The 57671-nt window shown below is 67.7% G+C and carries 49 protein-coding genes, 1 tRNA gene and 2 pseudogenes (2 of these 52 cut by a window edge); 20 read left to right on the forward strand and 32 right to left on the reverse strand.

The window, feature by feature from the left end; translation table 11 throughout:
* Positions 1–1480 carry the 5' portion of an aldehyde dehydrogenase gene (locus tag KO481_RS24970; RefSeq protein WP_215920180.1) on the reverse strand. Its footprint begins 2 nt before the window's first position, so the window shows 1480 of its 1482 coding nt (coding positions 1–1480); its start codon is at positions 1478–1480; only part of the stop codon is in view: it crosses the left edge, with 1 base visible at position 1.
* Positions 1481–1829: 349 nt separating this feature from the next.
* On the opposite strand from KO481_RS24970, the gene KO481_RS24975 reads away from it, so the two are divergent.
* From KO481_RS24975 to KO481_RS24985, 3 genes are all read left to right on the forward strand, one after another.
* Entirely contained in the window at positions 1830–2888 is a 1059-nt protein-coding gene (locus KO481_RS24975) for an alpha/beta hydrolase (protein WP_215920417.1), read from the forward strand.
* A 286-nt stretch (positions 2889–3174) separates the two neighbouring features.
* Positions 3175–3489 carry an integration host factor, actinobacterial type gene (mihF, locus tag KO481_RS24980; RefSeq protein ID WP_215920182.1) on the forward strand — a complete coding sequence of 105 codons (315 nt, stop codon included), beginning with the start codon at positions 3175–3177 and terminating at the stop codon, positions 3487–3489.
* Between the two features lie 102 nt (positions 3490–3591).
* A tRNA-Leu gene (locus KO481_RS24985) sits at positions 3592–3677 on the forward strand.
* A 286-nt stretch (positions 3678–3963) separates the two neighbouring features.
* Here KO481_RS24985 and KO481_RS44865 read toward each other — a convergent pair.
* From KO481_RS44865 to KO481_RS25000, 3 genes are all read right to left on the reverse strand, one after another.
* Positions 3964–4467: a helix-turn-helix domain-containing protein gene (locus KO481_RS44865; RefSeq protein WP_372452119.1), complete on the reverse strand. Its 504-nt coding sequence runs from the start codon at positions 4465–4467 to the stop codon at positions 3964–3966.
* 221 nt (positions 4468–4688) lie between these two features.
* Positions 4689–5915: an MFS transporter gene (locus KO481_RS24995; protein WP_215920186.1), complete on the reverse strand. Its 1227-nt coding sequence runs from the start codon at positions 5913–5915 to the stop codon at positions 4689–4691.
* Positions 5916–5946: 31 nt separating this feature from the next.
* Positions 5947–7173, reverse strand: a complete 1227-nt coding sequence (locus KO481_RS25000) for a cytochrome P450 (RefSeq protein ID WP_215920188.1) — start codon at positions 7171–7173, stop codon at positions 5947–5949.
* 187 nt (positions 7174–7360) lie between these two features.
* Here KO481_RS25000 and KO481_RS25005 point away from each other — a divergent pair, with 187 nt between their 5' ends.
* Positions 7361–10486, forward strand: coding sequence for a non-ribosomal peptide synthetase (locus KO481_RS25005; RefSeq protein WP_215920190.1), 3126 nt, complete (start codon positions 7361–7363; stop codon positions 10484–10486).
* A 62-nt stretch (positions 10487–10548) separates the two neighbouring features.
* On the opposite strand, the gene KO481_RS25010 is transcribed toward KO481_RS25005, so the two are convergent.
* From KO481_RS25010 to KO481_RS45015, 8 genes and pseudogenes are all read right to left on the reverse strand, one after another.
* Positions 10549–11397 carry a TauD/TfdA dioxygenase family protein gene (locus tag KO481_RS25010; protein WP_215920192.1) on the reverse strand — a complete coding sequence of 283 codons (849 nt, stop codon included), beginning with the start codon at positions 11395–11397 and terminating at the stop codon, positions 10549–10551.
* Between the two features lie 29 nt (positions 11398–11426).
* Positions 11427–12434: a methyltransferase gene (locus KO481_RS25015; protein WP_215920194.1), complete on the reverse strand. Its 1008-nt coding sequence runs from the start codon at positions 12432–12434 to the stop codon at positions 11427–11429.
* A 20-nt stretch (positions 12435–12454) separates the two neighbouring features.
* On the reverse strand, positions 12455–13717 hold the full coding sequence (locus KO481_RS25020) for an FAD-dependent oxidoreductase (protein ID WP_215920196.1): 1263 nt from the start codon (positions 13715–13717) through the stop codon (positions 12455–12457).
* Entirely contained in the window at positions 13707–15395 is a 1689-nt protein-coding gene (locus KO481_RS25025; RefSeq protein WP_215920198.1) for a prenyltransferase/squalene oxidase repeat-containing protein, read from the reverse strand. Before KO481_RS25025 ends, KO481_RS25020 begins: the two co-directional genes overlap by 11 nt.
* Positions 15392–16384 carry a UbiA family prenyltransferase gene (locus tag KO481_RS25030; protein ID WP_215920200.1) on the reverse strand — a complete coding sequence of 331 codons (993 nt, stop codon included), beginning with the start codon at positions 16382–16384 and terminating at the stop codon, positions 15392–15394. Before KO481_RS25030 ends, KO481_RS25025 begins: the two co-directional genes overlap by 4 nt.
* Before the next feature lie 3 nt (positions 16385–16387).
* The gene (locus tag KO481_RS25035; RefSeq protein WP_215920201.1) at positions 16388–17401 is read right to left on the reverse strand and encodes a polyprenyl synthetase family protein; all 1014 of its coding nucleotides are present in this window, start codon (positions 17399–17401) and stop codon (positions 16388–16390) included.
* Positions 17402–17436: 35 nt separating this feature from the next.
* Positions 17437–18435, reverse strand: a complete 999-nt coding sequence (locus KO481_RS25040; protein WP_215920203.1) for an aminotransferase class I/II-fold pyridoxal phosphate-dependent enzyme — start codon at positions 18433–18435, stop codon at positions 17437–17439.
* Positions 18436–18819: 384 nt separating this feature from the next.
* Positions 18820–18993 (reverse strand): annotated as a pseudogene (locus KO481_RS45015) (ISKra4 family transposase); the annotation flags it as partial.
* A gap of 81 nt (positions 18994–19074) precedes the next feature.
* On the opposite strand from KO481_RS45015, the gene KO481_RS25045 reads away from it, so the two are divergent.
* The 3 genes from KO481_RS25045 (at position 19075) to KO481_RS25055 (ending at position 22739) form a co-directional block, all read left to right on the forward strand.
* Positions 19075–19311: a hypothetical protein gene (locus KO481_RS25045; protein WP_215920204.1), complete on the forward strand. Its 237-nt coding sequence runs from the start codon at positions 19075–19077 to the stop codon at positions 19309–19311.
* 885 nt (positions 19312–20196) lie between these two features.
* On the forward strand, positions 20197–21246 hold the full coding sequence (locus KO481_RS25050) for an amidohydrolase family protein (RefSeq protein ID WP_215920205.1): 1050 nt from the start codon (positions 20197–20199) through the stop codon (positions 21244–21246).
* Positions 21243–22739, forward strand: coding sequence for an aldehyde dehydrogenase family protein (locus tag KO481_RS25055; protein WP_245401445.1), 1497 nt, complete (start codon positions 21243–21245; stop codon positions 22737–22739). The genes KO481_RS25050 and KO481_RS25055 overlap by 4 nt, the downstream gene beginning before the upstream one ends.
* Here the strand turns inward: KO481_RS25055 and KO481_RS25060 are convergent, their stop codons facing one another.
* Positions 22740–23660 (reverse strand): LysR family transcriptional regulator, encoded by a 921-nt coding sequence (locus KO481_RS25060; RefSeq protein ID WP_215920207.1) that lies wholly within the window; start codon positions 23658–23660, stop codon positions 22740–22742. It lies immediately after the preceding gene.
* A 70-nt stretch (positions 23661–23730) separates the two neighbouring features.
* Between KO481_RS25060 and KO481_RS25065 the strand changes: the two genes are divergently transcribed.
* The gene (locus tag KO481_RS25065; protein WP_215920209.1) at positions 23731–24762 is read left to right on the forward strand and encodes an amidohydrolase family protein; all 1032 of its coding nucleotides are present in this window, start codon (positions 23731–23733) and stop codon (positions 24760–24762) included.
* Between the two features lie 311 nt (positions 24763–25073).
* Here the strand turns inward: KO481_RS25065 and KO481_RS25070 are convergent, their stop codons facing one another.
* From KO481_RS25070 to KO481_RS25085, 4 genes are all read right to left on the reverse strand, one after another.
* Positions 25074–25694: a sensor histidine kinase gene (locus KO481_RS25070; protein ID WP_281066191.1), complete on the reverse strand. Its 621-nt coding sequence runs from the start codon at positions 25692–25694 to the stop codon at positions 25074–25076.
* Positions 25695–25718: 24 nt separating this feature from the next.
* Positions 25719–26279 carry a hypothetical protein gene (locus KO481_RS25075; protein ID WP_215920213.1) on the reverse strand — a complete coding sequence of 187 codons (561 nt, stop codon included), beginning with the start codon at positions 26277–26279 and terminating at the stop codon, positions 25719–25721.
* Between the two features lie 159 nt (positions 26280–26438).
* Positions 26439–27617 carry an IS701 family transposase gene (locus KO481_RS25080; RefSeq protein ID WP_215920418.1) on the reverse strand — a complete coding sequence of 393 codons (1179 nt, stop codon included), beginning with the start codon at positions 27615–27617 and terminating at the stop codon, positions 26439–26441.
* A gap of 75 nt (positions 27618–27692) precedes the next feature.
* Positions 27693–28451: a class I SAM-dependent methyltransferase gene (locus tag KO481_RS25085; RefSeq protein ID WP_215920216.1), complete on the reverse strand. Its 759-nt coding sequence runs from the start codon at positions 28449–28451 to the stop codon at positions 27693–27695.
* A gap of 192 nt (positions 28452–28643) precedes the next feature.
* Between KO481_RS25085 and KO481_RS25090 the strand changes: the two genes are divergently transcribed.
* The gene (locus KO481_RS25090; RefSeq protein WP_215920218.1) at positions 28644–28994 is read left to right on the forward strand and encodes a nitroreductase family deazaflavin-dependent oxidoreductase; all 351 of its coding nucleotides are present in this window, start codon (positions 28644–28646) and stop codon (positions 28992–28994) included.
* On the opposite strand, the gene KO481_RS25095 is transcribed toward KO481_RS25090, so the two are convergent.
* Entirely contained in the window at positions 28963–29739 is a 777-nt protein-coding gene (locus KO481_RS25095) for an SDR family NAD(P)-dependent oxidoreductase (RefSeq protein WP_245401446.1), read from the reverse strand. The two genes, KO481_RS25090 and KO481_RS25095, sit on opposite strands and share 32 nt — an antisense overlap.
* Before the next feature lie 162 nt (positions 29740–29901).
* Here KO481_RS25095 and KO481_RS25100 point away from each other — a divergent pair, with 162 nt between their 5' ends.
* Positions 29902–30222 (forward strand): YciI family protein, encoded by a 321-nt coding sequence (locus tag KO481_RS25100; protein ID WP_215920220.1) that lies wholly within the window; start codon positions 29902–29904, stop codon positions 30220–30222.
* 106 nt (positions 30223–30328) lie between these two features.
* Here KO481_RS25100 and cysS read toward each other — a convergent pair whose 3' ends face one another.
* From cysS to KO481_RS25115, 3 genes are all read right to left on the reverse strand, one after another.
* The gene (gene cysS / locus KO481_RS25105; protein ID WP_215920222.1) at positions 30329–31717 is read right to left on the reverse strand and encodes a cysteine--tRNA ligase; all 1389 of its coding nucleotides are present in this window, start codon (positions 31715–31717) and stop codon (positions 30329–30331) included.
* A gap of 1083 nt (positions 31718–32800) precedes the next feature.
* On the reverse strand, positions 32801–33082 hold the full coding sequence (locus KO481_RS25110) for a hypothetical protein (RefSeq protein ID WP_215920224.1): 282 nt from the start codon (positions 33080–33082) through the stop codon (positions 32801–32803).
* Positions 33083–33387: 305 nt separating this feature from the next.
* Positions 33388–33957, reverse strand: coding sequence for a TetR/AcrR family transcriptional regulator (locus tag KO481_RS25115; RefSeq protein ID WP_215920230.1), 570 nt, complete (start codon positions 33955–33957; stop codon positions 33388–33390).
* A gap of 127 nt (positions 33958–34084) precedes the next feature.
* Here KO481_RS25115 and KO481_RS25120 point away from each other — a divergent pair, with 127 nt between their 5' ends.
* Positions 34085–35248, forward strand: a complete 1164-nt coding sequence (locus tag KO481_RS25120) for an epoxide hydrolase family protein (protein ID WP_215920420.1) — start codon at positions 34085–34087, stop codon at positions 35246–35248.
* A gap of 247 nt (positions 35249–35495) precedes the next feature.
* On the opposite strand, the gene KO481_RS25125 is transcribed toward KO481_RS25120, so the two are convergent.
* On the reverse strand, positions 35496–36578 hold the full coding sequence (locus tag KO481_RS25125) for a saccharopine dehydrogenase family protein (RefSeq protein ID WP_215920232.1): 1083 nt from the start codon (positions 36576–36578) through the stop codon (positions 35496–35498).
* Between the two features lie 88 nt (positions 36579–36666).
* On the opposite strand from KO481_RS25125, the gene KO481_RS25130 reads away from it, so the two are divergent.
* Positions 36667–37227 carry a TetR/AcrR family transcriptional regulator gene (locus KO481_RS25130; RefSeq protein WP_215920234.1) on the forward strand — a complete coding sequence of 187 codons (561 nt, stop codon included), beginning with the start codon at positions 36667–36669 and terminating at the stop codon, positions 37225–37227.
* A gap of 386 nt (positions 37228–37613) precedes the next feature.
* On the opposite strand, the gene KO481_RS25135 is transcribed toward KO481_RS25130, so the two are convergent.
* Together KO481_RS25135 and KO481_RS25140 are read right to left on the reverse strand one after the other, a co-directional pair.
* Entirely contained in the window at positions 37614–37949 is a 336-nt protein-coding gene (locus KO481_RS25135; protein WP_215920236.1) for a patatin-like phospholipase family protein, read from the reverse strand.
* Complete coding sequence (locus KO481_RS25140; protein WP_215920238.1) at positions 37946–38761, reverse strand: SDR family NAD(P)-dependent oxidoreductase; 816 nt, start codon at positions 38759–38761, stop codon at positions 37946–37948. The genes KO481_RS25135 and KO481_RS25140 overlap by 4 nt, the downstream gene beginning before the upstream one ends.
* Positions 38762–38854: 93 nt before the next feature.
* On the opposite strand from KO481_RS25140, the gene KO481_RS25145 reads away from it, so the two are divergent.
* Both KO481_RS25145 and KO481_RS25150 read left to right on the forward strand, forming a co-directional pair.
* Positions 38855–39466 carry a TetR/AcrR family transcriptional regulator gene (locus tag KO481_RS25145; RefSeq protein WP_308166773.1) on the forward strand — a complete coding sequence of 204 codons (612 nt, stop codon included), beginning with the start codon at positions 38855–38857 and terminating at the stop codon, positions 39464–39466.
* 234 nt (positions 39467–39700) lie between these two features.
* Positions 39701–41053, forward strand: coding sequence for a cytochrome P450 (locus tag KO481_RS25150; RefSeq protein ID WP_215920244.1), 1353 nt, complete (start codon positions 39701–39703; stop codon positions 41051–41053).
* Positions 41054–41126: 73 nt separating this feature from the next.
* On the opposite strand, the gene KO481_RS25155 is transcribed toward KO481_RS25150, so the two are convergent.
* A complete protein-coding gene (locus tag KO481_RS25155) occupies positions 41127–42791 on the reverse strand; it encodes a putative bifunctional diguanylate cyclase/phosphodiesterase (RefSeq protein ID WP_308166774.1) in 1665 nt (554 codons plus the stop codon).
* A gap of 223 nt (positions 42792–43014) precedes the next feature.
* Positions 43015–43476, reverse strand: a complete 462-nt coding sequence (locus KO481_RS25160) for a MarR family winged helix-turn-helix transcriptional regulator (protein ID WP_215920248.1) — start codon at positions 43474–43476, stop codon at positions 43015–43017.
* 68 nt (positions 43477–43544) lie between these two features.
* On the opposite strand from KO481_RS25160, the gene KO481_RS25165 reads away from it, so the two are divergent.
* Positions 43545–44015 (forward strand): MarR family winged helix-turn-helix transcriptional regulator, encoded by a 471-nt coding sequence (locus KO481_RS25165; protein WP_215920250.1) that lies wholly within the window; start codon positions 43545–43547, stop codon positions 44013–44015.
* A gap of 26 nt (positions 44016–44041) precedes the next feature.
* On the opposite strand, the gene KO481_RS25170 is transcribed toward KO481_RS25165, so the two are convergent.
* Positions 44042–44791: a thioesterase II family protein gene (locus KO481_RS25170; RefSeq protein WP_215920252.1), complete on the reverse strand. Its 750-nt coding sequence runs from the start codon at positions 44789–44791 to the stop codon at positions 44042–44044.
* 326 nt (positions 44792–45117) lie between these two features.
* A complete protein-coding gene (locus KO481_RS25175) occupies positions 45118–45690 on the reverse strand; it encodes a TetR/AcrR family transcriptional regulator (RefSeq protein ID WP_215920254.1) in 573 nt (190 codons plus the stop codon).
* A gap of 103 nt (positions 45691–45793) precedes the next feature.
* On the opposite strand from KO481_RS25175, the gene KO481_RS25180 reads away from it, so the two are divergent.
* The 3 genes from KO481_RS25180 to KO481_RS25190 all read left to right on the forward strand — a co-directional run bounded on the left by KO481_RS25180 (position 45794) and on the right by KO481_RS25190 (position 49024).
* A complete protein-coding gene (locus KO481_RS25180) occupies positions 45794–47017 on the forward strand; it encodes an FAD-dependent monooxygenase (RefSeq protein WP_215920256.1) in 1224 nt (407 codons plus the stop codon).
* Between the two features lie 99 nt (positions 47018–47116).
* Positions 47117–48139, forward strand: a complete 1023-nt coding sequence (locus tag KO481_RS25185; RefSeq protein ID WP_215920422.1) for a nucleoside hydrolase — start codon at positions 47117–47119, stop codon at positions 48137–48139.
* Positions 48140–48148: 9 nt separating this feature from the next.
* A complete protein-coding gene (locus tag KO481_RS25190; protein WP_215920258.1) occupies positions 48149–49024 on the forward strand; it encodes an amidohydrolase family protein in 876 nt (291 codons plus the stop codon).
* A 23-nt stretch (positions 49025–49047) separates the two neighbouring features.
* On the opposite strand, the gene meaB is transcribed toward KO481_RS25190, so the two are convergent.
* The 3 genes from meaB to mutA form a co-directional block, all read right to left on the reverse strand.
* A complete protein-coding gene (gene meaB, locus KO481_RS25195) occupies positions 49048–50079 on the reverse strand; it encodes a methylmalonyl Co-A mutase-associated GTPase MeaB (RefSeq protein ID WP_215920424.1) in 1032 nt (343 codons plus the stop codon).
* Positions 50080–50318: 239 nt separating this feature from the next.
* Positions 50319–52574, reverse strand: a complete 2256-nt coding sequence (scpA, locus tag KO481_RS25200; RefSeq protein WP_215920260.1) for a methylmalonyl-CoA mutase — start codon at positions 52572–52574, stop codon at positions 50319–50321.
* A 3-nt stretch (positions 52575–52577) separates the two neighbouring features.
* The gene (mutA, locus tag KO481_RS25205) at positions 52578–54437 is read right to left on the reverse strand and encodes a methylmalonyl-CoA mutase small subunit (RefSeq protein WP_215920262.1); all 1860 of its coding nucleotides are present in this window, start codon (positions 54435–54437) and stop codon (positions 52578–52580) included.
* 311 nt (positions 54438–54748) lie between these two features.
* Here mutA and KO481_RS25210 point away from each other — a divergent pair, with 311 nt between their 5' ends.
* Positions 54749–55444, forward strand: coding sequence for a TVP38/TMEM64 family protein (locus KO481_RS25210; protein WP_215920264.1), 696 nt, complete (start codon positions 54749–54751; stop codon positions 55442–55444).
* Between the two features lie 320 nt (positions 55445–55764).
* Here KO481_RS25210 and KO481_RS25215 read toward each other — a convergent pair whose 3' ends face one another.
* A complete protein-coding gene (locus KO481_RS25215; RefSeq protein WP_372452122.1) occupies positions 55765–56802 on the reverse strand; it encodes an alpha/beta hydrolase in 1038 nt (345 codons plus the stop codon).
* A 201-nt stretch (positions 56803–57003) separates the two neighbouring features.
* On the opposite strand from KO481_RS25215, the pseudogene KO481_RS25220 reads away from it, so the two are divergent.
* A pseudogene (locus KO481_RS25220) lies at positions 57004–57671 on the forward strand (SAM-dependent methyltransferase) (it continues 102 nt past the right edge of the window).

Here is a 57671-nt window from a genome sequence, read left to right on the forward strand (position 1 = left end):
AATCCTGCTGCGGCGTATAGCCGAACGGCAGCAGCAGGCTCTTGGACTGGCAGTATGCCTCGATGCCCTCGGGGCCGTTCTCGCGGCCGATGCCGGAGTTCTTGTACCCGCCGAACGGCGAGCCGGGGTCGAAGGCGTACATGTTCACCGCGTACGTGCCGGTGCGGATGCGCGCGGCGATCCGCATCGCCCGCTCGTTGTCGGTGGTCCAGACGCTGCCGGCCAGGCCGTAGCTCGAGTCGTTGGCGATGCGGATCGCGTCCTCCTCGGTGTCGTAGGGGATCACGACCAGCACCGGGCCGAAGATCTCCTCCTGCGCGATCGTCATCGAGTTGTCCACGTCCGCGAAAACCGTTGGCCGCACGAACCATCCGCCGTCCAGGCCCTCGGGGCGGCCGCCGCCGGTGACCAGGCGGGCGCCCTCCTCGATACCCGTTCGGATGTAGCCCTCCACGCGGTCGCGCTGACGCTCGGAGATCAGCGGGCCGATCGTTGCGGACGGATCGTCCGGGCGGCCCACGGTGCTGGCCGCCGCCGCGGCGGCGATCTTCTCCACGACCTCCGCGTAGTGCTCGCGGGGCGCCAGGATGCGGGTCTGGGCGACGCAGGCCTGCCCCGCGTTCATCACGCCGGAGAACAGCAGCATGGGCACGCAGGCGTCCAGATCGGCATCGTCGAGGATGATGGCCGCGGACTTGCCGCCCAGCTCCAGGGTGCAGGGCTTGAGCCGGTCGGCGGCGATCTTGCCGATCTCGCGGCCGACCGCCGAACTGCCGGTGAAGCTGAACTTGTCGATCTCCGGATCCGCGGTCAGGGCGCGGCCGGTCTCGGGTCCGCCGGGCACCACCGACAGCACCCCAGCCGGCAGCCCCGCCTCGGCGAATACCTCGGCGAATGCGTTGGCCGAAAGCGGAGTCTCCGCAGCGGGTTTCAGCACGACCGAGCATCCGGCCAGCAGGGCCGGGCCGAGCTTGTTGGCCGCCAGGAACAGCGGCACGTTCCAGGCCACGATCGCCGCGACCACGCCGACCGGCTCGCGGGTCACCAGGGTCTGCCCGTAGATGCCGTCGCGGATCTCGCGCCAGGTGAACTTGTCCGCGGCCCCGGCGTAGTACTGCAGGCTCGCCAGCGCCGGCCCGTACTGGATCATCTCGACGATGCTCGCGGGCTGGCCGGTCTCGAGGGTCAGCAACTGCTTGAACAGGTCGGCACGCTCGGTCAGCAGCTCCGCGGCCCTCCCCAGCACCGCGGCGCGCTCGGCGGGGGTCATGCGCGGCCACGGTCCCTCGTCCACGGCGTTGCGGGCCGCTGCGCAAGCGGCGCGGACATCGGCCTCGACCGCCAGTGGCACCTGCCCCACCCGCTCCCCCGTCGCCGGGGAACGCACCTCGATCACCTCCGCCGAGGCGGGCTCCACCCAGGAGCCTCCGATGAACAGCCTGTCGTATTCGGTCCGGTATCCGGTCGCGCTCTGTGTCACCGCGCCAACCCTTTCCACGTCGCTCCGAGGTCGGACCGCTCGCCTCCCGGGCGCCGAACCGGGCGCGCGGTCACTTCCGAACGGTCTCGAAATCCAACCTACAGACCCGGCCGGGCACCCATATAGACATTTGTCCACCCATCGGATTCGCGATTGCGCGTCCGCGCCCACGGCAGCCCGTGCGCTCTTGCATCCGAGGCACACTTGCCGCCCGTGCGCACCACCTGCCCGCGGGGACACCGGCGCGCGAGCGGTCTCAGGAAAGTGTGCGAAAGTGGGTGCGCCGCCGCGGCGGCATCGAATCCATCGCTGTTGTACGGAGATTGCCGAGTTGACAACCAGATACGCGATGCGCGCGGCCGCGCTCGCCGTCGTCGCCACCATCACCTCGACGCTGGCGGGTGTCACCGGCATCACGGAATCCGTTGCCGCGCCGGTTGATCCGATCATCTCCTCCGGACACGTGCTCGCCGCGGCGACCGCGGCGGACGGTTCGGCGATCACCGGGCTCACCGTGCAGGACAAGCGCCATCTGGTCCTGCACGTGCATTCGGCGGCGATGCGCAAGGACGTCGACGTGGATGTACAGCGACCCGCGGACACCTCCGTGCCGCGCCCGGTCCTGTACCTGCTCAACGGATCCGGCGGCGGCACCGACGGCGACAGCTGGTCCACGATGACCTACGTCATGGGGTTCCTGAACGACAAGAACGCCAATATCGTGCAGCCGATGGGCGGCGCCTGGAGCGCCTACACCGACTGGCTCCGGGACGATCCGGTACTGGGCCGCAACAAGTGGACCACGTTCTTCACCGAGGAGCTGCCGCCGCTGGTCGATGCGGCCCTGGGCGACAACGGTCGCAACGCGATCGCGGGATTGTCGATGGCCGGGGAGTCGGTACTGGCGCTGGCCATCCACAAACCCGGTCTGTATCGCGGCATCGCCTCCTACAGCGGCTGCGCCCAGACCAGCGATCCGCTCGGACAGCGCGTGGTCCAGACCGAGATCTCCACGTGGGGTCACGGCGATCCGGACAACATGTGGGGCCCGCCCGGCAGCCCGCTGTGGGCCGCCAACGACCCGTACCTGCACGCCGAGCAGCTGCGCGGGACCCGGCTGTTCATCTCCGCCGGCAGCGGGCTGCCCGGCAAGCACGACACCCTCGATAGTCCCTTCCTCTCCTACGGCGCCGGCCACACCCCCGGCACGCTGGCCAACGAGATCGTGCTGGGCGGGCTCATCGAGGCGGGCGTCAACGCCTGTACCCACAACCTGCAGTCGCGGCTGGACCAGCTCGGCATTCCCGCCACCTACGACTACACCCCCACCGGGACCCACTCCTGGGGGTACTGGAACGACGCGTTCATCAAGTCCTGGCCGGTGCTCGTCGCCGGGCTCGGCCTGTAAATTCGGCATTCCCGCCCGTCCGCCGCAGGATGCGGGACCTCTGCGGCAGGTCTCGGCTCGTGGCGCACTCTTGCGGACGCTACTAAGATCCGAATCACCGACGACGCGGTCCGGCGAAGATCCGCCGCCCCTAGACGTGGCAAATCGCCCGCATACGCCGTTCGCGACGGCGCTCGCGCACGCTTTACCCCGCCTGTCCTCGCGGTGTGTCGTTACACCGACCGCCGTTCGGTGATGTTCAATCGGTGCCGTTGCAGTTCCAGCGAACGAGTGAAAGGTAGTAGACATGGCTCTTCCCACCATGACGGCCGAGCAACGCTCCGAGGCGCTGGCGAAGGCGGCCGCCGTCCGCAAGGCGCGGTCGGAGCTGATCGAGCAGATCCGCAAGGGCTCGGTCTCGCTGTCCGAGGTGCTCAAGCGCGCCGACAAGGAAGACCTGGTCAAAAAGACGAAGGTGGCCGCCGTCATCAAGGCGCTGCCGGGTATCGGGCCGGTCAAGGCGGCCAAGCTGATGGACGAGGCGGAGATCCCCGCCGATCGCCGCATCGGCGGCCTCGGCTCGCGCCAGCGCGCCGCCCTGCTCGAGGCAATCAGCAACTGATTCCCGGAGGCGCTCAGCAACCCCAACCCGCCCCGCGACCTGGGAAAATCCCCGCGATTTGGTCCAGGCGGACGGACACGTTAATCTTGCTGAGCACCACCGGTCCGGGTGGCGGAATGGCAGACGCGCTAGCTTGAGGTGCTAGTGTCCTATTAACGGACGTGGGGGTTCAAGTCCCCCTCCGGACACAGAGTGAAACGAAAGCCGTTGCTACGCAACGGCTTTCGTCGTTTCTGCGTACTGGCCGACACCGCGTGCCGACCGCTTCGCGACAACATGGGGTGCCCCGGAGGTTTGATAGCTGGCGCGCGGTCCTGATCGCGCTCCGTGCCTGCCGATGACTCGGACGAGGTGCTGGGCGGATCGGACGACACCGATACGCAGTTCACCGGTGACCACCTGCTGGATGTCGTGCACAGTCTCGACGGCTGTCTGCGCGGAGCGCAGCGTGCGGCGAGCCGGTTCCACCAGGGCCTAACCCGCGGGCGTCAGCCGGATGGGTCGACTACCTCGCACATAGAGTTCCGCGCTCACCTCATGCTTGAGCGCCTGCACAGAGTTGGACAGCCCGGACTGCACGATGTGCTCACGCCGGGCGGTGGCAGTGAAGCTACCCAGCTCAGCCAGCGCGACGAAATGGCGAAGCTGTGGGTTTACACCGACCGTGGTGGAGCGATCCGAGACGATGCGCACCGGAGGCCAAGCGATCGACGTACACGGCAAAGCCCTGGACGTCGTGGCGAGGATGGGCCTGCTCGAACAGGTGCGCGCCGCCGAAACCGGAATCCGCGGAATGGATTTCGTCGACGCTTCTTGGGCCACGACCGCTGGGAAACGTTCTACTCCGGCGGGCCGGACCGGCGCGTATGCGACTTCGCCGGGAGTTCGGCGACCCGTGTGATGTTCACCAAGAGTCTCGCCGGACTCGATATCGAGCAGTACGACGCGGCCGGACTGCGAAAGATGCTGCGGGAGCACTTCATCGGCGACGGATGGCAGACGCCCCGGCTACTCGACGAGATCACCACCACCGGACTTCTACTTCGACCGACCTGCCCGAATACTGAATCCGGCCAGCGAGGTCGCCTCGGCGGCCGGGCGAGCAGGTTCCAGCCTTCTCGCACGGTCCCCGGGTCCAGACCGCCGGCGATCATGGCGTTGCATACCGAGACGAGAGTGCGGATCAGGTGGTCGGCACCTCACCCGTGGACTGGGCCAGGGGCGAGGCGCTGCTGAGCGGTACTCCGGCGCTCCGCCCATCGGACGGCTAGCGGTGCGGCAAGGCCGGTGAGGACGAATATCGCTCCGACGACGTACCACCCGGGTCGGCCCCAGGTGATACAGAGTGAGATGAGCAGGATCGGTCCGATGGCCTCGGACAGGCCGGCGCCGAGGCCGAACACGCCGAGGTACTGGCCGGTGGCGTGGTGGGGGGCCAGGGCGAAGGACACCTCGAAGCCGGCGGCGGCGTGCCACAGTTCGCCCACTGTGTGCACCAGAACCCCGGTCAGCAGCAGCGTCACCGCGGCCCAGGCCGGGATCCCGGTGGCGAGTGAGATCAGCGCGCAGGAGGCGAAGAACGCCACGCCGGCGCGCCGGTAGGCGCGTGCGCCGGCGGTGGCGGAGTCGATGTTGCGGCTGGTGGGCACTTGTAGCGCGATGACCAGGACGGTGTTGAGCAGGATGGCGCCGGAGATCAGCCAGCGCGGCGCTGTGGTGGCGGCGACCAACCAGAGTGGGACGGCCACGGTGAGCACCTTGAACTGGATGGCCATGATGCCGTCGAGTGCGGTGATCAGGAGGTAGGGCCAGTCCTTCAGTGCGATCCAGCGCGGGCCGCTTTCGGTTGGCTGGGGACTCACCGCGGGAAGTGCGGCGAGGACGACAGCGGAGGCCGCGAAGGAGGCGGCGTTGCCGAAAACCATGAGGTGGTAAGCGGATTCGGTGCCCACCTGGACCGTCCAGCCCGCGAGCAACGCGCCGATCGTGATACCGGTATTGGAGACGGCGCGGAGATAGCCGCGGAACTCCTGCGGCCGGTTCCCGCCGTAGTGCCGGATCAACGGCGAGCGTGCGGCGAAGCCGGCCGTTTTCGCCCCGGTCGCCGTCGCGACCGCGAGAACGAACGGCCAAAAGCTGTGCGCCAGCACGAAACCGGCCGTCGCCAGCGCTTGGACGACCAGAGCGGCGGCAGAGATGCCGCGTGCTCCGTATCGGTCAGCGAGGCGGCCGACGCCGATGCCGAGAGCGAGCGAGACGAATCCGGCGATGGTGAGACCGAGCCCCACCTGACCGGCGGGAAGGTGCACTGCCCGAGTGAAATAGAGCACCCCGGCGGTCAGATACAGGCCGCTGCCCACGGTATAGACGAAGGTGGAGGCGGCGAGGACGCGTTGCGGTCGGGTAGCGGGTATCAGGTGGGGCATATCGATGCCACTGGTCCGGCGCTGAGGTCGTTTACCAGCGCACCGGCAGCGATGTGGGCCCGCTCACCACCAGGCCGGTCTGCCACCGGACCTCGTCGGCGGGAATCGCCAGTGTCAGGTTCGGAAACCGGCGCAGCAGCGACCCGATCGCCACCTGTAGTTCGACCCGGGCCAGCTGAGCGCCCAAGCAGTGATGGACGCCGTACCCGAAGGTGACATGCTGGTTGGAGGGGCGTGCCAGATCCAGCTCGGCAGCGTTATGGAAGATCGTCTCGTCACGGTTGGCGGACAGCAGGTGCACGAACACCGCCTCGCCGGCGCGCACCGTGGCGCCTGCGATCTCGAGATCCTCGGTGGCCACCCGGGGGAAGACGACGCCGTTGCCGAGCTGTACATAACGCAGCATCTCTTCGACCGCGGCGGGCACCAGTTCCGGGTCGGCCAGCAGCTGCCGCCATCGGTCGGGCCTGGTGAGCAGCAGGTAGGTGAAGTTCGAGATCTGCTTGGCGGTGGTCTCGTGGCCGGCGATGAGCACGGTCATGCCCAGCTGGACGAGTTCGGCCTCGCTGAGCCGGTCGTCGTTGTCGCGGGCGGCGACCAGTGCGCCCAGCAGATCATCGCAATCCTCCGGGACCTCGCCCTGGGCCACGGCCCGGCGCCGTTCGGCGACCACCTCGGCCAGATAGCCCACGAGCTCGTCCTGGGCCGCGACGATCTCCTCCCGGGTGTACGCGGTCGTGGACAGCAAGGCGTCGGAGAAGTCCCGGAACCGATGCTGATCCGCTGCGGGGACGCCGAGCATCTCGCAGATGATGGTGACCGGCACCGGCAGGGCGAACTCCTCCACCAGATCCGCGGGCGCACCCATCTGCTCGATCGCGTCGAGGCGCGCGTCGACGATCTGCTGTGCACGCGGGCGCAACTGCTCGACCCGGGGTCCGGTGAACGCCTTGGATACCAGCTTGCGCAATCGGGAGTGCTCGGGCGGATCCATGCTCAGCAAACCCTCCGGTTCGGGGGGTTCGGGGATGAGGCGCGGTATGTCCTCCCGGCCGACGGTCACCGAACGACTGAACCGGGGATCGCTGAGAACGAACTTGGCGTCCTCGTAGCGCGTGACCATCCAGCCGTCGCCGCCGTACGGCAGCCGGATGCGGGTGAGGGGCTCCTCGCGGCGCAGTCGCTCGTAGAGCGGATGGATCTCGGGCCCGGCCAGATCGCCGAAAGGATAGTGGCGCACTTCGGATTCGACGCTCATGGCGTCTCCCCTCTTCCGTCTGCTCTGGGAAGTTCAACGGCCAACCCATACACCGCCGTTCAATGGCATGGTACACAGATAGATGTAGCATTAGTGTTACTTCGACGGGTATATCCATGCGGCTCAGTCGATTTAAGCTCGGTTCGCGTGCGGACAGCGCACGGTCGCCCGCCCGAAAGGCTGCGGTATGGATGACTCTGGTCGCGAAGGCCCCGTCGTGAACGACCGCCCCGCGCAAGCCGTTTCGCTACTGACCATGCTGCATGCCAGCGCCACGCGTCGTGCGGCCGCGGTCGCCGTCATCGATGCCGGCCGCCGGCTCACCTACCGGGACCTCCTGGACGAGGCGCACGGCTTTGCCGAATATTTGGTGAAATGTGGTGTCCGGGAGGGTGTTCCCGTGGCGAGCTGCCTGCCGCGCGGCGTCGCGGCGGTGGTGACTCAGCTCGCGGTGCTCACGATCGGCGCGGTATACGTTCCCGTCGACCCGGCACACCCCGACCCGCTGCTGCGGCAGCTCCTGAGCGGTGTGCGGTCGCGACATCTCGTGGTGGAGCGAGAACGCGACGCGGTCGGGGACGCCCAGCAGATCGTGCTCGGCGATCCGGCGATTCCCCGGTCGTCATCCGGGCGGACGTGGCCCGAACCGCCCATGGATGCCCTGGCCATCGTGATCCACACCTCGGGCAGCACCGGTCGGCCGAAGCCGGTGGCCCTGTCCCACCGCGCCATCGCCAACTCCACGCGGGCCCGCCTGCACCGCTACCACCGCGGGGTCGGCGAGTTCGCCATGGCCTCGCCGATGACCTTCGACATGTCGCTGGTGGGTATCTGGTGGACGTTCGCCACCGGCGGCACGCTCCGGATACTCGCGCCCGATACCGCCGGGATGTTCAGCGAACTCGCCGACGCGCTGTCCGCCGGCACCCTCACACACACGATGCTCACCCCCTCGGTCTACCGGCAGGTTCTGTCCACAGTGGACAAACCTGCACCTACGCTGCAACAGATCTTGGTCGGTGGTGAACCGTGCCCTGCCGACCTTGTCGAGGAACACTATCGGCGGATGCCCGAGGTGGAGTTGACCAACGAGTACGGTCCGACGGAGGCGGCCGTATGGTGCGCCGGCGCCACCCTGCGGCCCGGCGAGGACGTCGTCATCGGAACGCCGGTGCTGAACACGGAAATCCTTGTGCTGGACGGCGATCGGCAGGTGTTACCCGCGGGCGAGTTCGGGGAGCTGTGCATCGGCGGCCCCAGCCTCGCCGATGGTTATCTCGGCCTGCCGGAACTGACCAGCACGGTATTCATCCCGCACCCGGCCGACCCCTCCCGCCGGATCTATCGCACCGGAGATAGAGGGAGGTGGCGTCCGGATGGTCGGCTGGAGATTCGCGGCCGGCTCGACGAACAGGTGAAAGTGCGTGGTCATCGGGTCGAGCTGGGGGGCGTAGCCACCGTGTTGCGTGCCGCTGCGGGCGTCCGGGATGCGGTCGTCAGCAAGCGCGCCGACCGGTTGGTGGCCTACGTCACCGGCGAGGCCGCAGATCCCGAGACGCTGTATTCCGAGCTGCGGCGGCACGCGGACCAGCTGCTGCCCGAGTACGAACGACCCGCGGCGTATGTTCTGCTGCCTGGTCTGCCCCTCGCCGTCAGCGGCAAGATCGATTACGCGGCGCTGCCCGAACCGGCGGTCGCGAGACCGGAGTTGAGTTCGGCCTACGTACCGCCCGCGCTGCCCAGCGAGCATCGAATTGCGGCGATCTTCAGCGGACTGCTCGACGTGCACCCCATCGGGCTGCATGACAACTTCGTCGAACTGGGCGGTGACTCGCTACTGGCCGCCCGCGCCGCGCACCTCATCGGGGACGAGTTCAGCGTGCACGCACCGATCAGGACCGCGTTCGACCAGCCGACGGTCGCCCGCCTGGCGGCCTGGCTGGCCACGGCGCCGCCCGCGCGTGACCGAATTGCCGTCACCGGCTCGGCAGCCGCGGCCCCGGCGGGCCGATTGCCGCTCACCGAGATACAGGCCTCGACCTGGGCATACGACCAAGCACTGCGGTGGAACACCGTCGCCGGCCCGGATTTCACCTTGTCGGCCACCTACCGGATCAACGGAGCGCTCGATGTCGGGGCGCTGGGCGAGGCGGTCGATGAACTCGTCAACCGGCACGAAGCGTTGCGTACCTCGCTATGGCTGCGGCCCGGTGAGGAATACCAGCTGATCGGACAGCCCGCGACCGGGCTGCTGCGCGTAGCTGGCCCGCGGGCCGAGTTGGCGGATCTGTTGCGGGCCGAGCCGCTCGAACCGGCGTCCGGGCGGGTATTCGCGGCCGACCTGATCAGCTATTCCGATGTCGAGCATCAGTTGTCGGTGCGAGTGCAGCATCTGATCGCGGACGACTGGTCGTTCAGGCTCATCGAGCGCGAGCTCAGCGAGCTCTATGCGGACCTGCTGGCCGGTCGTGCCCCGGGGCTCGACCCGGCACCCAGCTACTACTCGGCGATCACGCAGGCCACAACGACGATCAGTGCCGCGGACCAGATGTACTGGGCCGAGAAATGCCGTGGAGTGCGACCCGTCGAACTCATTCCGCCCGAGCGCCTGCGGCGACCGGACGCGGTCCACCGGGTCATGGGCACCAGCGTTGTCGTTCCCGCGGCCGACTTTCTCCGGCTGGTACGGGCCAATCAGGTGACGCTGCACACCGCGGTGTACGCGATGACCCACGCGCTGGTGGCCGCCGACACCGGCGCACAGGACATCACGCTGAACACCGTCAACGCGGCGCGGCGCAACGCCGAACTGGAACAGACCGTGGGACTGTTCGTCGACACGGCGATCGTCCGGCAGCGATTCTCGCCGGGGCTGACCTTCCAGGACAGTCTGCGCCCGGCCGCCGACGAACTGGATGCGACCTATCGGCACAGCAATGCGACGATGTCCGCCCTGTGCGCCCAGGTGCCGGAGATGCTCGCCATGATGGTCGACGCACAGCCGATCATGTTCGAGACCGTCGCACCGGTTGCCGGGCTGCGGCTGGCGAACTGCTCCATCCAGCGCCGCGATCCGTTCGATGCCGGCTACGACGGACAGCCGTACCGGTTACCCGTGGGACTCACCCTGATCGTCAGGCCGGAGGGAACCGCGTTGCGGCTGTTCGCGTTCTACGACACCGCCCTGTTGCCCGCCGCTTATGTGAACAATCTCTTGCAACGGATGCAGGAGATCGTCCTTACCTGTGGTCGGCACGCCGACCTTCCGCTGGACCGTCTGGTGCCGGCCGACCTGTCGCTGCGTGCGCTGTGACACCGGCAGAGCGCCGGGCGTTCGGCCCGGCGCTCGGTCGATGAGGCACAGATTCGCCGCCGCTATGATCGGCTCGTTGATGCCTGGCTCTCAGTGTCGACGTGATGTGCCCAGCGTGGCTGCTCGCCCGTTGGCTGGTCGCCGAGCACGGTGACACGCTGCCCGATCCGGCGTTCGGTGTAGTCGTTGATCGCGTGGTGCTGCGTGGCCCGGTTGTCCCACATCGCGATCGCGCTCTCCTGCCAGCGGAAACGGCAGACGTTCGCGGGGCGCTCGGAGATCTCGAACAGCAGCCCGAGCAGCGCGTCGCTCTCGTCCTTGCGCAGTTGCGGGATGCGCGTGGTGAACATGCGGTTCACGTACAGCGACCGGCGCCCGGTGATCGGATGGGTACGCACCACCGGATGCTCGGCCTCGCTGCGGAAGGCGCCCCCGGGGACGGCGAAGACGTGCTGCGCGGTCAGGCCGGTCAGCAGGTCGCGTATGGGCGCGGACAACGTCTCGTAGGCCAGGTACTGGTTGCTCCACATAGTGTCACCGCCCCAGGGCGGGCAGCGCACGATCTGCAGGATCGACGCGATCGGCGGGCTCTGGCTGAAGGTGACGTCGGTGTGCCAGACGTCGGCCTTGGCGCCCTGGTCCGAATCCAGCACCACTATCTCGTCGTGGCCGTCCAGTTTGGGCAGGAACGGGTGCACCTCCAGTTCGCCGAACCGGCGCCCGAATGCCTTGTGCCCCTGCGGGCTCAGCCCGGCCGCGTCGGGGAAGAACAGCACGAGGTGTTCGAGCAGCAGCGCGTGCAGCTGCTCGAACACCTCGTCCGTGAGATTTTCCAGATCGACGCCGTGCACCTCGGCGCCGAGCGCGCCGGAGATCGGGCGCGCGTCGATAGAGTTTTCCGTGCTGACCATTGTCGTCCGTCCTGTGCGTATTGTCCGGATCACGGTCGCGCGCACTCGACGACGACCAGGCCCCCTGGCCAACTCCGCGAGCGACGCACCACGAGCCCCGCGTTGATCGCGAGGTTCTCGGTATCGGCGAGGGAACGCTCCTGACCGCCGAGCAGCACCAGCGACTGCAGGTCGAAGGACGTGGTGCGCTTGGCATGGTCCTCGCCCGCCAGCACCTCCACGATCAGTACGCGGCCGTCCGGGCCGACGGCCTCCGCGCAACGGCGCAGAATCGCCTCGGCATTCTCGTCGTTCCAGTCGGTAAGCACGCGGGACACCACGTAGACGTCCCGGCCGGCCGGGAGCGGATCGAAGAAGCTGCCGGGTACGAATTCGGCGCGGTCGGCGACCCCGGCAGCCTGCAGCGCCTCGCGCGCCTCGGTGACCACCGGAGGCAGGTCGAGCACCTCGCCGCGCAGGTGTGGTTGCGCCATAAGGACATCGGCCAGCAGCGCACCGATGCCGCCGCCGACATCGATCACGGTGTGCACATCGGTCCAGTCGTACTCAGCGGCCAGCACCGGCCCGGTCTGCCAGGCATAGGCGGCCATCACGCCGCCGAAGAAGCGACGCAGCTCGTCATTGTGCTGATAGTCCGACCAGAAGGGGACGCCGTGCACCGCGCCGTAGGCGGACCCGCCGGTGCGGATGGAGTGCAGCATCCCGGTGAACGCGAGATCCATTCTGGTGCCGGGGCTTTCCAGGTTCAGCCAGCCGCGGAACCAGGTACCGTCCTCGGAGAGCAGCTGCCGGGACAGGTCGGTGAGTCCGTACTGCTGTGGCCCGGTCTCGGTGAACAGGTCGATGCTCACCAGGTGGCGCAGCAGTCGGCCGAGCGACTCCCGGTGCGCGCCACTGGCTTTCGCGAGTCCGTCCAGGTCGGTGGTGCCCTCGGCGACGAGTTCGGGGATGCGCAGGGTGATCGCGGTCCGCACCGCGAACGGTGTCGCCAGATCGATCAGGCTCGCCAGCCGGGCGCTCGGATCGGTGGATTCCATGGGTACTGAGGTCCTTTCGGTCAGGCCCAGGCGGGTAGGCGCCGGGCGCGTGGGTCTGGGAGGAGGCCGATCTGATGCAACCGGTCCAGCGGTGTGATCCGGTGCGTGCCGAGGCCGGACATGTTGTGCATGACGGTGTAGCTCAGTCGCCGGTTGGCCCCGGTGTGGCGCAGCGCTCGCCGGCCGAGGGTGCGGCCGAGCCGGGACAGGTCGGTCAGCATGCGCGCCGCGTTATGGCTCGTCTGGCCGATGTGTGCCAGGTTCGGCAGCCGCGCGGCCTCGTATTCGGCGAGCGCGCGGTCCACATCGGACGGATCGAGCCGGGCCGAGATGGCGCCGATGCGCACGGCGAGCTCGTGGGCGTCGACGATCGCGCTGTTCATACCCTGCGCGGCCATCGGATGCACCATGTGCCCCGACTCGCCGACGAGCGCGAGACCCGGTGCCGTCAGTGTCCCGGCGAGGAACCGGGACACCGGCAGCAGCTGCCGGGTGTGCAGGCTCTTGGGCAGTGCGTCGCCGAACGCGGCGAGTGCCGGCAGGTCGTCGACGAGACCGTCGGCCCACCGCACCAGCGCATCGTCGTCCAGGCCACGCAGCTCGTCCGGTTGCGTCTGGACATACAGGCGGACCCGCCCGCCGGGCAGCGGATAGCACAGCCGCAGCCCCCGCCCGGTGGTATAGGCGGTGAAGTCGGATTCGACGTCGACGCCGTGGATGTCCAGCGCCACCAGCCGATGCGGGTAGTCCGCCTTGTTCGCGGGCACGTCCACGGCCTTGCGCAGCCGGGAGGAGATGCCGTCCGCGGCCACCACCAGCCGCGCGTCGACCTGCTCCTCGGTCTCTGCGCCGCGTAGTCGCACGCCGGTTACCCGGCCGTCCCCGGCGCGCGAGAGCCCACCGGCCAGGACGCCCCAGCGCAGCTGCACGGTGCCGGGCAGGTCCTCGGCAAGGGTTTTCAGGATCACCGGATGGTCCTGGGCCAGTAGCCAATTGGTTGCGCCCGGTAGCTGGTCGTAGTTCAGCGCCATCCGAACCTGCCCGACCCGGTCCCGCGCCACCAGCCGGGACAATCGCAGGGCTCCGCGCTGTTCCAGCAGAGGTGCTACGCCCCAGCGGCGCAGGATGTTCAGCGCTCCCGGCTGGAGCACCTCGCCCTTGGCTGCCGTGGTGTAGGTGGCTTGCTTGTCCACCACCAGCACCTCGAGACCCAATGCGCCCAACGCGTGTGCGGTGGCCAGTCCGGCCACGCCCGCGCCGCAGACCACGACGTCAGTGCGCATCGCGGGCACCTCCCGCCGACGCGTCGCGATAGCCGGAAAGTGCTTGCAGTGCAAGACCATTCGCCAGCCCGCCATTGGGATAGCGGCAGACGTGCCGCACGTACTCGTTGATTCTGGCCGCGGGCCAGGAACCATCGGCCAGCTGTGCGTCCAGCAGCCACCGTGTTCCGCTGCGCACGATCGGCGCGTCGGCCGGGACGCCCGCACTCGACAATGCCGACAACGCCCAGGCCGTCTCTTCGACGGTACCGGGTTCCTCGCCCGTGCCGGTGCTCCAGGAGCCGTCGGCCAGCGCGGTGCGCAGCAGCCAGTCCCTGGCTTTCACCGCGACCGGACTCGCACCCTGACCTGCCTTGACCAGGGTGCGCAGCACCGCCGAGGTGCCGGCGGTGTGCATCCGATACCAGACCGACTCGAACGTGCCGTCGGGTCCTTGCGCGGCGCCCAGCCAGCGCACCCCGCTGGACACCCGCACGTCGTCGGCCGATACGCCCGCGTCGAGTAGTGCGTCGAGTGCCTGCGCGGTCATGTGCGGACATGGACCGCTGTTGGCCACCTTGGTGTTTCGCACGCACAGACCCCACGATCCCCTGCTGTCCTGCTGCGCGGACAGCCAGCCGAGGCCGCGTTCGATGCTCGGCCGCTGGTCGGTCCCGGGCAGTGCAGTCAGCACCGACACGATCTCGCCGGTCTCCAGCGTCGCGGGCCAGCCGCGAGGGCCGGACCAGCCCCAGAAGCCCGGCGGACAGCCGAACGCGGTGAACGGGCGGTCCTGCTGGTCGCGCAGGAACAGCTGTTTGGTGGCGAGCAACCGCTCGTCGGCGGCGTAGCCGGCGGCTATCAGCCCGGCACCCGCGTACATCGACCAGGTCAGGTCGAGGGTCCCGGAGTTCCACGAACCATCGGGGTTCACCTTGTCCCGCAACCACGCCACCGCACCCGCGACCATGTCCGGCGCCAGCTTCGCCCGGGCCAGGCCTGCCGTGATCAGCCCGGTCACCCAGGCGTCGTCGCACCAGCCCCCGGTGCTGCCCTCGTGCTCGTAGATCTGCCGGATGATCGACAGTGCGTTCGGCTCGCCCGCCTTCGCCAGCGACCGTAACAGTGGGTTGGTCGGCCGGTACCGGGTCTGCGCGAGGCCCAGTGCGGCGACCATCGGCGAGCGCAGGTCGAACAGCCTGCGGAACAGGCCGGGAAAAAGCGCCAGTTCCAACGGGAACCGCCGCATCTCGCGCGGTGTCAGCCAGCCAACGTAGCCGTAGAACTGGCGACACCAGGCGACCACCTCGGGGTGCGGGATGGCCTCGAGACCACCATAGCGTTCCAGCCAGCGCCGACCGAGATCGACGTGGTGCGCCGCATCGGCGGGCGCGACCAGGTGCAGGGTCGCGGCGGCCACCGCGGTGGGCCCGGCCTCGGCGGTCCCACCGGGCACCATGCTCCAGCCGCCGTCGGGCAACTGGGTCCGGCGCAGCCAGTCCGACCCGAGTTCGATCTCCCTCGCCGCCCCCTCGGGATCGGCGAACCACAGCGCGGAGACCGCACCGACCGTGCTCAACGTGGAGGTCAGCGCACCGTCGCCGTAGTCGAACACGCCGTCGGGGCGCTGCACCGCGAACAGCGCCTCCGCGCCCGCGTCGATGGCGTCGGTAATCTGGTCCGTCGTGCGAGATGTCATATCTGGCCAACCATTCCGTGCGTTTCGAGTCCGGTCGGGGGAAGTTCGTGCCGGGAGCGCATCAGTGCCTGGGTCGACCCGCTGAACAGCAGCACCGGCAGCAGCACCAGCACGGCCGTGAGCACTCCGACCCCGGTGACGATGACCGAAGCGGCCAGCACCAGTCGTTCGATAACCAGGAGCTCATGCGCGCGCAACGCCCGCGCCCGGGTGGCGGCCGGTGTCATCGCGAACAGCGGCACGATCGCGGCGACCCCGATAGCGGCCGCGCATCCGAGCAGGACCAGGCAGGCGGCCCGATCGTGCAGCAGCAGTAGGGCGCCGATGAGGGCGACCGCGATGGCGGCGGAGTACAGCACCAGCGCGAGCCGCACCGAATACGGCACGCCGTGGCGGGCGGGCACCGACCGGTAGCCGCCGGCCCGGTCGCCGGCCACATCGCGGATCGCGCCCACCAGGTTGGACGCGGTGTCGTGCAACAGGAACAGTGGCGTCAGGGCCAGCACCGGCCAGGTCGGCAACGGATCCGCTGTCATCGCGCCGACCAGGAAAGCCAGCACGGTGATCAGCCCCCGCACCACGTTGCCGACCAGGCCCCGACCCTTGTACACCCGGCTGTAGGCGACGATCCCGGTCATGGCCAGCGCGAACAGCGCCAGTGCCCGCCAGTTCGCGGCGACGACCACGAGCGCGGAGCCCAGCGCGCAGCAGATCCCGCCCACCAGCGCCGCCGTTGCGGACAGCCGGCCGGACGGGATGGGCCGCTGCGGTTTGGCGATCGCGTCCAGCTCACGGTCGAAGTAGTCGCCGAGGTAGTGCCCGGCCAGCCAGCCCAATGCCGGAGCGGCCGCCGCGGCCGCGAACTCACCGGCGCGATCGGCGCCCGCGAGGCTCGCACCGGCCACCCCGACGAGCGCGGGATAGCAGAGCGTGTACGGGCGCCAGGTCTGCACGTGTGCGACGACCGCGCGTCGCAGGACGGTCCACATCGCCTACCGGTCCCGGTTGATCGACGCCTCGGCGATGTCGCTGAGCAGTTCCACTCCCGCTGCTCCCGGCAGTCCGGTCAGGTCCGCTCGCGCCGCGGCGATCTCGGCCATCGCCCGTGCCCTGCTGGTCGCGATCGCGCCCGTGCGGTCGAGCAGTTCGCCCATGAGCCGGTATGCCTCTTCGGTGGGCAGCCGACCGGACAGTGCCTCGGCAAACCGTCGCCGATCGGTGTGCGTGGCCGACCGATAGCCGGTCAATACCGGAAAGGTCGGCCGCAGGTTCCCGATGTCGCTGGTTTTCGGCTTTCCCGTGTGGTCGGTGTCGGTCAGGTAAGGGAGCAGGTCGTCGTAGATCTGGAAGGCGACCCCGAGATGTTCGGCATAGCGCGTGATCGCCGCGACCTGCTCGGGGCTGCCGCCGCCGAGGATCGCGCCGACGCGGCACGCGCCGCGGAACAGCGCGCCGGTCTTCAGCGCAACCATCTGTTCGTAGTCGGAGATCTCGCAGGCCAGATCGCCGACCAGTTCGGCCTCCCGCGCCTGGCCGCGGCACACGTCCGCCCCGGCGTCGGCGAGCACACGCGCGGCCTCCAGGATGGCCTCCGGCGGCCGGTTGCACTCGGCCAGCGTGCTGAACACGGTCAGTATCAGGTAGTCCCCGGTGACCAGGGCATCGGCCATGCCATAGCGGGCATGCACCGAGGGACGCCCCCGGCGCAGCTCGTCGTCATCGATGACATCGTCGTGAATCAGCGTGGCCACGTGCAGGTACTCCACGGCCATCGCGGCGGGCGATACGCTGGCCCACCCCCCGCCGACCGCCTCGGTCGCTCCGAACAACAGCAGCGGCCGCAGCATCTTGCCCGGCGCGAGCAACGCGTATCCGGCGATGTCCGGGATCCGGTCGTCACGGTTCGACCAGCGCCTGTCCAGCTCCCGGGTGACCTCGTCGACCAGTGCCGCGGAATTGATCTCGGCGATCGTGGCACGGGACTCGGGTGTGTTCGTCGCGGCCACGTCACCGGCTCCTACGGGGTCGGGGCACAACAATGTCATCGGTCCACTCCGGCGAACCGCAGGGCCAGGTCGATGAGGGCGTCGTTGGCCTCGCGCGTGCCGACGGTGACCCGGACACCCGCGCCGGCGATCTCCCGGACCACGACTCCCTCTGCCGCACAGAACCGGACAAACCGGTCGTTGTCCGCACCGAGCGGCAGCCAGTGGAAGTTCGCCTCGCTGTGCGGTACGGGCCAGCCGATCCGGCGCAGCGCCGCGTGTACCCGCTCGCGCTCATCCGCCACCTCGGCGCAGTGCCGGCGCATGGCCGCCTCGGCGCGCAGCGCGGCGAACGCGGCCGCTTGGGCCGTCGTACTGACCCGATAGAAATACCCGCCGGGCGCCAGCCTGGCGATCACCGCCGGGTCCGCGACCAGGTAGCCGACGCGAAGCCCGAGCAGCCCATACGATTTGGAGAATGTGCGGACCACGCACACCCGGGCGTCTTCCCGGCAGTGCTGCAGGCCGTTCGCGATCGCTGCGGGGTCCGCGAAATCGGCGTATGCCTCGTCGATGAGTACCAGAACCTCTGGTGGCAGGTGATCGAGGAACTTCCCGAGCGCGACCCCGTCGACCGTTGTCCCGGTTGGATTGTTGGGATTGCAGATCAGCACCACTCTGGTGCTCTCGGTGACCGCGGCGGCCATTGCGGAAAGGTCGTGGGTGAAGTCGTTCAGCGGTACCGCAATCGCGGTCGCGCCGGCATTGCGAGCCAGCAGCGGATACATCTCGAACGACGGCCAGGCGTGTACCACCTCACCGCCGGCCGCGAACGTCGTGAGGAACTGCTGTAACAGCGCGCCCGAACCGGGGCCGGCGAGCACATGTCCGGGCGGCACGTCCAGGGTGGTGGCGATGGTGTCGGTCAGCTTCGTCGACAGCGCGTCGAGGGTGAGGTTCACGGTGTCGGCGGAGGTGATCACGGCCTCCCGGACACCGGGCAGCAGTGCGGAGAAGTTCTCGTTGAGGGATAGCTCGAAACGAACGGATGCCACGATGTCGATCTCCGTTTCTGCCGGCGCTTTCCGGTATTTCGAATTCGATGGGTTGGCGGGTCCAGGAGGTATTCGCTTCGGGGAGTTGGTGAATGCCTCGCTGAGTTCGCCGGGCACGGATCTCGAAGATGATTGCTGCCAGCGAGCACTTTCACACCGGCTAGCGCGACGATGTCCATCATCATCGAAAGTCGTTGCTAGATGGTATGGTACGCCAAAATATGGCACATGTCTCGGCGAAGTTCGAGTCGGAGTACGGCGATCGGGGGCCGTGCCCTGGTGGGCCGACTCCTACCAGGTGCGTTTGCAAGCAGATTCGCTTGACACGGAGCCTGCTCTCGTCGAAAGTCGCAGTGCGTCAACGTCGATGGGTGCAGCTCGCTCTGCTCTGAGTGTGAGGATGGCCGCGGCGCCGTTTAATCCCCATCTGGCGCTACTGATTTCGAGGCGGTCGCCGATGGTATGGCGGGTTGCTCCCTCGATGACTCCGGTGGCGATCGGCCAGCCTTGGTTCAGGGCTTTCTCGTAGTGAAGGCAGTCCGCGTGCCCGCGCAGGTAGCCGACGACAGCCGCAGTTCCTTTCCGCTTATCGGTGGTCAGATCGGTGGTCGCGGCCCATGTTTCGATGGCGTCGGCGACTTGGCGAGCACGACCCAGGTCCTGGCGTGGGTGGGATCGCGGGCTTGGGCGTGGTCGGACGCGGTGGCCTGTTCGGGGGTGCGGGCCAGTGATCCGGTCAGCCACTTGCCGACCGCGTGCGGTCCGGGTCTCGAGGCGCGGTCGCCGCTGCGTGCCCGGGCCCAATACCGTGGCCAGCATGCGGGTATGGCCGCGTTCGAGACGGTGACGACCCGCCGGATACTCACCGGCGCGTAACCCTGTCCCACCCGACTCGTTCTATCGCTTTCAGTCATGCTGCTGGTGATGATCAGCCCCCGAAGCACCCGGATGAACACCCGCAGCCTCGCTGTGGGACGGAGGTTGGTGTCAGAGTCCCCTCCGGACACCAGAAGAGACGGAAGCCGTTGCACTGCAACGGCTTCCGTCGTATTCATAGGCGGTATGCGTGTCGAACCCCCCACAAGAAGCACGTCGAGTGGTCGAGCAGTCCTGCATTCATTCAGCGGTGCCGAGTACCGCGACTTTTCGATTCGAGAGTCACGTGAATCGCGGGTGCGCAGGGCCGTAGCGGATGTCCAGCCGACGGCGCGCGGGCCGGTGGTCGCAAGCACGTGAATTCGCGGCGGTGATCGTGGACAACTGGAGAAGGACGACATGGCCGGCGACGCGCGCACAATATCCGGCGATGCGCCCACGGTATTGCGGAAACTACTGGCCGAGCCCCGCCTATTGTGTGCACCCAGCGTCTTCGAGAGCCTCGGCGCCCATCTGGTCCGGCAAGCCGGGCTCTCCATGGTGTAGGGCGAACTTGCTACACGATCTGTGACCGGTTCTCCCGTGCCCCCGATTCCAGCAGGCCACTCCTCGACGCTGACCGAATCATGGCATGTCACGTTTCGGTCGTGTAGCGCCGATCTCCCGATTTGGCACAACTAGGCTCCGGCGACGATCGGTACTGCCGGATCGGTGAGGTTGTTAAACGCAGGCTGAATAACCCGGATCAGCTGGTGCGGTGAGGCATCGGCCGTTTTCGCTGCGGGCCGGTCGCGCGATCGTCCCGCAGCGGTACCCAAATCTGTCGATTCTCCTCATCGACAACATGAGCTTCCTTTGCGATGCTTGTCACCCGACGATGGATGCATGACCGAATCTCTGCATACGGTGGATATGCATGCGCACGTGTGGCTGTCGGAAGGTGATCGGCTCGTCGCACATCTGCCGGGCTTCGCCGCGCAGGCCGAACTGGACTTGCGGCGAGCCGGACCCGCGTCGGCGGCCGTCAGCGCCGACAACATCGCGGCGCGGCGGGATCTGCTCACCGATGCCGCGACGAGATTGCGGCATATGGACCGCACCGGGGTCGATGTCCAGGTGGTGTCGGTATCGCCGACCCAGTTCCACCCTTGGGCCGAGGCAGGGCCGGCATGGGATCTGGCGCAGGCGATCAACGTCGGGGTGGCGCGCCACTGTGCCCGCTCACCCGGTCGACTCATCGGGCTCGGCGTGGCGCCCCTCCGGCACCCCGAGGTCGCTGTCGCCGCGCTCGAGGATGCTGTGCACCGCGGGTTGCGTGGGGTCGAAATATCCTCGCACGCACCATATTCCGGACGACCGATCGAGCTGTCCGAGCCCGCCTTGGAGCCGCTGTGGACCCGGGCCGAGCAACTTGGGGCACTGATCTTCCTACACCCCTGGGGCTGCACCCTCGACGAGCGCCTCGACCGCTGGTACCTGTCCAATTCGATCGGACAGCCCGTGGAACACGCCGTCGCCCTGGCACACTTGATCCTGTCCGGGGTTCTGGACCGCCACCCGGACCTGCACGTGCTCGCCGCACACGGCGGCGGCTACCTCCCTGCACAGGCCGCCCGGCTCGACTTCGCCTGGCACAACCGGCCCGACGCCCGCAGCAGCGCCGAGCCACCGAGCAGCTATCTGCGCCGAATGTGGTTCGACTCGCTGGTTTACACCCCGGACGCACTGCGGCATCTGGTCACCGCGGTCGGTCCGGAACGAGTCGTGCTCGGCTCGGATTACCCGTTCGACATGGGCGTCGACAACCCAGGACAGCGGCTCGACGAAGCCGGTCTGGATGCCGAGCATACCGCGATGATCCGGTGCGGCAACGCGTCCCAGCTCGGTGTGCTGTCCGGTGCCGAATTCTCTCTCTCAGAATGGAAACCCTCATGAGCACTGCCGCCGTCAACGCCGACATCCTGCACACCCGCTGGTCGTCCAAGGACGAGGGCGACCGCTTCACCGTGACCGATCCGGCCACCGGGGCGCCGCTTGTCGTCGTTCAGGGCGCGGGTGAGAAAGAGGTGGACCGCGCCGTTCGTACCACGCACGCCGCGCAGCCGCGCTGGAAGGCCCGTACACCACGCGAACGCGGCCGATGGCTGCATGCGATAGCCGACGCCGTCCGCGAGCACGCCGACGAGATCGCCGCGTTGGAGACCAGCGACAACGGCAAACCGCTGAGTCAATCGCGCCGGTTCGACGTGGAGGCGGCCATCGCGATCTTCGAGCTGTTCGCCGGCCTGTGCGAGGCCATGCCCGGCGGATTGCGCGATGCGGGAACGACCCTCGACCTGACGCTGCTCGAGCCGTTCGGCGTCGTCGCGGCCATTGTGCCGTTCAACTGGCCGCCCTTGCACACCGCGGGCAAGCTCGCGCCCGCGCTGGCGGCCGGGAATGCGGTGGTGCTCAAAGCACCGGAGCAGGCGCCGCTGTCGATGCTGAGGGTGATCGAACTCGCCCAGGCCGTCCTGCCGGACGATGTCGTGCACGTAGTGCCCGGTACCGGGCGCATCGGTGCCACGCTTGCTGGGCACGAGTTGGTCGGCAAGATCTCCTTCACCGGTGCACCGAGTACCGGCCGGGCCGTATTGCACACCGCCGCAGACCGTCTGACTCCCGCGCTGATGGAACTGGGCGGCAAGAATCCGTTCCTGATCTTCCCGGACGCCGATCTGGACGCGGCGATCCCGTGGGCAATCGAGGCCGGCTTCTTCAATCAGGGCGAGGCGTGCACCGCGGGCTCGCGAATCCTCGTGCACGCCGACATCCACGACGAGGTCGCCGGGCGGCTCGCCGCCGCGGTGCGGAAGCTGCGTGTCGGCCGGGGATCGGACGCCGGTACCCATGTCGGTCCGCTGGTCACTGAGGCCCAGCGCCGGCGTGTGCTCGACTACATCGGCATCGGCGTCGCCGAGGGCGCGACGATCGCCGCGCAGGCCGACCTGCCCTCCGAACCCGACCTGGCCGGAGGCTATTTCGTTCGTCCCACCCTGTTCACCGGGGTCACCCGGGAGATGCGCATCGCCACCGAGGAGATATTCGGTCCCGTCATCGCCCTGCTGCCGTTCGGGGACGAGGCCGAGGCGATCAGCATCGCCAACGACACCGAATTCGGTTTGGTCGCCGGGATTTTCACCGCAGACTCGGCACGGGCGCTCCGCGTGGCCCGTGCGGTCCGGGCCGGTATCGTCTTCGTCAACAACTACGACCGCGCGTTCACCGGGACACCGTTCGGCGGCGTCGGCTCCAGTGGCTTCGGCCGCGAACACGCTCTCGAGACACTGCACGAGTTCGGTTACAGCAAGAGCCTGCGGATGCCCTCCGGCAGTGGCGAATTCACGCACTGGCCGCCGGCTCTCGAGGTCACCTGGAAAGCAGACTGATCAATTCAGTTGTGCGGCAACCTCGCCGAGCACGGCGCGAAACCACGCGTGCCCGGCGTCGGTGTCGTGGATCGGATGCCACCAGAACGCCTCGACCAGGGGAACAGCGTCGAAAGGCAGCTCGAGGGTCCGGATGCCGAGGGCGGCGGCGACCGACTTGGCAACCCTGTGCTGCATCATCGCGATACCGCCGGTGTTGCGTACCAGATACGGCATCGCCAGGAACGAGTCGGCCGTCGCGCACACCCGCGGCACCACACCCAGCAGTTCCATCTGCCGCCAGGCCGAGCCGCGTCCCAGCGGATCATCGAAGGTAGACACCCACGGCAGGCGGGATAGGTCGGCCATGGTCAGCTCGGACCCGATCGCAGGATTGTCCGCGCTGGTAATACAGACCCAGCGATCGCGGTACAGGTCCCGGGTGCGGGGCAGGTCCAGATAGCCGCGCGGCATGAAAACCCCGTCCACCGTCCGGGCGAACTCGGGTGGCCGGTTCAATGTCTCGGGGGTCACCGGGCGGAACCGCACCGCTGTCCCGGGCGCGCGCTCGGACAGCAGCGCCACCAGCCGCGCGCCCGCGACGCTGATCCCGTAATCCGAAGAAACAACGGTGAATACGCGATCCGATCCCGCCGGATCGAACTGTGACCGCGCCGCGAACACCCGCTCAACCGCGGCCACGGCCACGCTCACCAACGGCAGCAGCTGCTCGGCGAAGGGGGTGAGCCGATAGTGGTTGCCGACCCGGGTGAGCAATTCGTCACCGAACAGGCGCCGCAACCGCGCCAGCGCCGCCGACAGCGTCGGCTGGGTGCGTTCGAGCCGGGCGGCCGCGCCGGTCACGGTCCGCTCGACGAGCAATGCGTGCAATGCGTACAGGTGGTTGTTGTCCAGCCCGCGCAGTTCCTCACCGGCATCCATAGAACAAATCTATATCGAGTAGCGCTAATATAGGGTTCCTTTGCCATGCCCATCGGGGCAGCGTGGAGGTATGACCGCTGTCTGGATCGACGTACACGCCCACTACACGCCGCCGATGACCGAGGACCAGCGCGAGGCCGCCTGGCACTCCCAGCGGGAGGCGTGTTTCCTTGCGCCGCAACCATATTTGTGGACACCCGAGCTGGCTCTGGCCGAGATGGACCGTGCCGGGACCACGATGCAGCTGCTGAGTTATCTGCCCCGCACCATCGAAGCGCTGCGGGCCTCCAACGAGTACGGCGCATCCCTGGTACGCCGGCATCCGGATCGGTTCGGCCTGCTGCTGGCGCTGCCCACGGACGATCTCGACGCCGCCATGGCCGAGGTGACGCGGGCCGAGGAACTCGGCGCCGACGGCTTCGCGGTCACGTGCTGTCGCAACGGGGTATACCTCGGCAATCCGAGCCTGCGCCCGCTGTGGGCCGAGCTGGACCGCCGCGGCGCGGTCGTCTTCGCCCATCCCGACGCCTACGCCCCCGGAGCCCAGGGCCGCCCTGCGCCGCTGCTGGAGGTCGGCTTCGAGACGACCCGCACCATCGTCGACATGCTCTACGCCGGAATCTTCCGCGACTACCCGAATGTGCGCCTGATCGTCGCACACTGCGGTGGGGGCGGTGCACTGCCCGCGATGTCGGGACGGCTCGAACTGCTCGGCGCCGAGTCCTGGGTCCCGAATCCGAACGCGGTGACCCGCACCGAGATTCGCCAGCAGCTAGCCCGCCTGTATCTCGATACAGCCGCGACCGGCCTGCCCTCGTCGCTGGCTGCGGCCCTGACCATGATTCCACCCAGCCACCTGCTCTACGGATCCGATTCCGGGGTTCCGTGCAGTACTCCGGAAACCATCGATATCAACAGGCAGGCCCTGCTGAACTTCCCCGGACTGCCCCCGGAACAGCGAGAAGACGTCGGCCGCAACGCATTACAGCTGTTTCCCGGCGCGGCTGCCCGCCTGGGCAAAGCTGGGAAAGCATCGAGGAATACCGCCTCGACCGGTCCGGACTCCGATACATGCCCCACACCGCCCTGGCCACACCGGTAACACTCGCCGTCACCTTCGACACCCTCCACCGCCGCTGACGACCCGTCCGCAGCGTGCTTGACCGGCCGCCGATGGCCGGACGCCGCTTTGATGGCGGCCGATCTCTGTGCGGCCCGAATCCTCGGTACGGTAGCCACGCGCCCCCCGCCTGCAGCGAACCGGCGATCGACTCCTCGCCGGGCATAGGTGGTCAGCACGATCACCGCGGCGGCCAGATGCTCTCGGACGATCCGCCGGGTGGCCGCAACCCCGTCCCCTCGCGCATGATCTGCTGATCATCGGCCACGAGTACCCGGATTCCGGTGTGGGCCTCACTCATCGGGTATCTCCGCGGTTACCCGCCAGTCGCGGCCGTCCCGGCCCGGTTCGGCGGACAGGGTGCCGCCGGCCAACGCGATCCGTTCGCGCATTCCGGTCAGGCCGTACCCGCCGCCTCTGCCCGGCGTGCGTTCCATCCCGGCGGGAATCGGGTCGTTGAGCAGCGGATTGCACACCGACAGCCGCACGCGCTCCCGGCCGAAGGTCAGGGCGATGCTCACCGACGTCCCCGGCGCGTGCCTGCCCGCGTTGGTCAGTGCCTCGCGAGCCGTGCGCAGCAGTGATATCGCCACCGCCGACCGCACGGCCCGTGGCTTACCATCGACTGTGAGGTCCACCGCCATGTGGTGGTCACGCCGGTATCCCGCGACGAGCCCGCGTATCGCCTCGACCAGCGGAGGGACGTCGTCGCGCAGGGCGGCGACCGCGCCGCGGGCCTCGGTCAATCCGTCCTGGGCCAGGCGTTGGGACCGGCGTACGTGGGTCAGGGCAGCGGGCACATCGCCCTTCTCGGTCAGCAGGCCCTCGGCGACGTCGAGTTGCACGGTCAGCGCGCCCAGGGAGTGTGCCAGCACGTCGTGCATCTCCCGCGCGATGCGGCCGCGCTCATCCAGCGCGGCCGCGCGCGCCTGCTCCTGCTATGTGAGCCGGGTCTGCTCGAGCAGCAGCCTGCTCTGGCGGGCCTGTATGCGATTCTGGCGGCGATACAGGCCGACCATCAACATGACCGCCACCAGTGCGCCTTGGGTGAGTAGGTGCCTGGCAATCCGCCCGAGGGCCAGATCGCCGACCGTCAGCACTGCGAAGGCGACGACAAAGGTAGAGAAGATCAGCCGGGTACTCATCGCACGCTGGTTGCCGAATATGGCGATCACCACCCCCATCGTGATGATGGGGGTGGTGACGGGAGCGGCATCGGACCACCAGCCGGTTGGTACGGCGGAGATGATCACGCAGGCGACCAGTGCCGGTACCGCGATTCGAGGGAACCGTCCGATGCACAAGGCGAATACCACCCAAGCGCCGTAGGCGACACCGAGGGTGATCCACAGCCACCGCGCTACCGGGTGGATATTGTTGGCGTACACCAGGTTCACCGCGAGAAACGCGGTCACGGCGATCCGGGCCACGGGGGTGTTCTCCGGATCGCGGAGTCTTACGACTACCTCGGTCCGCGACAACAGGTGTAGCAAACTCACAAGATCACGAAGTGCGGCTGGAGCGTTAGCACGACAGTTGTATTTCGTTGTTTCATAATCGGTTTCGTTGATGTCGGAGGTTGCGGACGTAGGTCTGGTGATGTCGGCGCCACCGGCAGACTGCGAGGGCGTGAGTGAGGGTGCGGGCTGGGTGCAGCACTATCGCCAGGAGACGGCGGATGTCGGCGACTGTGAGTCGGCCCAGCCCGCGTGGGCTTTTGGGTCGGTGGCGGCGGTGACGGCGAGGAAGGCGTGGGCGAGCATGGCCAAGGTGATGTGGCGGTACCAGGGGTGCCATTTGCGGACCTGGTAGTGGTCGAGGCCGCATTGGTCCTTGGCGGCTTGGAAGCATTCTTCGACCGCCCACCTGGCTCCTGCGACGGCCACGACTTGCTCGCGGGTGACGGTATCGGGGTGAAAGCACAGGTAGTAGGCGATATCGGTGGGGTCGTCGAGGCTTCGGCGGGCCAGCAGAGTGCGCGTGAATCCGGCCGGCAGGTCACCGAAGGACGGCAGGGTGGCCCATGCCCAGTCGTATACGCGTTCCCCACGCTCCCCGAGTCCGGCCGAAACCCTGTGCCAGGCCTCGGCGGGTGCGCGGCCGACGAGGGTGTCGACGCGGCGGCGGCCGTCCAGATCGTCCACCGTCTGCCGGACGGGAACTTCGACGACGTAGGACAGTCGGCGGGTTTCGCAGAAGGCCCGGAACCGGCCGACGCGCCCGTAGGCCGCATCGGCGGCGACCCATCCGGCGGCCACACCGGCGTCCAGAGTTCGGGCGATCATTGCCTCTGCCAGTCGCGGCTTCGTCAAAACTCCTTGACTGCAACGGTTCTCGGGTATCCCAGCATCTCGACATCGATCCGGATCACCGATCCACGCTTCGGGGAGATAGAGCTCTCGATCGATCAATGCCCGCCCGGACTTGCCGGCGTAAGCCAGGAACACACCGAGCTGAGAATTTTCCACACGCCCCGCTGTGCCCGAGTATTGCCGCTGGACACCGGCCGATTTCACACCCTTCTTGAGAAATCCCGTCTCGTCCGGCACCAGGACGCCGTCCGGGCAAGCCAGCGCCTCAGCCACGTACGAACGCAGACGATCACGCAGCTCGTCGGCCTCCCACCGGGCTCGGTTCAATAAATGCTGCAACCCATCCGGCCCCACCGCGCCCGCAGCATCGGCCAGCTGCCAGGAGTTCTTGCGCTCCACCGGCGCCAGCAGACCGGTCAGATACGCCCGCGCCCACCGCCGCGGCTCGGACCGGAAGAACACTCCCGCCACCCGCGCGAACAGCTCATCAAACGCCGACCGCCACGCCGAAACATCCTCGTTCACAACATCATCCAGCACAGACGGACAAGCTAGCGCAAGATCAACCATCCTGCACCACAACGAAATACAACTGTCGTGTTAGTCGAGGCGGGTGGCGGCCACGGCCCACACCGGCAGGTGTACCCGGTTGTTTTTCAGCAACGGCGCAATCACCTGGAGTTGTTCTTGCATCGGCTTCATCCGCTCGGCCCATCCCGAATCGCCACTCATCTCCTTGGTGAGAAGGGCGAACGTCTCCGGGCTGAAGGTGCCTTGGTAAGTGGTGGTTCCCAGGTAGTCGATGCGCCACCCGGCCGCGGGAAGCACCCGGTCGAAATTCTCCGCCGGCAAACCCTCGGGCTGAAGGCCGTTGACGTTGTGGCGGCCAATTTCGAACATAAACAGTCGCGCCCCCGGTTTAGTGGCCCGGTGCAGGGCCTGCACGTACTGGGTCTGTGTTTGTTCGTCGTCGAGAAACACATGGTAGAACGCGCTGTCGACGACGGTGTCGAACCGATTCTCCAGGCCGTCGAGTCTGGTGGCATCGGCCACTTCGAAGTTCACCCTCACCCCGGCGCGCTCCGCGTTGCGCTTGGCCCGCTCGATCGCCGTCGGCGATGCGTCGATCCCGGTGGCCGAATAGCCCTTGGACGCGTAATGGATCGCGTGATGTCCCGGGCCGGTTCCGGGGTCCAGCACCTCACCCCGCACAGCGCCGTAGGCCACCAACTGTTGCACCACCGGCTGTGGGCCACCGATGTCCCAGGGGATCGATGCAGGAGAATCCTGCTCCGACGCCGCGTCACGGTACAGCGCTTCGAAGTCTGGCTGACCATCGTGGTTCGGTTCCTTGCTCATCACTCCTCCTTTGATTGCGGACGGGCCACACCTGAAGGGTCGTGCAAGAGATGAGACCAATGGTTCCGTAATTCGGTGGCAGACGCCACCGGACAGGCGGACATTCGAATTCATGGCCAAGCCGTATCGAGCATGGGGGGCGTAAGGGCGTCCAACGCGTGGATGCGGATCGTGATACGCGCTGGATTGCCGATGTGGACTTTCCGTGTCCTCACGGTGCCCGGGCGTCGCACCGGCCGCACGATCGAAACGCCGCTGGCGGTGTTCGAACAAGACGACCGGCGATATCTGGTGGCGGCCTACGGAACGGTCAACTGGGTGCGCAACCTGCGTGCGGCACAAGGGAAGGCGGCGCTGCGCCACGGCAAACACGTCGAGACCGTAACGGCCGTGGAATTGCCCGGCGATCATGCGGCCAGGGTGTTGCGCGCGTCGCTGGTGTCGGGACCGCCACGCGTTCCGAAACCCATTGTGGCGCTGCATCGTCGTGTCGGCCTGACCGCCTCGGCCACTACATCCACCCCCCGGACGCGTCGACGGTAGCTCCGGTGATGTAGGACGCCTCCGGGGACAGTAGGAACGCGGCGACTGCGGCTATTTCGGCGGGTTCAGCCAGCCTGCCGACGGCGTTCATCGATCTGATGACTGCATCGGCGGCAACGTCGCGCAATGCGGGCGGGGTGTAGCGCGCGCCGGCTTCGGCGGCCATGTCGGTGGCGGTGCCCCCGGGTGCGATCGCATTGATTGCGATGCCGCGTTCGGCCAGCTCGGGCGCCAGGTTGAGCACCATCGCCGAGACAGCGGCCTTGCTTGCCGCATACAGGGTGTGCTGGTAGACGCCGATGCGGGCGCTGATCGAGGAGGTCAGCAGGATCCGCCCGCCGCCGGTCATCGCCGCCGCGGCAGCCTGGGTGGCGAACAGCTGCCCAGCGACATTGATGTGAAAGATTCGGTCGAAGTCGGACAGCGTGATGGATTGCAGTGCGCCGAAGTGCTCGACACCGGCGTTGCTGGCCAGGATGTCCAGGCCGCCGAACGCCCCCACCGCTCGCCCCACCAGGTCGTGAGTTTGGGCGGGATCGCTGATGTCGGCGCGAAATGCCGCGACCTGGTGACCTTTGCCGGTCAGCTCGGTGACAAGTTTATCGGCCGAGGCCGCGTCGGCGACGTAGTTGACCGCGACCGCCGCGCCGTCGGCCGCCAGCCGCCGCGCGATCGCAGCGCCGATACCCCTGCTGCCACCGGTGACCAGTGCCCGCTTGCCCACCAGCCGTGGTTGTTCAGTCATGACGCCCTCATTCATTTTCGGACGAATTATTCCGCTCAACTTTGCTGAATCGGGCTGACAGGCTCTACGGTAACAGCAGACGGAATAATTCTTCGGGAGCTATAGCGGTCGCGTCGACACCCGGCACCAACCTCGTGCTAAATCATTCGATGAGGAGAATCGGTGAACTGGTATTTGGTGCTTCGCCACGACCCGCACCCGGTCGATGCCGACGACCCACTGCTCGAGCAGCACTTGAGCTGGATGCGCTCGCAGCACGATCACGGCACGGTCGTCATGTCCGGACCGGCGCGAGATCGCAGCACCGGCCTGTACGTGATGCGGGCGCACTCGCGAGACGACGCGGCCCGCGTCGCCGCCGAAGACCCCTTGGCGGCGCACCGGCAGGCCCGCATCGAGATCATCGAGTGGGAGGTGCACCAGATCCTGGGCACCGGTCCCTTCGACGTGGAGTCCCTGCGCGCCATGAGGCCTCGCGGCTAGTACTCCGCCACAACTCGACACGCGATCATTCGAAGCCCGGACTATCTCATGATCGGTTAGATTGATTCGTCAGCTCGAAGGTGGGTTCCCAGGGTATTTCCTGCGGCTACTTTTTGTGGAATGCCCAAGTCGGCCCTTCGGGGGTATCGGTCACGTCGATGTTGGCGGCGGCGAGTCGATCGCGCACTTTGTCGGCGGCGGGCCAGTCTTGGGCTGCGCGGGCTGACTCGCGCTGTTCGAGCTGTGCGGTTATTAGAGCGTTGAGGGCGTGCTGGGTTGCTGGGGAGTTCGTACGGTGGTCCCAGTGCGAGTTCAGTGGATCGAGTCCGAGAATGTCGAGCATTCCGCGCACCTGGGCGGCGATGTCGGCGGCTGTGGCTGTGTCGTTTCCGGCGAGCGCTTTGTTGCCTTCGGTTACGAGCTGGTGGATCTCGGCGAGAGCTTTGGGTACGCCGAGATCGTTGTTCAGCGCGTCGGCGAAGGCATCGGTCCACTTCCCTGCTGGCACGCCGTCGGCGTCATCGTTGACCTTGCGGACGAAGCTTTCCAGCCGCCGGTATGCGGCAGCGGCGTCGTCGAGTGCCTGCTCGGAGTACTCCAGCATCGACCTGTAGTGGGCGCTGCCCAGGTAATAGCGCAGCTCGACGGCCCGGACGTTTGTGAGCACGTTCGGCACGGACAGCACGTTGCCGAGCGATTTGGACATCTTCTCCCCGCCGAGGCTAACCCACCCGTTGTGTAGCCAATAGCGGGCGAAGCCGTCACCGGCGGCGCGGGATTGGGCGACTTCGTTCTCGTGATGTGGGAACAGCAGATCCATTCCGCCGCAGTGGATGTCGAACTCTGCACCGAGATAGGTGGTAGCCATGGCCGAGCACTCGACGTGCCACCCGGGTCGGCCTGGTCCCCACGGTGAGGGCCATACCGGCTCGCCCGGTTTGTGGGCCTTCCAGAGGGTGAAATCCTGGGGGTCGCGCTTGCCCATACCCAGGCTTTCACCTTGTTGCAGGTCTTCGGGGTTGAGCCGTGCGAGTGCGCCGTAGGCGGGGAAGCTGTGCACGTCGAAGTACACGTTGCCCGCGGCGGCATAGGCGTGGCGGGCGGCGATGAGCCGCTGGGTCAGCTCGATGATCTGGGTGATGTGCCCGGTCGCGCGAGGCTGCGCGGTTGGCGGCAGTATGCCGAGGGTGTCGTAGGCACGGTCGAAAGCGCGTTCGTAGGTGGCTGCCCATTCCCACCAGGGGCGGCTGGCCTCGGCGGCCTTGTGCAGGATCTTGTCGTTGATATCGGTGACGTTGCGTACGAAGGTCACCTGGTGGTCGGTGGCCCGGAGCCAACGGCGCAGCACGTCGAAGGCGACACCGCTGCGTACGTGTCCGATGTGAGGCTCGCTCTGCACGGTGGCCCCACACAGGTAAATCGTGGCCTGACCGGGGATCAGGGGGGTGAATTCCCGCAGGGTACGCGTGGCCGTGTCGAAGAGATGCAGCGTCACGGGCGACGATGCTACCGGCCGAGGTCCCGATTCGGGGCGTGCCGTCCTGGGCTCCGACATCATGACGCGAGTTGTTGTTGCGGTGTGGACTCAGGGCGGTCGTGATTTCGATCGGACCACCATTGCTGCCCTTCTGGGGGAAGGGTGTGAAGGGGGTCGTAGTAGGGGTACAGCCGACTCAGCGCCTCAGGGTCGGCGGCATCTAGCCATGGTGCGATAGTTCTTGGACCAGTACGAGATTCCGCGTATCCGGTCGTAGTGGGCCACCTGGTGTACCCAGCGCTTACCGACCATGGGTACATCGCACACGATCCGTGGTGTTGCGAAGCCCGGGAGGTACCCCATGATGTCCAGTTGCAGGGTTTGAGCCTCGGCGAGTGAGATACGCCAGTGTTCGCTGAAGGGGATCATGTCGCAGAGGTAGATGTAGTACGGCATGGATACCGCGATCGCGTGCGGTGCCGGCCAGTCGTGCGATCCCGGAGACTACGTGATCGTCGGCCCAGTGCTGGGGTAGGCCGATCAACGCCTTGCTCGCCAAACGGATGTCGCGGATGGAGTCGATGTCCAGCAGAGCGTCGACGAACGCTTCGAGCCGTGGCCACGGCAAGTTGGCCAGGTCTCCACCCGAGACCACGACATCCCGCACGGTCGGTGTTGCTCGCAGGTAGGCCAGCATCGCCTCCAGGCGCGCCTGCGGGGCGAGGGTGAGCGTCGGTGAGGCTCCCAGGTCCATCGATCGGAGCATCGACCGCCATCGTGTTGATCATGTGCGGCGTGATCAGCAGGGACATTGTCGCGTGCTCGCGCTGGTCGCGCTCGAGATCAGCGAAGAAGGTATCACTGAGCAGCTCCCCAGTGACGTTGCGGAGTTGCTGGAGGTTCTTGACACAGTGAGCCCGCTGCCACTGTGGCGAATTCCATTCCTGCTCAGTCATTTTCCGCCAGCCGGGATATCGCCGGTGATCAGGCTCAGAGGCGGTTCGCCGATGATAAGAGTAGGGCTGTTGCAGGTCGGGTGGAGACATTGTCGTCCTCGCATCGGTTTCACAGGTGGTGGGCACGCCGGGCCGGGAAGGTCAGCTACCGGATGCTCGGCTTGCTGTCGGTAATCTGCCTCAGCAGATGTGCGGCTTCGTTGGCTCGTTCATTGATCGTGGTCGCCAGAGCTTCGACCCGGTCGGCGAGGAATCCGTCGGCTCCGATCAATGCTGCTTCGGCGGTTCCCAATCCGCTGAACAGACGTGCTGCGAAGCGGTGATTGGCGGTGTGCCGACGACCGGACGCGTCGAGGATCTTGTCGATCGAGACTGCATGGTCGCGGGGGTGCCAGATGTACCGCTCGAGCCGGAACCGCAGTTCCACCGGGCCGAGTTCCCACCAGGCAGAACGGATGGCGAGTTCATTGTCGGTGATGCGCGAGAAGTCTTCTGTGTTGCGCAGGTGCAGACGCTCGTAAAGGGCCAGCAGTTCGTGCAGACTTTCGTGGCTGCCGGGCGGTCATCCGGAGTTCTCGCCGCCCGATACCCATCGACCTGCACCCTGCGGGTATCGGGCGGGCCGGTACAACATTGGCGACCCGATCGGGTAGGCCGGGCGGGCCGTAGAGCCCGCGCTCGGGACCGCTGCGTGCTGCCTTGCTCCAAGCAGCCCGTGTCACGTGCGGCGCATCACGGCTGGTCTTCCAGAAGGAACTTTGCGCGCGCCTCGGGAACTCCCAACATGAGCAGGCTCGTCATTGTCGCTGCGCGGACGCCGAGAGCTCCATGCGATAGGTCGTTGTCCGCGATGGCGAACACGGCGGCGTAGGCGACCTCGCTCAGAATGTCCGCGGGCAGGTGCCGTCCGAACGCCTCGCTGTCCTGGCCTCGTTCGACGAGATCGGCAAGCGTCTTCTCGACCGGTCCGAGGAGGGAGTGGATCTCCTCTCCGTACTCGCCGCGTCGAAGCACCACCAGCACTCGGTAACGGTGCGTCAATGGCCAGAGGTGAGCGATGAAATCGACCCACGCTTCGTCGGCCGCTCCATGGGCAGCGGTGATCTCGGCGAGTACGGCCGCCATCTCGCTCACGGCCCGTTGCGTGAGCGCCAGCACGAGGTCGCCGCGGGAGGGGAAGTGGCCGTAGACGGTACGCCGGACCACGCCGGCAGCGGAGGCGATGTCGCCCATGCCGGCGTCAGGGTTCTTCCCGAGGACCTCGCGCGCGACGTCGAGAATCCGCTCCTGTGTGTCACTCATGCAGCGCACCTCGAGATTTCAATCCGCACCAATCAATGATTGCACACTGGTGTGCAGTTGCGTAATCTGCACACTGATGCGCAACAGGCTGCCGCACCGTGAAACCAGAGTTCAGGAGAACCAGGCGATGACCGCGCTGACGCCCGCACCATCGGACCTCGTCCGCCCGTTCCGTGTCGCGATCTCGGATTCCGAGATCGCGGACCTCGCGCAACGGCTGGCCAGGACTCGCTGGCCGGATCCGGAAACCGTCCCCGACTGGACACAGGGTGTCCGCGTGGAGAACACCAAATCGCTCGTCGCGTACTGGGAGCGAGAGTACGACTGGCGCCGATTCGAGTCGGAGCTCAATCGTTTCCCTCAGTTCCTGACCACGATCGACGGACTGGATATCCACTTCATCCATGTCAAGTCCAAGAATCCGGACGCGATGCCCCTGATCTTGACGCACGGATGGCCGGGTTCGATCGTCGAATTCCTGAAACTGATCGGCCCACTCACCGACCCGGTCGCGTTCGGAGGCGACGTCGAAGATTCCTTCGACGTCGTCGTCCCGTCCCTGCCCGGATTCGGGTTCTCCGAGAAGCCGACCGAAACCGGCTGGACGGTATCGCGTATTGCCACCGCATGGGTGGAGCTGATGAACCGTCTTGGTTACGAGAACTGGGCGGCTCAGGGCGGTGATTGGGGTTCGGTCGTGACCACCACCCTCGGGGCCATGCGACCCGAGGGCCTACTCGGGATTCACTTGAACACTCCATACGCTTTCCCCGCTCAAATACCCGAGACGCTGTCTCCCGAGGAGCGCTACGCCGTGGACGGCCTCGCCCTCTACACCGGTGCCCTCGGTGGATCGAACCACCTTCAGGGCACGAAGCCGGAGACCGTCGGATTCGCGCTGGCGGACTCTCCGGCCGGCCAGGCAGCCTGGATCTACGAAAAGTTCCAATCCAAGACGGACAACCACGGGCTCGCCGAGGACGTTCTCAGCACCGACGACATGCTGGACACGATATCGCTCTACTGGTTCACCAACAGTGCCGCGTCCTCCGGCCGCATCTACTGGGAGAACCGATCGGCCAGCATGGCCGGCCCGAAGCTGACACTGCCGGTCGCGGTGACCGTGTTCCCACGGGACATTCCACGCTTGCCGAGGAACTGGATCGAAGACACCTACAGCAACTTGATCCACTACGGCGAGGCCGACAAGGGCGGACACTTCGCAGCTCTCGAGCAGCCCGAGATCCTGATCAGCGAAATCCGCACCGGCCTGAGGAGCCTCCGCCGATAGAAAGAGCGCAGGACGATTGCGGTCGGGATCGGCGCCGTCCCGGGCGCCCGGCACCAACGGCCGCCCGCCTCGGCACGGCGCCGAGTTCATCCCAGGTTCGCAAGGTCCTGATCGAAAAGCTGTTGTCACGGCTCGGGTGGCGGCCGGTAGGTCGTGGACCGTGCGGGTGTGGACGGCAACAGTCGCAGCCTTCGGGCTTCGCGGGGACCGGTGCGCTGTGCGACGTGTTGGTCCTTTGCCATGGTGGTCAGACCAGGGCCTCGTCCACGAAGTCGGCTCCGGCAGCGGTGGCGAGGTCCAGGCCGAGGGCGGCGGCCGGGGTGTGAGCGCCGGGCCGTCCCTTACCCGCGGCGAGCTGGAGCGCGGTCTGCGCGGCAACGGCAGAGGTGAACTCCATTGCGTCGCCGGCCCGCAGCCAACCTTCGCGGACGGTGCCGTCGGGCCAGGTGATGACGGCGTGGCCCCAGGTATGGGTGCGTGGGCGTGGGGCGGCCTTGGCCTTGATTCCGGCCATCCAGCCGATCGCGAAGGTCCGCACCGTCCGGATCCGCAGGATCGCCGAGAGCAGCGGTAGGGCCGCCCGAACGGCGAGCGAGGCAGGAATGAGGCCCGAGGTCGCTGACACCGAGGGGGCCCCACTGACCCGGTGCGCAGCAATGAGTTCACCGGAGGGCACACCCACCGAGGACATGCGCTCCCCATCGGGCAGGGTCAAGTGATGGACTTCCTCCCCGAGGCGGGTCTTGACCAGCCGACCACCGTCGTAGCGACGGCCACCCATCGCGAAGCCGTCCACGATGCTGGCGGCAAGGGCGGTGCCCAGCACTCCTTCCTCGACGGCGACCGAGGCGAAGGTGTCCACCCGAACCCGGCTCGGCACGGGACGGTTCTCGCACAGGCGTGCCACGATCGCCTCGGTTCCGACCACGCCGAATCCCGCACCGGCCACCAGGGTGCTTCCCACGGCGGCGGCCTCGTCGTGCAGGGCGAACAGGCGATCGAAGGCGGCCGGGTCGTTGGCCTGGTCGAGGTAGTGACCGCCGGGCATACAGGCGCGGGCGAGCAGGACGGCGGTCTCGGCGTAGCCGCCGATGGTGTTGACGACCACGGCGGGCCGCTGCCGGGTGATCTCAGCCGCCATGGCCTCCGCCCCCGACGCGACGACGATCTTCGAGTCGGAGTCGAGCCCGAGGTCGGCGGCCACGGTGCGCAGCCGACCGGCATCGCGCCCGACCAGCACGGGGACGGCCCCGGCCGCCACGATCTGCGCCGCGACGGCCCGTCCGACCCGTCCGGTGGCTCCAAGAATCCAGATCTCACCCTGCGCCATGATTCCTCCATCCTGCGATGTCTCATTGTGTCATCACCACGCTAGCATCGATGTCACAGTGAGTCATCGCGATAGGTAGGATGCGGGCATGGCACGTTGGGACCCCGGAGCGCCGGAACGCCTGCGACAGGCGGCGCTGGACCTGTTCGGCGAGCACGGCTACGACGCCGTGACAGTGACGCACATCGCGGAGCGGGCAGGGCTGACCCGGCGGACCTTCCACCGGTACTTCCCGGACAAGCGCGAGATTCTTTTCGCCGGCTCCGAGCGGCTTCCGGCCGCCGTGTCCGAGGCGGTTCTCGCTGCGGATCCCGGGCTTGCGCCACTGCCGGCGGCACTATCGGCCCTTCGTGAGGTCGGTGCGGCAGTCAGCGGAATGGTCGCCGATTCCGGGCGACGCAGAGCGATCATCGAGTCCAGTACGGAGCTGCTGGAACGCGAGCGCAGCAAGTCGGCAGCGATCACCGCAGCGCTCCGGGAGGCCCTGCAACAGCGCGGGGCCGGCCCCACCGAGGCGCACCTCACCGCGCGGGTGGCCTCGATCATTTCCGAGGAGGCGTTCGGTCGCTGGGCCAACGGCGAGGGTGCCTTCCCCGAGTGTTTCGACGCCGCCGAGGCCGCGCTCCGTGCGGTACTAGGGGACACCTGAGCCGACGCCGTGCAGCTCGCGGGAGTGCCCGCATGGTGGTCTGACAGGTCGGCCAGGGCGCGTTCGGTGCGCTGCTGCTGTGCGGCCAGGGCGGGATGCGGTGGCCCGGCGGGTGCGAGCGGGAAGCAGGACACCACGACGACGCGATCGTGGCCCGCGACGACATCGACGTTGAGCGGGTTGTTCATGCCGCCGTCCATGTAGCGCCGACCCCCGACGGCGACCAAGGGGGAGCAGCAGTGGGACAGCGCAGCCGGCGGCGACGGCAGCTGCGAGTGGCACGGCGGATTGTGCTGCCCGGACGTGTAATTCGCCGGTGTCTGCGTCGGTGACGGTGCACGCGAACCGGTCCGGCCACGCGGTGCCGACCAGGGCGGCGAGCAACGTTAGGTATCGCTGGGCCGGGATGGTCTGCGCGTCGGCCGCCATCGGCCCAGATCCTTCGGCGTGGTCAGCATGGCATCGAGCAGGGCGGTCGAATCGCTGGCGCCCGGGCCGTCCGACATTGCCAGTGCCAGCGATTCGAGCTGCTCGAGCACCTGTGTGTGATCGACCGGCTGCGGGTGCGGGAGCAGAGCACCGGCCACGGCGCCGGTGGAGGTGCCCAGGATCAACTCACGGGCGCCTGGTTCGGTGCCCTGGCTGCGTAGGCCGTCGAAGATGCCCAGCTGCCAAGCCAGTCCGACGATGCCGCCGCCGCCAAGGACGAGCGCGGTGCTCATCGGGCACCTGCTGTGTCGGCCGCACGGGCGGTGAGGGCGCCCATCATCAGGACGGACTGCTTGCGGCCGGCCAGGCGGTTCAGTGATACCGCCAGCCGATTCAGCCGGCCGACGGCGATACTGGGGGGTGGGTTGCACCGGTCCAGGGCCCGCAGCGCGGTCCGCACCACTTCGCCCGGTGTTTGCAATCGCCGGATGCCGGAGGCCGCGGCCGCGCCGGCGGTGTCGAAGAATTCGGTTTCGGTGGCGCTCGGAGAAAGGGCAAGCACGCGCAGGCCGGTGCCACGGTGTTCGTACCACAGCGCCTCGGTGAAGCTGAGCACGAACGCTTTGGCCGCGCCGTAGACCGCCATGCGCGGGACCGGGGTGTATGCGGCCATGCTGGCGACGTTGATCAGCAGGCCGTGCTCGGAGGCACGCAGGTCGTCGATGAAGGTTCTGGTCAGCTCGACCACGGCGTGCACGTCGAGGGCGATCTCGGCGCGGAGCCGGTCGGGGTCCTCCTGGTCGAAGGGTGCGTGAGTGCCGAAACCGGCGTTGTTCACCAGCCCGGTCAGCCGCAGCCCGCGTGCACTCAGCCGGTCGGCGAGGCGGGCGGCGGCGCCCGCCTCGCCGAGGTCGCAGGCGAGCACGGTGACGGTCACGGCGTGGGTGGCCGACAGTTCCGCGGCCAGGGTCGTGAGCCGAGCCTCGCGGCGGGCGACGAGGACCAGGTCGGAGCCTCGGGCAGCGAGCTGACGGGCGAATTCTGCGCCGATTCCGGAGCTGGCGCCAGTGACGAGTGTCAGCGCACCGTGATGATCGAATGGCATTTGATTCCTCCTTGACACTTGGTGCCAGACTAGCACTAGATGTCGATGAGGCGCATGGGGTCCGCTGGACATCGAACGGTTACGATGAATGACGTGACCGCGTACCCCGGCCAGCCCGAGACCGCCGCCCCGTTGTGGGAGCGCACCCGCAACCGGGTGCGTGAGGAGATCACCGATGTCGCGCTGAAGCTTTTCCTGGACAACGGATTCGAGAACACGACGGTCGACCGGATCGTCGCCACGGCCGGTATCTCGCGCCGATCCTTCTTCCGCTACTTCGGCACGAAGGAAGACATCGTGTTCGGTGATCTCGGCGAACAGGGCCCAGTCATCGGGGCGGCGCTACGCCAACGCCCGGACTCCGAACCGATCTGGACGGCGCTGCGGCATGCGTTCACCGTGCTGAACATGCACTCGCCGCAGCGCGGCGTGGCTATCGGCCGCCTGGTCGCGACCTCGCCCGCGCTGCGGGCCGCCCATCTGGAGAAACACCTCCGCTGGCAGGAAGATCTGGTCCCGGAGGTCGAGCGGCGGCTCGGCGCCGGGGATGCCCCGCCCGGTCTGCGCGGCCGGGCGATCGTGGCCACCGCGCTGGCCTGCCTGGACGCCGCCACCGCCGTGTGGCTCGACAACGACGGTGGTGGCGGGCTCGAGGAACTCGACCGGCTCTGCGAGCAGGCCCTGACCGCCGTGCGGCAAAGCTGAGGAACCACCACGGCGACATTTGGCAAGTGGCAACGTCGACCAGCGCCTGTCAGAACACCATGCGTGATGTGAATCTCCACGCCTCGACAGGGTCGCGCGTCCATCCCGGAGCGTGGGTGCATTCGGGCGCGCCGGCCACGGTGCACGACCACCAAGGATTTCACCACTCCTGATGAGAGCGGCGGATTTACCGTTGCCGGTGAGCCGGGGCAATCTCGGCTTTAATCAGTGGTTATGTCCAGTTCTGTTGCCACCCAAGAGCTTCCTCCGTCGGTCAGGGGCCGCATTCGCAATACCAAACGCTTCGTCGACGACCCGATTGCGTTCCTGTCCGACTCGATGGCTGAACACGGCAACGTCTTTCGCTTCCAGCTGGTGAACGGGACCATGCTCGGGGTGACCCATCCGCACTACATCAAGTACATCCTGCAGGAACGCATGCGGAACTTCACGCGGGAAACCCAGATGTACGACCTGATGGAGCCGTTCGCAGGTCGTGGCCTGGCGTCGATTTCCGACCACGATCGCTGGCGCCGCAATCGGCGTCTGGTCCAACCCGCGTTCCACCACAAGCAGATCGCCGAGCTGAGCGAGATCATGGTGGCCGAGGTCGACGCCCTGTGCGCGGAATGGGCCGAGTACGCCCGCACCGGGCAAACGGTCGACCTGGGTCAGCAGCTGAGCCACCTCACCCTCCGGATCGTGGTGCGCGCGCTTTTCGGCCTGGACCCGCGCGGCGCCTATGTTGCCGACTTCGCCCGGTCGGCGGAGAACGCGAATGTGGAACTGGGCCGGTTCGTGCGAATGCCGTTCGTGCCCTTGAAGGTTCCCACTCCCAGCCACCGCCGCTTCTGGCGGGCGATCGCCGAGATGGACGCCGTCGTCTACGCAGTCATCCGCGAACTTCGCGAGAAGGAAACAGGCGGCCTGCTGTCCATGCTCATGAGCACCGAGGACGAGGACACCAGCGAGCGTTTCACCGACAAGGAGTTGCGCGACGAGGTCGTCACCATGCTGTTCGCTGGCCACGAGACCAGTGCGTCGGCCCTGACGTCGGCCATGCTGTTGCTGAGCGTGAATCCCGACGAGCGCAAGCGACTGCACGACAGCGTGGACGGCGCACTGCCCGGCGGGCACGCGGCGATGACCGACCTGCCCGCGCTGTCCTACACCAAGCAGGTGCTGGACGAGGTGCTGCGGCTCAAGCCGCCGGCCTGGATGGGGCAGCGCCGCGCCGCGGAGGACGACGAGATCGGCGGCTTCCATATCCCGGCTGGAACCTCGGTGATCTACAGCTACTACCATGCGCACCGGCACCCCGAATTCTGGGACCGGCCGGACACTTTCGACCCGGACCGATTCGCTCCCGACGCCGTGGCCTCCCGCGACCGTAACCTGCTGCTGCCCTTCGGAGCGGGCGGTCACATCTGCATCGGCAACGCGTTCGCGCTGATGGAGATGCAGCTCGCGCTGTCGACCATAGCGCGGCGCTTCGAGTGGACCGTCGAGAAGCCGGACATGACCCCCATCTCCTCGCTGACGCTGAACACCAAATACCCCGTCATCGCCACACTGACCGAACGGTAGCAGCGGCCGGCGCGGCTATCCGCCCGGATTGCCGCGCCGGTCCAGGAGGCCCGGCCTGGGTGACAGTCGATGATCAATGCTCGTTGTGCGCGGCCGCGCCGCGCTGCTTGATGAGTTCGTCGAAAATCGCCTGCACGGTCTGAGGGCCGCCGTAGAGGTAGCCCTGCACCAGCGAGAAGCCAAGATCGGCGAGCACCGCCGCTTGGTGCGCGTTCTCCACCCCTTCGGCGATGACCTCCATGTCGAGCGCCTTGCTGAGCGCCTTGATCGCCCTGAGCAGCGGCGTCGCGGGTACGTCCGTGGTGATCGCCGCAACAAAGGACCGGTCCACCTTGAGAATGTCCGATGGAATGGCCGCCAGCCTGCTCAACGACGAGTAACCGGTGCCGAAGTCGTCGATGGCGATGCGTACGCCGGTGTTCCGCAAAGCGTTCAGGTTGTCGATCGCGTTCTGTGACTCGGCCTCCAACTGCGTCTCGGTGACCTCGAGCACGAGCTGCCCGGCGTCCCAGCCGGTGCTGCGCAGAGTGCTCCGTACCCGGTGGGCGTAATCGCTGTCGGCCAACTCCAGACCGCTGACATTGACGTTCAGCGTGAGGTCGAGATCGGCGACAGTTCTGTGCAGCCAAGCTGCGTCCACACAGGCCCGGTGTAGCACCACCCGGTCCAGGTCGGCAATCAGGTTGTACTCCTCCGCGGCGCGGATCACCCCGTTCGAGCTCAGGCCAGGCTCGATGGCCGAGGACCAGCGCAGCAGCGCCTCCACGCCGACCACCTTGCCACCGCAGGGCAGGCTGACGATCGGCTGGTACAGGACTTCCAGGTCGTCGTCCGCGATGGCACGGCGCAGCTCCTCAGCCAGGGCAATGCGCTGCCCGGATTCGAGCCTGGTCAGGTTGCGGCCTGCCTGCTTGGCCCGATATCGGCCCATATCGGCCCGGCTGACCAGCATAGATGCCGGTTCGCCCGGTTGCCATGACGTAACGCCCGCGCAGCAGCCGGTGGTTGTCGCCGCGCGCATGCGGTCGGTGAGCGCGACCGCGGTCGGTTCGGTTGTGTCCGGGAGCAGTACCGCGAACAGGTCCCCACCGAGCCGGGCCAGTGTCTGTTCCGACTCCAACAGGTTGCACCAGGTGTCGGCGACCTGCTGCAGCACCGCATCGCCCGTGGGCTGGTCGAGGTGGCCGTTGCTCGTCTGGAAGCGGTCCAGGTCGGCCAACACCAGCGCGGGGCGTTGGCCGAGCCGGCCGGCCTTGCCGATCTCGGCGTTCAGCAACCGCTCGAAGCCGCGCCGGTTGAGCAGGCCGGTGAGCACATCGATATCGGCTTCTGCGGCGATCCGGGCCAGAATCGCGACCACCATGCCGACCACCACCGTCACCCCGGCCGGGATCACCCCGATCCACCATTGCAGTTGCTCGCGAGTGCCCAACACCGCCATGCAGCACACCACGGCGAACGCGATCTCCAGGCCGGTGATGCGCCTGCTGAAGAAGAACGCGGCGTCGCAGGCGACGAAGACATACAACGACGACAGCGTGGCGGCGGCGGTGACGCCGGGAAGCCAATGAATGGCAACGGTGATCAGCACGGTCCCGAGCGAGACCAAGATCGGGTGCGCACGCACCGGCATCCGCTCACCCATCAGATACAGCAGGATGCCAGTGAGAACCGCGACCAGCGCTACCCCGAACACGATGGCGCGAGGGCCCAACCCGTCGCCCGTCAGTGCAGTCACCGCGGCAGCGAGCAGTCCGCCGACAAAAAAGAATGCCCCCGTAGTCCAGGACATCAGGCCCGCTGTTGCTACCGCCGATGCGGCCCGCGCCCGAGTACGGGAACCACCGCGGGTTCCGACTCCTCGCATCTTTCCAGACTAGACGCGTAAGTCCGAAGGTCGTCGGGCTGATACTGCGTTGGCCTGGTCAGTAGTTGGGCGTGGGATATCTGCTGGCCGATGCTCAATCGGACTCGCTGACGACGCGATCGAAGTCCTCGACGAATTTCGCCAGCAGGCGGGCGAATTCGTCCCGCTCGGTGTCCGTCCAGCCGGCTGTCGTGCGCGCGAAGACGGCCTGCCGAGCCTCGTGTACACCCGCGAGCGCCGCGCGGGCGCTCGGAGTCAGGCGAAGAAGCACGCGACGGGCATCGCCCTGATCCGCCTCACGACGTAGTAGTCCGTCGGCCACTGCACGGGCGACCAGGCGGCTGGCGCGCGGCTGGTCGACGCCGAGCGCCTGGGCGACATCCCCCACCGTCGCGGCATCCGCCCGCCCCTCCACCGCATCCAGCACGCCGAACATGGTGGGGTCGACGGCCGTTCGAATGCCCTTGGCACCCAGCCGATTCAACGTCCGGCGGGTCTGGCTGCGCCGGATCGCCACCATCGCGCGTTCGATCGTCGCCAACGCACTATCGCTCATACTTGCCATCTTACAAACACTTGCTAAACTACATTTATATGTCTTATGACAACCATTTGGAGTTCGCCATGACCACATCGGAACAGTCCGCACACCCGAGAAACGAAACCGGCATCCCCAGGCCGCTCGGCTACTGGGTCAAGCACATTCACAACCGGCTCGAGCACAATCTGGCCGCTCAGCTGCGAGAATTCAGCCTGGACCGGCGGGAGTGGCAGGTGCTCAACACCGTCGCGCACGGCCCCATCGATGCGGACGGCATCAATCGCGCGCTCGAGCCGTTCTTCATCACGGACGAGGCCGCCGCGGCGTCCCACACGACGGCGCTGAGCGAACGCGGCCTGATGCTGCGCGACCAGGCCGGGCGCTACCTGCTGACCTCGGCCGGTGAAGCTCTGCACGGCCGAGCCGCGGATCGCATCCACGACGGCCGGCTCGCCACCACGCGGGGCATCACGCCGGAGGAATACGCGCAGCTACTCGATCTGCTGCGGCGGGTATCCGAGAACGTGGATGTCGTTGCCGCACAGTGGGCGTAAGCCTTCGAGTCTCGGCGGCGTGAGCCTCAGGCCAGGCGTTCGATGACGAAATCGGCCACGTCGGTGACCTTTTCGTCCAGATAGAAATGCCGCCCGGGAAAAGTGGCCAGATCGAAGTCACCGGTGGTGAAGCGGCGCCATTCCCCCGCCTGCGGCGGCGTCACGTCGGGATCCTCGTCGCCCACCATCGCGCAGATGCCGCACCGCAGCGGCTCCCCCGGCTCGTATCGGTACGTCTCGACCGCCTCGTAGTCCGCGCGGACCGCGGGCAGCACCAGCTCCGCCAGACTCGGCTCGGCCCGCAGGATCGCCACCGACGCGGGATCGTTGGCCAGGCGCTCCAATTCGGCGATCACCGCGGCGTCCGGGGCACGGGAGACGCTATGGGAGTACGGCACATCCGGCGCGGCTCGTCCCGAGACGAACAGCCGAATCGGACTCTGCCCCTTCGCCTCCAGCCGCCGGGCCACCTCGAAGGCCACGGTGGCGCCCATGCTGTGACCGAACAGCGCCAGCCGCGGCGCACCCGGGGACAGCGCGTCGGCGATCCGGTCCGCGAGCGCCCCGATATCGGGAATCAACGGATCGCCGAGCCGATCCTGCCGACCGGGATACTGCGCCGCGAATACCGCTGTGCCCTGGTCGAAGCACCGCGCGAGCTCGCGGTAGGCGCTGGCCGAACCACCGCCCGGCGGGCAGCACACCAGCACCGCGCGGGGGTCGGGCACCGCGCGCAGCTCACGCAGCCACTCCCCTGCGACGATCCTTCCCGCCACGAACCTTCCTCTCCCGCACGCCGATCGACATACTCTCGCGGGCCCCGCGTCCACGGTCGCTCCGATCGCGAGACTACCCGCCGCACAGGCACCCTCGACGCGAATACCCACCGCGGCGTCGGCCGGATCGGGGTTGGGTTGATCATCCGGCGTCCGGCAGGCGCGGCAGGGTCAGCTGAGCGCGCACCCTTCCCGGGCGCAGAGATCGAGCCTCCGGTCGCCGCGGACTGTAGGCGCCCCAACAACTGCCGCGACCACATCCGCCACGCCGGACCAGCAGTCGTTGACGCGGCGCTGTTCTCGGCGTAGTCGACAGACTCGTGAATTCACTTGCCGCGCAACGCCTGTACGGCAAGTTCAACATCCTCGCCGCGCAGCATCTCACCACTGGGCGCCATCAGCGACAGCAGTGCGACGCCCTGGAACAGCGCGAAATACACCTTCCCGACCGCGCGGGCCTCCGCGGCGGTGAGGCCGGGATGCACCTCGCGCAGCAGCGTGGCCAGTTCCGGATAGACGCTGTCCGCGGCCGAGGCCAGGTAGGCCTGGGATTCGGGGGTGCGGGAGACGTTCACGGCGTTCTCGAGGCTGAGCATCAGCTGGTCTCGGCACTCGAACGCGACATTCAGCATCGCATCCCAGGTCGGTTCGATCGATTCGAACAGCGTGCGCCCCTCGCCCGCGTCCCGAATCGCCTCGTCCATCCCGTCGCCGATCTGGGCGCCCACCCCCTCGGTGACCGCCTCGGCGATGAGGCGGTCCTTGGACCCGAAGTGATAGCCGATGGCCGCCAGGCTCACCCCGGCGGCTCCCGCGATGTCGCGCGCGGTGACCTTGGCCAGGCCGCGCTCGAGGATCACCTTCCGCGCCCCCGCCAGCAGATCTTCCCGATTACCCATATCCCCAGGTTACAACGTCTCAGACATTTGTACTAGACAGACGTGCAAGTCATATGGCACATTTGTCTAAGACGTTTGAGCCAACCGACAAGGAACCGTCATCATGAGCAGCACCGCCAACACCCCCCACGTTCTCGTCTCCGGCGGCGGCATCGCCGGGAACGCCGTTGCCCTGCAATTGCTCCGGGCCGGAATCCGGGTCACCATCGTCGAGCGCGCGGCCGCTCCCCGGCCCGGCGGGCAGGCCGTGGATCTGCGCGGCCCGAGCCGTGAGGTCGCCGAGCGGATGGGGCTCATGCCGGGCATCCGCAAGTACCAGCTCACCGAGCTCGGCATGTCCTACATCGACCCCAAGGGCCGCGTCTTCGCGAACCTCCCGATGGAGCACTTCGATGGGAAGGGACCGGTGGCCGAGATCGAGATCACCCGCGGAGATCTCAACCAGGTGCTGCTGGACGAGGTCGCCGGCGCGGGCGGCGAGCTCGACTACCGCTACGGCGAATGGATCACAGCGTTGCGGCAGGACGACAGCGGCGTCGAGGTGGACTTTGCATCCGGCAACAGCGAGCGGTTCGATCTCGTCGTCGGGGCCGACGGCGTGCATTCGGCCACCCGCCGCCTGGCTTTCGGTCCCGAGGACGAGTTCGCCACCTATCTCGGCGGCTATATGTCCTTCTTCACCATGCCGACCCCGCCGAACGTGCGGCCCGGCTGGTTCGCAATGCAGTTCGTGCCCGGCGCCACCGTGAGCCTGCGGCCCGACTACGATCCCGCGACGTCCAAGGCCATCCTCGGCGTGCGCGCCGACGAGCCGGTTCCGGGCCTGCGTGGCGATGTGGCCGCCCAGCACCGGTTCTTCGCAGAACGCCTGGCCGCGGCCGGCGACGGCTGGCATGCCCCGGCCATACGCGCTGCCATGGCCACTACGCAAGACTTCTACTTCGACGAACTCGTCCGGATCGATATGCCCTCACTCAACGCCGGACGCGTGACATTGCTGGGCGACGCGGGCTACTGCGGCTCGCCGATGACCGGCATGGGCACCGCGATGGCCATCGTCGGCGCGTATGTGCTCGCCGGTGAGATTGCCTCCACCCCGAACGATCTCGCGGACGCGCTGCGGCGCTACGAGGAGCGGGTGACCCCGTTCCTGGACGAGGCCAAACAGTTGCCCGGCGGCGGCATCAAGATGATGGTCTCGAATACCCGATTCGGTAACGCCATGATGCGTACCGCGAACCGCGTCATGTTGTCTCGGGCGATGCGGCCGCTGGCGATGAAGATGTTCTTCAGCAAGGGCGAGGACTACGTGCTCCCGGAGTACTGATACCCCCGCGCACCGGTCCCGCTGGACCGGTGCGCATCCACCACGTGTCATGTCGATGACGCCACGGATTAGGATTTCCCCGTGCCGCAGAAGATCATCATGGATGTCGATACCGGCATCGACGATTCGCTCGGTCTGCTCTATCTCCTCGCGAGCCCGCAGGCCGAGATCCTCGGCATCGCCTCCACCGCGGGTAACGTGCCCGCACCGCAGGTGGCGGCCAATAACCTGGCCCTACTGGACCTGTGCCGGGCGCCCGACATCGAGATCACCCTCGGGGCGGAGCAACCGCTGGCGATCCCCCTGCGCACCACGGAGGACACGCACGGCCCGCAAGGTGTCGGCTACGCCGAGTTCCCGCCGTCGCGCCGCACGCTCTCCGCGCGCTCGGCCGCCCACATGTGGGTCGATCTGGTGCGTGAGCATCCGGGCGAGATCGTCGGGCTGTGCACCGGCCCGCTGACCAATCTCGCGCTCGCACTACGACTGGAACCGCAACTGCCGCAGCTGCTTCGGCGTCTGGTGGTGATGGGCGGAGCGTTCAACCATCCGGGGAACACCACGCCCACCAACGAATGGAACGTGCACGTGGATCCGGAGGCGTGGAAGGAGGTCTTCGATGCCTTCTCCGCCGCGCCGGCCGACCGCCGGCCCCTGGTCTGCGCGCTGGACATCACCGAGACCATCGAGATGCATCCCCATCATCTGATCCGCCTCGCCGAGCGCGCCGACAGCGTCCCGCGCCAGGAGGTTTCCGAATCCGACACCCCGGGCACGCGCTCGAAGGCGAGTAATCCGATTGTCCGCTATCTGACCGATGCGGTGCGGTTCTACTTCGAATTCCACCGCCAGTACGATCAGGGCTATCTGGCCCACATGCACGATCCGTTCGCGGCCGCGGTAGCCCTCGATCCCGGCCTCGCGACGACCCGGCCCGCGACGATCGACGTCGAACTGGGCGGGACCATCACCCGCGGCACCACGGTCGCGGACTGGGCGCGGATGTGGCACCGGGAACCCAACGCGGACATCGTCATCGGCACCGATCCGGCGGAGTTCTTCGACCGGCTGATCGCCCGGGTCGGTGATTTCGCCCGCGAGGTCTATCCGGCGGGGCAGTAAGGAGATTCGATGGGCGACGACGACACCTACATCACGGAATTGCGGGAACGACTCGGCCTGGCCGGGTTCATCGATGTCCATACGCATTTCATGCCCGACCGGGTGCTGCGCAAGGTGTGGGCGTACTTCGACGCGGCCGGACCGCTCATCGCGCGGCCGTGGTCGATCGCCTACCGCGACGCGGAACAGGTGCGGTTGAAGACGTTGCGCGGATTCGGCGTTCGCGCCTTCACCTCGCTGGTCTATCCGCACAAGCCGGAGATGGCGGCCTGGCTCAACGATTGGTCGGCCGACTTCGCCGCCCGGACACCGGACTGCCTGCACACCGCGACATTCTTTCCCGAACCGGAGGCGGCCGGTTATGTGGAATCGGCGATCGAGGCCGGTGCGCGGATCTTCAAGGTACACATCCAGGTCGGCGACTTCCATCCCGCCGACCCGCTGCTGCGACCCGTGTGGGGCATGCTGTCCGAGGCCGGAGTTCCGGTCCTCGTTCACTGCGGATCCGGCCCCACCGCAGGCAGATTCACCGGTCCCGGGCCGATCGCCGAACTACTGCGTCACTTTCCATCGCTTCGGCTGATCGTCGCCCACATGGGCGCCCCCGAGTACACCGAATTCCTCGATATCGCCGCGCAATATCCGCAGGTCCATCTCGACACCACCATGAACTTCACCGACTTCTTCGAATCCGCGGACCCCTTCCCCACCGCCGAACGCGCCCGCCTGAGCGAGCTCGGCGACCAAATCCTGTTCGGCAGCGACTTCCCCAATATCCCCTATTCCTACGGCCACGCCCTGTACGCCCTGGACCGCCTCGATCTGGGCGACGACTGGCTGCGCAAGGTCTGCCACGACAACGCCGCGCGGCTGTTCGAACTCTGAACGAGCCTCGCTCGCGGGGGGTCTCAGGCGTCGAAGGCGCGCAGGATCTGCTCGGCGGCCAGCGCCGGGGTCAGCGAACCGTCGCGCACCTGCGATTCCACCTCGGCGCGAAGGGATTTCACGCCGGGGCTCTCCGCCAGGCGGCGCAGCAACTGGTCGTGAACCATGGTCCAGGTCCAGTCGACCTGCTGACGTCGGCGCTTCTCGGCGAACTCCCCCGCCTCGGTGAGCACCCCTCGATGTTTGAGCACGGTATCCCAGAACGTGTCCAGGCCGGTACCGTTCAGCCCGCTCATGGTCAGAACCGGTGGGCGCCACAGGGAGTCGCGGGGATGAATCAGGCGCATGGCGCCCTGCAGCTCGCGGGCGGCGGCCTTGGCCTCGAGTTCGTGGCGGCCGTCGGCCTTGTTGACAGCGACCAGGTCGGCCAGCTCGAGCACGCCCTTCTTGATGCCCTGCAACTGATCTCCGGTGCGGGCCAGGGTGAGGAAGCAGAACACGTCGACCATGTTGGCGACCGTCACCTCGGACTGGCCGACCCCGACCGTCTCGACGAGCACCACGTCGTACCCGGCCGCCTCGAGCAGCACGATCGTCTCGCGGGTGGCCTTGGCGACACCGCCCAGGGTGCCGGCGGTCGGCGAGGGCCGGATGAACGCGTCGCGCTCCACCGACAGCCGTGCCATCCGGGTCTTGTCGCCCAGGATCGACCCTCCGGTGCGCGTGGAGGACGGATCCACCGCCAGCACCGCGACCCGGTGTCCGAGGCCGAGCAGATACATGCCCAGGCCGTCGATGAACGTCGACTTGCCCACGCCCGGAACACCGGTGATGCCGACACGATTGGACTTCGCGGCCCCCTCCGAGCCGACCTTCAACAGCAGCTGCTGCGCCAGGTCACGATGATCGGCGCGGGTCGATTCGACCAGCGTGATCGCCCGCGCCAAACCCGGGCGCTTGCCGTGGCGCACATCGTCGGCCAGTTGGTCGACGTCGATCGTGCGCCGTTTCGCCCCGGCCGGTCCCGCGGCCGTCGGCCCCGTCGCGGCCCCCACCCCCGCGGTCGAGGTCAGCCTCGGATGTCCCGCCTGTACCCACTCCTGCCCACCAGGATCCGCCTGCCCCGCAACGGATTCAGCCACGCAACTTTCCCCGGAACCCTCGTCCCCACCGCGGGCGGCGCCGGGCGACAACGCCCGGGCGGCCTGTTCCCGCTCGTCAGCATGTTCGGAACGACGGTGGCCCGCAGTCGATGCGACGGACCCCGGACCACCGTCATTCCCGCCGGGTGAATTCATTCGCCCGCGCCGGAGCCGATCTCGTGTCCGAGTTCGGCCGCCAGTTTCTGCAGCAGGTCCACCGCGGCATCGGCGATGACCGTGCCGGGCGCGAAGATCGCGGCCGCGCCCGCTGCGTACAGTTCGTCGAAGTCACCCGGCGGGATGACCCCGCCGACGACGACCATGATGTCGGGACGCCCGACATCGGCCAGCGCCTGCCGCAGGGCGGGCACCAGCGTGAGGTGGCCCGCGGCCAGCGACGACACCCCGACCACGTGCACGTCGTTGTCGGCCGCCTGCTGCGCCACCTCCTCCGGGGTCTGGAACAGCGGGCCCACGTCGACGTCCATGCCCAGATCGGCGAACGCCGTCGCGATCACCTTCTGACCGCGATCGTGCCCGTCCTGGCCCATCTTGCACACCAGGATGCGGGGCCGGCGGCCCTCGGCGGCGGCGAACTCCTCGACCAGCGCCATCGCGCGACTGATATTGGTCACCTTTCCGGCCTCCTCGCGGTAAACCCCCGAAAGAGTGCGGATCTCGGCCTGATGGCGCCCGTACACCTTCTCCAGCGCGTCGGAGATCTCCCCGACCGTCGCCTTGGCGCGCGCGGCGTCGATGGCCAGCGCCAGCAGGTTGTTGTCCATGCCGCCATCGGAAGACGCGGCGGCCCTGGTCAATTCGGCCAGCGCCCGCTCGACCTCGCCCGCGTTGCGCTCGGCGCGCAGGCGGCGCAGCTTCTCGTTCTGCTCGGCGCGCACCCGGGTGTTGTCGACCTTGAGCACCTCGATCGGGGTGTCCTCGGTGACCTGGTACTTGTTGACCCCGATCACCGGCTGCTGCCCGGTGTCGATGCGGGCCTGGGTGCGGGCGGCGGCCTCCTCGATGCGCAGCTTCGGGATGCCCTCCGAAATCGCCTGTGCCATACCGCCGTGCGCCTGCACCTCGGCGATGTGGGCGCGGGCCCGCTCCGCGAGCTGATGGGTCAGCCACTCGACATAGTAGGAGCCACCCCACGGGTCGGCGGGCCGGGTGGTTTTGGACTCCTGCTGGATCAGCAACTGGGTGTTGCGGGCGATGCGCGCGGAGAAGTCGGTGGGCAGCGCCAGCGCCTCGTCCAGGGCGTTGGTGTGCAGCGACTGGGTGTGGCCCTGGGTGGCGGCCATGGCCTCCACGCAGGTGCGCGCGACGTTGTTGAAGACGTCCTGCGCGGTCAGCGACCACCCGGAGGTCTGCGAATGTGTGCGCAGCGCAAGGGATTTGGTGTTCTTGGGCTCGAACTCGGCGACCAGCTCGCTCCAGAGCAGCCGCCCGGCGCGCATCTTGGCCACCTCCATGAAGAAGTTCATCCCGATGGCCCAGAAGAACGACAGCCGCGGGGCGAACTTGTCGACCTCCATGCCCGCGGCCAGACCCGCCTTGATGTACTCCACGCCGTCGGCCAGGGTGTACGCCAGCTCCAGGTCGGCGGTCGCGCCCGCCTCCTGAATGTGATAGCCCGAGATGGAGATCGAGTTGAACTTCGGCATCCGCGCCGAGGTGTAGGCGAAGATGTCGGAGATGATCCGCATCGAGGGCTCGGGCGGATAGATGTAGGTGTTGCGGACCATGAACTCCTTCAGAATGTCGTTCTGAATCGTTCCGGCCAGCTGTTCGGGCTTGACGCCCTGCTCCTCCGCGGCGACCACGTACAGCGCCAGGATCGGCAGCACGGCACCGTTCATGGTCATCGACACCGAGACCTGGTCCAGCGGAATGGAATCGAACAGCTCGCGCATGTCCAGGATGGAGTCGATGGCCACGCCCGCCATGCCGACGTCACCGGTGACGCGCGGGTGGTCCGAGTCGTAACCGCGGTGCGTTGCCAGGTCGAACGCGACCGACAGGCCCTTCTGGCCCGACTGCAGATTGCGGCGGTAGAAGGCGTTCGAGTCCGCCGCGGTGGAGAAGCCGGCGTACTGACGGATCGTCCACGGCTGATTCACGTACATGGTCGGGTACGGCCCGCGCACGAACGGCGCGATGCCCGGCACGCTGTCGAGCGGATAGCCCTGCGCGACAATGGCATCGCGGTCTGCCCTAGTGAAAACCGGTGGCACGTCGATGCCCTCGGGCGTCGACCACACCAGCTGCTCGGGCGTGTAGTTGTTCGCCTCGGCCGCGGCGCGCACGTACTCCCCCACCTGCGCGGCATCGACCTGCGCGGGGGTGTCCGGGCCGTCACTCAGCGGTACGTCCGCGAAGCTGCCGATCACATGGTTGATGGTCATCGTCTACGCTCCCAGCTTTTCCAGCAGGCCGGACAGCGCGGCGACCGCGTCCATCCGTGCGGTGAGGAATCCGTCCGGACGTTGCGCGCCGGTCAGTTCGGCGACCGCCTTCTCCGGCCCGGCCAGCAGCACCGTGGTTACCCCGGCGCCCCGCAGCTGCTCCACCGCGGCGGCGGCCTCCGCGCCGTAACGTGCGTCGGTACCGCACAGCACCGCAACCAACGCGCCGGATTCCGATGCCGCGGAACCGATCCCGGCGAACTCCAGGGCGCCCGGGTTGATCGTCTCGATGCCGCCGGAGGCCAGGACGTTCGCGGTGAAGGTCACGCGGACGTTGTACTCGGCGACGGGGCCGAGAGGCACCAGCAGGGCCTTGGGTCGCTCACCGTGGGTGGCCAGGTAGCTGTCGGATCGGTTGCGCAGCTGCTCGAACGCGGCGCCGTAGCGGGCGATCGGCGACGGCACACGCGCGGCCTCGGACAGCGGCATTTCGGCAAGATTGGGGAATTCGCTGACGCCGGTCACCGACGTCTTGCGGTGCGCCACATCGCGATCGCGCTGCGCACGGGTCGCCGCTACCCGCTCGGCCAGCAGGCCCGAATCGAGCGCGGCACCGAATCCGCCCGCGGCCTCGAGCTCCTGCATGAACTCCCACGCCTTGGCCGCCAGCGCGTCCGTGAGACTCTCCACATACCAGGAGCCCGCGCCCGGATCCTGCACGTGACCCAGATGCGATTCCTCCAGCAGCAGCAGCTGGGTGTTGCGGGCGATCCGCTGCGAGAACGGCTGCGACACATCGAGTTCGCCGGGCGGCAGGGCGACGTCGAAGGGCAGCACGGTCACATAGTCGGCGCCGCCCACGCCCGCGCCGAAGGCGGCCAGGGTGGTTCGCAGCATGTTCACCCACGGATCGCGCTGGGTCATCATTGCCGCCGAGGTGACCGCCCACTGCGGTGCGTTGCCGAACGCCGGCGCGCCGAGCTGATGCGCCACCCGTGCCCAGAGCCGCCGCGCGGCACGGAATTTCGCGATGGTGGCGAACTGGTCGTCGGTGGCGGCGAAGCGGAATATCAACTGCCCCAGCGCATCGGCGATGTCCACGCCGGCGCCGGTCAGCGCGCGCAGGTACTCCAGGCCCGCCGCCACGGCCGCGCCGAGCTCCTGTGCGTCCGAGGCGCCCGCGTTGTGCACCGCCACGCCGCAGACGGTCAGCGCGCGAACCGATTCCGGGCGCGCGATCGCCTGCTGCGCGAGTGCGACGGCGGTGTCCAGATCGGTGTGGGAGGTGCCGTTGAAACGGCTGGTGAGCGGGGTGAGGCCCAGCGAGATGCGGATGTCCTCGCGGCGCGGAGCCTGGTAACCGTCGAGGATCGAGAACAGCTGCGACGCGGCGGCATTCCCGTCCGCGCCCGCGTCCAGGGCCAGCGGAGCCAGCTCGAACAGCAGCCCGTTCAGCGCCCGCGGCAGCTGTTCGACGGGCACGCCGCGCTCGCCCGCGCCCAGCCAGAGCGCGCTCACGCCGTTGTCCAGCCCGGCCAGAATCTCCTCGTTGACCGCGGCGGAATCCGCGCTCTCGAATCTCGCGGCCACGTGCCAGCCGCGATGCACGTCGCGGGTCGCGTCGGCGCCGCGCACGAAGGGGAATTCGCCCGGCAGCGGCTGCTCGGGGAGTTCGTCGCGGCGGGTGTACAGCGGCGCGATGGTCACGCCGTCATAGGTCGAGGTGTCCAGCAGGCGTTCGGGCTCCTCGCCCAGCTCAGCGGGCTCGACCCTGCGTGGCTTGGCCAGCACCCCGGCCACACCCTTACGCCATGCGGCATAGCCCGGGACGACTTCCGGGCCGGGATCGGAACCTATCGGCATCGCTGCTGTACCTCTTCCACTCGAGTCCGATACTTCTACCTGTACCGGACGCCGGGATGGGTCACCAACTCTTCGCATCACCTTCGCACACCGCTGTGTGCCTCGTTCGCAGACCCATTCTGCTGGGATTTCGGTCCCGCCCAGCCTGTTGCACCGCCGCGGCGCGGAAGATCCCGAGCATGCGGGCGCGCCTGAGGCCGGCGCCTCCGCCCTCGGCAATGCGTTGTCCATCCGCGGCTCAGGCCTCGCTAACGTCCGCCCCGCGTTCATCCGGGCGACCCGCGACCGGTCCCGGCGGGTAGCCTGACTCGGTGCTCAGGAGATTCCGCAATCCGCGATTCCTCGCGCTGCTGGTGTTGTGCGGTGTCGTGGCGGTGCTCGCCCTGCTGGCGCCGCACCCGTCCCCGCAGCAGATCCGCGACTGGGCGCACTCGGTCGGGCCGCTGTTCCCGGTCGTCTTCTTCCTCGTGCACGCCATCGTCACCATCGCTCCGTTCCCGCGCACCGTATTCACCCTGAGCGCGGGGCTGCTGTTCGGGCCCGTGCTCGGCATCGGGCTCGCGGCGGGCGCGACCACGGTCAGCGCCGTCCTCACGCTGCTGATCGTGCGCGTGCTGGACCGGGAACAGGTCGCCGCGCGGCTGACCCACCCCGCGGTGCGCGCGGTCGACCGGCGCCTGGCCAAGCGCGGGTGGCTCGCGGTCGGATCGCTGCGGCTGATCGCGCCGGTGCCGTTCTCGGTGATCAACTACTGCGCGGGTCTGTCCTCGGTGCGAATGGTGCCCTATGTGCTGGCCACCATCGTCGGTATCCTGCCCGGCACCATCGGCGTCGTCGTCCTGGGCGATGCCCTGACCGGGAAGACCCATCCGGCGCTGCTGGTGCTCTCCGGGATCTGTATCACCATCGGCGTGATCGGACTCGTCGTCGACGCGCGCTGGGGCGCGGGCGAATTTGCCGAAGCCGAGGCAACGGCCGAACAGATAACCGAACCGGCCGACGCGTAGCGCTCCCGGAACCCGCAGCGCCCCGGCGCCGAACGCCCGCAAGCAGGAGCCATTGGCGGCCGCGTCGCCGCGTCGCGCGCTGCACTGCATATTCTCCGTGCGAGCAGCGCTCCGCCGGCGGCGTTCCGCCGGCAGCGCTCCGCCGGCAGCGCTCCGCCGGCAGCGTTCCGCCGGCAGCGCTCCGCCGGCAGCGCTCCGCCGGCAGCGCTCCGCCGGCAGCGCTCCGCCGGCAGCGCTCCGCCAGCGTAGCGCCGCTTCTGTGTGGCCCGACGTGGTTGTTCCCGACGCTATGGACAGGCAGGGGACGGCGTAGCGGCTGGTCAGTTCGCCGGCAGCCCCAGGCCGCGCGCGAGCACCGGCCAGGACTTCTTGAATTCGTCCTGCCAGTAACCCCAGGAGTGGGTGCCGGTGGACTCGAAGTCGTAGGTGGCGGGGATGCCCAGCTGGTTCAGCTTGGTCTGCATGTTGTGCGAGCAGTAGTTGACCGCGGCCTCGAGCGCACCGCCGACCGCGACCTCGTTGGCCAGCCCGCCGGGGCCCGGCGCCTGCAGGAAGGGTGAGCTGAGGGTGTCGTAGCGGCCGGGCAGGCCGGAGCCGCTGGACAGGAACAGGTTGAGCCCGCGCAACTGGTCGGCGTGTACGTAGGGATCGTTGGCGGCCCACATCGGATCGCCCTTGGGGCCGTACATGTTCGCCGTGGCACCGCCGCCCGCGGACACCACCGTGTTGACGAAGTCGTAGCCGACCGGGTCGCTGATCTGCGCACAACCGCTCAGCGCCGCAACCGATTTGTACAGTCCGGGCGCGGCGATCGGCAACTGCAGGACCGAGGTGCCCGACATGGACAGGCCGGCGATCGCATTGACTCCGTTGGTGTTCAGCGCCCGATCGATCAGCGGGGGCAGCTCCGCGGTCAGGAACGTCTTCCACATGTTCAGCCCGAGGGTGGGATCGGTTGCGCGCCAATCGGTGTAGTAGCTCCAGGCACCGCCGATCGGCGTCACTACGTTGAGGTGTTTGTCCGCGAGGAATCCACTCACATCGGTCTCGCGCGACCAGGTCGCCGAATCCTGGCCGCCCCCGGCGCCATTGAGCAGGTACAGGGTCGGCGCCGGCGCCGAGGTGTCCGCGGGGCGCTGCACGTCGACCTCGATGTTCTTGTGCATCGCCGCGGAGTACACCTGCAGCACCAGGTTGCGGCCGCGCGCCTGCACCGACGCGATGTGCGATCCGTCGGCGGAGCTGCCCGCGGCCTGGGCCGTGTCCGCGGCCGCGGGCACCGCCGCCGCCACGGGGGTCAGGGCCACGGCCGCCGCGGCGACGACCGCCGCGGTCGCTCTCTTCTTCGACAGATGCACACCGTCTCCTTCGGGCTGCTTGCGGGATGACGCTCTGCGCCGGCTGACGCACACACCCTTCCGGCGAGCTTTAAGAGAGCACTGACCGAAGCCTGTGAGATACCTGAGACGCGACGTGACAAGTCCCACGTCGCATGTTCTTGCCTGCACAGAGCACGGCGACTCGGCGCGGCGTAGTCGGCCGAACCACTGCCGGCCACGATCGACACCACCGTCCCGCACGAGGCGCGCTTTTACGACTATTGGCTCGGCGGGGTCGACAACTACCCCGCCGACCGCAAACTCGGCGACGAGATCGCCGCCCATATCCCTGGCATTCGCAGCATGGCCGAGGCCAGCCGCGCATTTCTCGGACGGACCGTGCGATACGCCATCACCGAACTCGGCATCACCCAGTTCCTCGATATCGGCACCGGATTGCCCACCGCGCGCAACACCCACGAGGTGGCCCAGGAGGTCGATCCGGCCGCACGCATCGTCTACGTGGACAAGGACCCGCTGGTGCTCGCGCACGCCCGGGCCCTGATGATGAGCACGCCCGAGGGGCGCACCACCCTCATCCACGCCGACCTGCGCGATCCGGAGACGATCCTGCGTGATTCGCGATACACCGAAACCATCGATCCCGACCGGCCGGTGGGAATCATGCTGATCTCGGTTCTGATGTATCCCTGGCCACCAGCCACTTCACCGCCGATTTCGATCCCCGGGGTGCGGAGCCGGCCGCGCACGCCGCCGAGCGGTCCGGTATCACCCTGATCACCCGTGATCGGACCGAGACCGAAAGGCTTTTCACCGGAACCAATCTCATGGCGCCCGGGATATCCACGCTGGAGGCCTGGCACCCGGAACTTGCCGAGGTTCCGCTG

It is taken from the genome of Nocardia albiluteola, assembly GCF_018860155.1.
Lineage (GTDB): Bacteria > Actinomycetota > Actinomycetes > Mycobacteriales > Mycobacteriaceae > Nocardia > Nocardia albiluteola.

What these genes read in the sequence shown, in the direction of transcription:
- KO481_RS24975 (WP_215920417.1), top strand. Translation starts at nt 1,830, where the DNA reads ATGCGCGCGGCCGCGCTCGCCGTCGTCGCCACCATCACCTCGACGCTG.
- mihF (WP_215920182.1), top strand. Translation starts at nt 3,175, where the DNA reads ATGGCTCTTCCCACCATGACGGCCGAGCAACGCTCCGAGGCGCTGGCG.
- KO481_RS24995 (WP_215920186.1), bottom strand. Translation starts at nt 5,915, where the DNA reads ATGCCCCACCTGATACCCGCTACCCGACCGCAACGCGTCCTCGCCGCC.
- KO481_RS25000 (WP_215920188.1), bottom strand. Translation starts at nt 7,173, where the DNA reads ATGAGCGTCGAATCCGAAGTGCGCCACTATCCTTTCGGCGATCTGGCC.
- KO481_RS25005 (WP_215920190.1), top strand. Translation starts at nt 7,361, where the DNA reads ATGGATGACTCTGGTCGCGAAGGCCCCGTCGTGAACGACCGCCCCGCG.
- KO481_RS25010 (WP_215920192.1), bottom strand. Translation starts at nt 11,397, where the DNA reads ATGGTCAGCACGGAAAACTCTATCGACGCGCGCCCGATCTCCGGCGCG.
- KO481_RS25015 (WP_215920194.1), bottom strand. Translation starts at nt 12,434, where the DNA reads ATGGAATCCACCGATCCGAGCGCCCGGCTGGCGAGCCTGATCGATCTG.
- KO481_RS25020 (WP_215920196.1), bottom strand. Translation starts at nt 13,717, where the DNA reads ATGCGCACTGACGTCGTGGTCTGCGGCGCGGGCGTGGCCGGACTGGCC.
- KO481_RS25025 (WP_215920198.1), bottom strand. Translation starts at nt 15,395, where the DNA reads ATGACATCTCGCACGACGGACCAGATTACCGACGCCATCGACGCGGGC.
- KO481_RS25030 (WP_215920200.1), bottom strand. Translation starts at nt 16,384, where the DNA reads ATGTGGACCGTCCTGCGACGCGCGGTCGTCGCACACGTGCAGACCTGG.
- KO481_RS25050 (WP_215920205.1), top strand. Translation starts at nt 20,197, where the DNA reads ATGACCGAATCTCTGCATACGGTGGATATGCATGCGCACGTGTGGCTG.
- KO481_RS25055 (WP_245401445.1), top strand. Translation starts at nt 21,243, where the DNA reads ATGAGCACTGCCGCCGTCAACGCCGACATCCTGCACACCCGCTGGTCG.
- KO481_RS25060 (WP_215920207.1), bottom strand. Translation starts at nt 23,660, where the DNA reads ATGGATGCCGGTGAGGAACTGCGCGGGCTGGACAACAACCACCTGTAC.
- KO481_RS25065 (WP_215920209.1), top strand. Translation starts at nt 23,731, where the DNA reads ATGACCGCTGTCTGGATCGACGTACACGCCCACTACACGCCGCCGATG.
- KO481_RS25085 (WP_215920216.1), bottom strand. Translation starts at nt 28,451, where the DNA reads ATGAGCAAGGAACCGAACCACGATGGTCAGCCAGACTTCGAAGCGCTG.
- KO481_RS25090 (WP_215920218.1), top strand. Translation starts at nt 28,644, where the DNA reads ATGTGGACTTTCCGTGTCCTCACGGTGCCCGGGCGTCGCACCGGCCGC.
- KO481_RS25095 (WP_245401446.1), bottom strand. Translation starts at nt 29,739, where the DNA reads ATGACTGAACAACCACGGCTGGTGGGCAAGCGGGCACTGGTCACCGGT.
- KO481_RS25115 (WP_215920230.1), bottom strand. Translation starts at nt 33,957, where the DNA reads ATGAGTGACACACAGGAGCGGATTCTCGACGTCGCGCGCGAGGTCCTC.
- KO481_RS25120 (WP_215920420.1), top strand. Translation starts at nt 34,085, where the DNA reads ATGACCGCGCTGACGCCCGCACCATCGGACCTCGTCCGCCCGTTCCGT.
- KO481_RS25125 (WP_215920232.1), bottom strand. Translation starts at nt 36,578, where the DNA reads ATGGCGCAGGGTGAGATCTGGATTCTTGGAGCCACCGGACGGGTCGGA.
- KO481_RS25130 (WP_215920234.1), top strand. Translation starts at nt 36,667, where the DNA reads ATGGCACGTTGGGACCCCGGAGCGCCGGAACGCCTGCGACAGGCGGCG.
- KO481_RS25135 (WP_215920236.1), bottom strand. Translation starts at nt 37,949, where the DNA reads ATGAGCACCGCGCTCGTCCTTGGCGGCGGCGGCATCGTCGGACTGGCT.
- KO481_RS25140 (WP_215920238.1), bottom strand. Translation starts at nt 38,761, where the DNA reads ATGCCATTCGATCATCACGGTGCGCTGACACTCGTCACTGGCGCCAGC.
- KO481_RS25150 (WP_215920244.1), top strand. Translation starts at nt 39,701, where the DNA reads ATGTCCAGTTCTGTTGCCACCCAAGAGCTTCCTCCGTCGGTCAGGGGC.
- KO481_RS25160 (WP_215920248.1), bottom strand. Translation starts at nt 43,476, where the DNA reads ATGAGCGATAGTGCGTTGGCGACGATCGAACGCGCGATGGTGGCGATC.
- KO481_RS25165 (WP_215920250.1), top strand. Translation starts at nt 43,545, where the DNA reads ATGACCACATCGGAACAGTCCGCACACCCGAGAAACGAAACCGGCATC.
- KO481_RS25175 (WP_215920254.1), bottom strand. Translation starts at nt 45,690, where the DNA reads ATGGGTAATCGGGAAGATCTGCTGGCGGGGGCGCGGAAGGTGATCCTC.
- KO481_RS25180 (WP_215920256.1), top strand. Translation starts at nt 45,794, where the DNA reads ATGAGCAGCACCGCCAACACCCCCCACGTTCTCGTCTCCGGCGGCGGC.
- KO481_RS25185 (WP_215920422.1), top strand. Translation starts at nt 47,117, where the DNA reads ATGGATGTCGATACCGGCATCGACGATTCGCTCGGTCTGCTCTATCTC.
- KO481_RS25190 (WP_215920258.1), top strand. Translation starts at nt 48,149, where the DNA reads ATGGGCGACGACGACACCTACATCACGGAATTGCGGGAACGACTCGGC.
- scpA (WP_215920260.1), bottom strand. Translation starts at nt 52,574, where the DNA reads ATGACCATCAACCATGTGATCGGCAGCTTCGCGGACGTACCGCTGAGT.
- mutA (WP_215920262.1), bottom strand. Translation starts at nt 54,437, where the DNA reads ATGCCGATAGGTTCCGATCCCGGCCCGGAAGTCGTCCCGGGCTATGCC.